Genomic DNA, 57,671 nt, shown 5'->3' on the forward strand with positions numbered 1-57,671 from the left:
GATCATCCGCTTCAACTGAAGGGAGCCGCGCGGGGCGCGCTCCCTCCCCGCCCGACCAAACAGAGCAGACCAAAAACGAAAACCGCCCGGATCGCTCCGGGCGGTTTTTCAATTCAACGACTTCAGCCGGCGGATTATTCCGCAGCCGGAGCCTTTTCGGCCATGTCCTGCAGCATCGGCGTAGCAACGGCAGCCCCGGTGCCCTTGCGGCGCTCTTCGAGAATCATCTCGTCGCGCGACGTTGCGATGCGGCGGATCTGGGTCATGGTGCCGCCGGTGCCGGCCGGGATGAGGCGACCGACGATGACGTTTTCCTTCAGACCCTGCAGGCCGTCGGTCTTGCCGGCGATCGCAGCTTCCGTCAGCACCTTGGTCGTTTCCTGGAAGGACGCGGCCGAGATGAAGGACGGGGTCTGCAGCGACGCCTTGGTGATGCCGAGAAGAACCGGATCGCCGTAGGCGGGCTTCTTACCCTGCTCGATCAGATGATCGTTGACGTCTTCGAGCTCGATCCGGTCGACATTGTCGCCGACGATATAGGTCGAGTCGCCTGCATCGGTGATTTCCACCTTCTGCAGCATCTGACGGACGATCACCTCGATGTGCTTGTCGTTGATGACAACGCCCTGCAGGCGGTAGACTTCCTGGATCTCGTTGACGAGGTAGGAGGCCAGAGCCTCCACGCCCTTGATCGCCAGGATGTCGTGCGGAGCCGGGTTACCGTCGAGGATGTAGTCACCCTTTTCGATATAGTCGCCTTCCTGAAGGTGGAAGGGCTTGCCCTTCGGGATCAGGTATTCGACAGGCTCGACACCGTCTTCCGCCGGCTCGATGATGACGCGGCGCTTGTTCTTGTAGTCGCGGCCGAGGCGGATCGTACCATCGATCTCTGCGATGATGGCGTGGTCCTTCGGACGACGGGCTTCGAACAGTTCGGCAACACGCGGCAGACCGCCGGTGATGTCCTTGGTCTTGGCGCTTTCCAGCGGCGAACGCGCGAGAACGTCACCCTGGGAGACCTTTGTGCCCGGCTCGACCGACAGGATCGCGTCGACCGAGAGCAGGAAGCGGGCGTCGCCGCCACGCGACAGCTTGGCGACATTGCCGCTGGCATCCTTGATGACGATCGCCGGCTTGAGGTCCGAACCGCGGGGGGTCGAACGCCAGTCGATGACCTGACGCTTGGTGATGCCGGTGGATTCGTCGGTCGCTTCCAGAACGGAGAGACCGTCGACCAGGTCTTCGAACTGAACGGTACCGGCTACTTCCGTCATCATCGGACGGGTGTAGGGGTCCCACTCCGCCAGACGCTGGCCGCGCTTGACCTTGTCGCCTTCGTCGACATGCAGCTTCGAACCGTAGGCCACACGCTGCGACGACCGCTCGACACCACGTTCGTCCAGGATCTGGACGGTCATGTTGCGGCCCATGGCAACGAGGTTGCCATCGGAGTTGCGCAGGATGTTGCGGTTCTTGATCTGCACCGTACCTTCATACGAGGCTTCGAGGAACGACTGGTCGACCACGGTTGCCGTACCGCCAAGGTGGAAGGTACGCATGGTGAGCTGGGTGCCCGGTTCACCGATCGACTGAGCCGCGATGACGCCGACGGCTTCGCCCATGTTGACAGGCGTACCACGCGCGAGGTCGCGGCCGTAGCAGACCGAGCAGACGCCCGTCTGGATTTCGCAGGTCAGTGCCGAGCGAATCCGGATCGACTGGATCCCGGCCTTCTCGATTTCGACGACATCGGGCTCGAGGATCATCTTGCCGGCATCGACGATGCGCTCACCTGTGATCGGATGATCGATATCGTCGAGCGCCGTACGGCCGAGGATGCGAGCACCGATCGAGGCGACGACCTGGCCGGCATCGACGATGGCGGTCATGGTGAGGCCCGTCTGCGTTCCGCAATCGACGTGCGTGACGATGCAATCCTGCGCGACGTCGACGAGACGGCGCGTGAGGTAACCGGAGTTGGCGGTCTTGAGCGCGGTGTCTGCCAGACCCTTGCGGGCGCCGTGCGTCGAGTTGAAGTACTCGTTGACGGTCAGGCCTTCCTTGAAGTTCGAGATGATCGGCGTCTCGATGATTTCGCCCGACGGCTTGGCCATCAGGCCGCGCATGCCGCCCAGCTGACGCATCTGGTTCGGAGAACCGCGGGCGCCGGAGTGGCTCATCATGTAGATCGAGTTCATCGGCTTCTGACGACCGGTCTTCTCGTCGAACTCGACCGCCTTAATGCGGGCCATCATCTCTTCGGCGACCTTTTCGGTCGCCTTGCCCCAGGCGTCGACAACCTTGTTGTACTTTTCGCCCTGGGTGATCAGGCCGTCATTGTACTGCTGCTCGTATTCCTTCACCAGGCTTTCGGTGTCGGCAACGATCTTGGCCTTGGCATCCGGAATGACCATGTCGTCCTTGCCGAACGAAATGCCGGCGCGGCAGGCATGGGAGAAGCCGAGCTGCATGATGCGGTCGCAGAAAATGACCGTGTCCTTCTGGCCGCAGTGGCGATAGACCGTGTCGATCATCTTGGAGATGTTCTTCTTGGTCATTTCCTGGTTGCAGATGTCGAAGGGCACCTTGCCGTTCTTCGGCAGCAGTTCGCCGATGAGCAGACGGCCAGGCGTCGTCTCATAGATCTTCGAGTAGGGCTTGCCATCCTCGTCGATCGACTTGAAGCGGCCGCGGATCTTGGTGTGCAGCGTCACGACCTTGCTTTCGAGGGCGTGATGCAGTTCGCCGAGGTCGGAGAAGGCCATGCCTTCGCCCGGCTCGTTCTGGTTCAGGATCGACAGGTAGTAGAGGCCGAGAACCATGTCCTGCGAGGGAACGATGATCGGCGCGCCGTTGGCCGGATGCAGGATGTTGTTGGTCGACATCATCAGCACGCGGGCTTCGAGCTGGGCTTCGAGCGACAGCGGCACGTGAACGGCCATCTGGTCACCGTCGAAGTCGGCGTTGAAGGCCGTGCAGACGAGCGGATGCAGCTGGATCGCCTTGCCTTCGACCAGGGTGGGTTCGAAGGCCTGGATGCCCAGGCGGTGCAGCGTCGGTGCGCGGTTCAGGAGAACCGGATGCTCGCGGATGACCTCGTCGAGGATATCCCAGACTTCCGGCTTTTCCTTTTCGACCAGTTTCTTGGCCTGCTTGACGGTCGAGGAATAACCCTTGGCGTCGAGGCGGGCATAGATGAACGGCTTGAAGAGCTCGAGCGCCATCTTCTTCGGCAGGCCGCACTGGTGCAGCTTCAGTTCCGGGCCGGTGACGATGACCGAACGACCGGAATAGTCGACGCGCTTGCCGAGCAGGTTCTGGCGGAAGCGGCCCTGCTTGCCCTTCAGCATGTCGGAGAGCGACTTCAGCGGACGCTTGTTGGCGCCGGTGATGACGCGGCCGCGCCGGCCGTTGTCGAACAGCGCGTCAACAGATTCCTGCAGCATGCGCTTTTCGTTGCGGATGATGATGCCCGGCGCGCGAAGCTCGATCAGGCGCTTCAGGCGGTTGTTGCGGTTGATGACGCGGCGGTAAAGATCGTTCAGATCCGACGTCGCGAAACGGCCGCCGTCGAGCGGAACCAGCGGACGCAGGTCCGGCGGAATGACCGGGACGACCTTCATGATCATCCATTCCGGACGGTTGCCCGACTCCATGAAGTTCTCGACGATCTTCAGGCGCTTCATCAGCTTCTTCTGCTTGAGATCCGACGTGGTGTCGGCAAGCTCGGAACGCAGGTCGCCAGCGATCTTTTCGAGGTTCATCGAGGCCAGCATCTCGTAGATCGCCTCAGCGCCGATCATCGCGGTGAACTGGTCTTCGCCGTATTCGTCGACGGCAAGCATGTACTCTTCTTCCGAGAGGAGCTGGTGCTCCTTCAGGGCGGTCAGGCCCGGCTCGGTGACGATGTAGTTTTCGAAGTAGAGGACGCGCTCGACATCCTTCAGCGTCATGTCGAGCAGCGTCGAGATGCGCGATGGCAGCGACTTCAGGAACCAGATGTGGGCGACGGGAGCGGCGAGCTCGATATGGCCCATGCGCTCACGGCGAACGCGCGACAGCGTGACTTCGACGCCGCACTTTTCGCAGATGATGCCCTTGTACTTCATGCGCTTGTACTTGCCGCACAGGCATTCGTAGTCCTTGATCGGCCCGAAGATGCGCGCGCAGAACAGACCGTCGCGTTCCGGCTTGAACGTACGGTAGTTGATGGTTTCCGGCTTCTTGATCTCACCGTAGGACCAGGAGAGGATCTTCTCCGGAGACGCGATCGAAATCCGAATGGAATCGAAATTCTGTGCAGGCACCTGCGGATTGAAAAGATTCATGACCTCTTGGTTCATGCCTGTCTCCTTCATGGGCTAAAGCGCCCTCAAAATGCGATGGTCGGCGGCAATTTCCCGGGAGCCGCCTCCCTCGCTTAAACGAGAATAACCGCAAGATGCGGCGAAACTTCCCTCCCGGGCCGACACGGATACGGCGCCCGGCGGGACCGGCGTGCGCCGCATTGGCAGCGCACGCCCTATCAAGTGCTTACTCGGCCGCGTCGGGCAGCTGGGCTGCCTGCGCCTCGTCAAGCTTGGTGTTCTCGAGCTCGACGCTGAGGCCCAGCGAGCGCATTTCCTTGACGAGAACGTTGAAGCTTTCCGGAATACCGGCTTCGAACGTGTCGTCTCCGCGGACGATGGCTTCGTAGACCTTGGTGCGGCCGGCGACGTCGTCCGACTTCACCGTCAGCATTTCCTGCAGCGTGTAGGCGGCGCCGTAAGCTTCGAGCGCCCAGACTTCCATTTCGCCGAAGCGCTGACCGCCGAACTGCGCCTTGCCGCCCAGCGGCTGCTGGGTCACGAGCGAGTAAGGACCGATCGAACGGGCATGGATCTTGTCGTCGACCAGATGGTTGAGCTTCAGCATGTAGATGTAGCCCACGGTCACCTGGCGGTCGAACTGCTCACCGGTACGGCCGTCATAAAGCGTCGACTGACCCGTGTCCTTGAGACCTGCCAGACGCAGCATGTCGTTGACGTCGCCTTCATGCGCACCGTCGAAAACAGGCGTCGCAATCGAAACGCCACGCTTCCACTGGTCGGCGAGACGCAGGACCGACTCATCGTCGAAGTCGTGGACCTGTTCGGCCTTCGGACCGTCACCGACGACATCGCCGATGGTCTTGCGCAGCGGCTCGATGTTGCCATTGGCCTTGTAGGCTTCGATCAGTTCGCCGATCTGGCGACCCATGCCGGCGCAAGCCCAGCCCAGATGCGTTTCCAGGATCTGGCCGACGTTCATGCGCGAGGGCACACCGAGCGGGTTCAGAACGACGTCGACATGCGTGCCGTCTTCGAGGAACGGCATGTCCTCGACAGGCACAATGCGCGAGACCACGCCCTTGTTCCCGTGACGGCCGGCCATCTTGTCGCCCGGCTGGATCTTGCGCTTCACGGCGACGAAGACCTTGACCATCTTCATGACGCCAGGAGGCATTTCATCGCCGCGCTGGACCTTCTCGACCTTATCCATGAAGCGCTGTTCGAGGCGCGACTTGGATTCGTCGTACTGGCCGCGGAGTGCTTCGAGCTCGCCCTGGACCTTCTCGTCCTCGACCGCGAACATCCACCACTGCGAGCGGGGATATTCGGAGACGACGGCGTTCGAAAGCTCGGTGCCCTTCTTGAAGCCCTTCGGGCCGGCAATGGAGACCTGGCCGCGCAGCATGTCGATCAGACGGCCGTAGACGTTACGGTCGAGGATCGCCTGCTCGTCGTCGCGGTCCTTTGCCAGACGCTCGATCTCTTCGCGCTCGATCGCCATCGCGCGCTCGTCCTTCTCGACGCCATGGCGATTGAAGACGCGGACTTCGACGATCGTGCCGTAGGTGCCGGGCGGCATGCGCATGGAGGTATCGCGCACGTCGGAGGCCTTTTCGCCGAAGATGGCGCGCAGAAGCTTTTCTTCCGGCGTCATCGGGCTTTCGCCCTTCGGGGTGATCTTGCCGACGAGGATATCGCCCGGCTGAACTTCGGCGCCGATATAGACGATGCCGGCTTCGTCGAGGTTCTTCAACGCTTCTTCCGAAACGTTCGGAATATCGCGGGTGATTTCCTCGGGACCAAGCTTGGTGTCGCGCGCCATCACTTCGAATTCCTCGATGTGGATGGAGGTGAACACGTCGTCGGCAACGATACGTTCGGAGAGCAGGATCGAGTCTTCGTAGTTGTAGCCGTTCCAGGGCATGAACGCGACGAGCGCGTTGCGGCCGAGCGCCAGGTCGCCGAGATCGGTCGACGGACCGTCGGCGAGAATGTCGCCGCGGTTGACGACGTCACCGACAGTGACCAGCGGGCGCTGGTTGACGCAGGTGTTCTGGTTCGAACGCTGGAACTTCTGCAGACGGTAGATATCGACGCCGGATTTGCCGGCTTCGAGGTCTTCCGTGGCGCGGATAACGATACGCGTCGCGTCGACCTGGTCGACCACGCCGCCGCGACGGGCGCCGATGGCGGCACCGGAGTCACGGGCGACGACCGGCTCCATGCCGGTACCGACGAACGGGGCTTCGGCACGCAGCAGCGGCACGGCCTGACGCTGCATGTTCGAGCCCATGAGCGCGCGGTTGGCGTCGTCGTTTTCCAGGAACGGGATGAGCGCGGCTGCGACCGAAACGACCTGTTTCGGCGAAACGTCCATCAGGTTCATGCTGTCGCGCGGGGCGAGCATGACTTCGCCGGCATGACGGCAGACGACGAATTCGTCGACGAAGGAACCGTCGGCATTCATTTCGGCGTTGGCCTGGGCGACGTAGTACTTCGCCTCTTCCATGGCGGAGAGGTAGAGCACGTCGTTCGTCACCTTGCCGTCGACGATGCGGCGGTACGGGCTTTCGATGAAGCCGTACTTGTTGACGCGGGCAAAGGTCGCAAGCGAGTTGATGAGACCGATGTTCGGGCCTTCCGGCGTTTCGATCGGGCAAATGCGGCCATAGTGGGTCGGATGCACGTCGCGGACTTCGAAGCCGGCGCGCTCACGGGTCAGACCGCCCGGACCGAGAGCCGAAAGACGGCGCTTGTGGGTGATTTCCGAGAGCGGGTTGACCTGGTCCATGAACTGCGAGAGCTGCGAGGAGCCGAAGAATTCGCGGACGGCGGCGGCTGCCGGCTTGGCGTTGATCAGATCCTGCGGCATGACCGTGTCGATCTCGATCGAGGACATGCGTTCCTTGATCGCACGTTCCATGCGCAAGAGGCCGAGACGGTACTGATTTTCCATCAGTTCGCCGACCGAACGGACGCGGCGGTTGCCGAGGTTGTCGATGTCGTCGATCTCGCCCTTGCCGTCGCGCAATTCGACCAGCATCCTGACCACGGCCAGGATGTCGTCCTTGCGCAGGATGCGGACGGTGTCTTCGACGGTCAGGTCGAGGCGCATGTTCATCTTGACGCGGCCGACGGCGGAGAGGTCGTAGCGCTCCGCATCGAAGAACAGCGAGTTGAACATGGCTTCGGCCGATTCCATGGTCGGCGGCTCACCCGGACGCATGACGCGGTAGATGTCGAACAGAGCGTCCTGACGGTTCTCGTTCTTGTCGGCAGACAGCGTGTTGCGGATATAGGCGCCGACATTGATGTGGTCGATGCCGAGAACCGGGATCTCGTCGAAACCGTTCGACAGGATGACGCCAAGCGTCTTCTCGTCGATTTCGTCGCCGGCCTCGAGATAGATTTCACCCGTGGAGTAGTTGACGATGTCTTCGGCAAGGTAGTTGCCGTAAAGGTCGTCGTCGCCGGCCTTCAGCGCCTTCAGGCCCTTGTCGGAGAGCTGGCGCAGCAGGCGCGGGGTCAGCTTCTTGCCGGCTTCCACGACGACTTCGCCGGTATCGGCGTCGACCATCTCGGTGATCGCCTTGGCGCCCTTCAGCGTTTCCGGCTTGAAGGGAATGCGCCAGCCTTCGCCGTCGCGCTTGTAGAGCGACTTCGTATAGAAGGTGTCGAGGATTTCCTCGCCGTCCATGCCAAGCGCCATCAGCAGCGACGTGACCGGAATCTTGCGGCGACGGTCGATACGGGCGTAGACGATGTCCTTGGCGTCGAATTCAATATCGAGCCAGGAACCGCGGTAAGGAATGACACGCGCAGCAAAGAGCAGCTTGCCGGACGAATGGCTCTTGCCCTTGTCGTGGTCGAAGAAGACGCCCGGCGAACGGTGCATCTGGGAGACGATCACGCGCTCGGTGCCGTTGACGATGAACGTGCCGTTATTGGTCATGAGCGGCATGTCGCCCATGTAGACGGACTGCTCCTTGATGTCCTTGATCGACTTCGCGCCCGTATCTTCGTCGATATCGAACACGATGAGGCGCAGCGTCACCTTCAGCGGCGCTGCATAGGTCAGGTCGCGCTGACGGCATTCATCAACGTCGAACTTCGGCGGTTCGAATTCGTAGGACACGAATTCCAGCATGGAAGCGCCGGAGAAATCGGTGATCGGGAAAACCGACTTGAAGACGGCCTGAAGGCCCTCGTCGGGACGACCGCCCTTCGGCTCTTCAACCATCAAAAACTGGTCGTAGGACGCCTTCTGAACCTCGATGAGGTTCGGCATTTCTGCGACTTCGGGGATCTTACCAAAAAACTTGCGTACGCGCCTGCGACCGTTGAACGAAAGGGTCTGAGCCATCGTCGCTCCTTCAAAATCTTGCACCCGGGCCTGCAACGGACGGGAACCGATGGCCAGTCGATCCCGTCAATCAATGAGTAATTCAATCTCGTCCGACTCCCGAAAACGCTCAGCTCGGATTGCTGTGCTGCCTTCGGTGCGAGACTATCCTTTTGAAGAACCCATTACCCAAAAGCCGTTTTGACGCGGCTTTTGGGTAATTCGTTCAGAAAAACGGCAAATGGGAGGCAGTAGATGCTGCCTCCCAAAAGCAGTTCAAGATTACTTGACGTCGGCCTTGGCGCCAGCGTCTTCAAGCTTCTTCTTGATGTCAGCGGCTTCAGCCTTGTTGACGCCTTCCTTGACAGCCTTCGGAGCGGCCTCGACGAGGTCCTTGGCTTCCTTGAGGCCGAGACCGGTGATGGCGCGGACTTCCTTGATGACGTTGATCTTGTTGGCACCAGCGTCGACGAGGATGACGTCGAATTCGGTCTTTTCTTCTTCAACGACAGCAGGGCCAGCACCACCGGCAGCGGCAGCAACAGCTACCGGAGCAGCAGCGGAAACGCCCCACTTTTCTTCGAGAAGCTTCGACAGTTCTGCAGCTTCCAGAACGGTCAGCGAGGAGAGGTCGTCTACGATCTTTGCGAGATCAGCCATTTTACTAGTTCCTTTTGTTCGGTTCGAACCGGTTGATTATAAACAGCGAAAAACCGCCTTACGCGGCTTCGTCCTTCTTGGCGTAGGCCGCAAACACGCGAGCAAGCTGGCTTGCCGGTGCTGCAACAACCCCAGCGATGCGGGTAGCCGGTGTCTGGATCATGCCCAGCAGCTTCGCACGCAGCTCATCAAGCGAAGGCAGGGTCGCAAGCGACTTGACTGCTTCGGCGTTGAGCGTGGTTGTTCCCATGGCGCCGCCCAGAACAATGATCTTGTCATTGGTCTTGGCGAAATCCATGACGACCTTCGGAGCGGTGATCGGGTCATTGCTGTATGCAATCAGCGTCTGACCTTTGAAGAGATTGGTAATCCCTTCCGCTTCCGTACCCTGAAGGGCAATTTTGGCCAGGCGGTTCTTCGCGACTTTGACGGTACCGCCAGCTGCACGCATCTTCGAACGAAAATCGTTCATCTGCGCGACTGTGGCACCAGCATAGTGGGCCACGACAACTGAGCCCGAAGCCTTGAAGACTTCGTTCAGTTCCGTGACGAATTCGCGTTTTTCCGCTCTTTCCACTGCCTATCTCCAGTTGGCAGGACCGAAATCGGACCTGCCGGGTTGCCTTTGCCTCCTGGGATCATGTGAGATCCCAAGCGACGCTTGAGGATCCTGTCCCCCCGCGCTCCCGCGCCAATCAAGGCTAAAGAGGCACAAGGCATCCAAGGCTCGAACCGAGTTACGAGAAGCGAACTTCATGCAATTCGGGTCTTACCCGTCTCATGCAGGCCAAGTGATTAAGGGAAAACCACCTGCAATCTCGGACAGGATTCCGGATTTCTCCGGAATATTCCGGCCCCTTGCGAGGCCGGAAATTCAGTCGCCGGGCTCAAAGCCCGACCATTGCGCCCAAGTCCTTGGGCGCGAACTTATGCAGTCGGAGCTGCGGTGACCGAGCCGACTTCGATCTTGACGCCCGGGCCCATGGTCGAGGAAATCGCCACGCGCTTGACATAGTTGCCCTTGGCGCCAGCCGGCTTTGCCTTGATGACGGCGTCAGCGAAGGCGCGGATGTTTTCTTCCAGAGCCTTGGCGTCGAAAGAGGCCTTGCCGATACCGGCATGGACGATGCCAGCCTTCTCGACGCGGAACTCGACAGCGCCGCCCTTGGAAGCCTTGACGGCTCCGGCGACGTCCATGGTGACGGTGCCGACCTTCGGGTTCGGCATCATGCCACGGGGGCCGAGAACCTTACCGAGACGGCCGACGAGCGGCATCATGTCGGGGGTGGCGATGCAGCGATCGAATTCGATCTTGCCGCCCTGGACGATTTCGACGAGCTCTTCAGCGCCGACGATATCAGCACCGGCAGCCTTGGCTTCATCAGCCTTGGCGCCACGCGCGAAGACTGCGACGCGAACCGTACGACCTGTGCCGTTCGGCAGGTTGACGACGCCGCGAACCATCTGGTCCGCATGGCGCGGGTCGACGCCGAGGTTCATCGAGACTTCGATGGTTTCGTCGAACTTGGCGACAGCCCGTTCCTTGACCATGCCGATGGCCAGGCTCAGAGCGTAGAGCTTGGTGGGATCAACACCTTCGTTGATCTTCTGCGTGCGCTTACCAGCCATGATCTTAACCCACCACTTCCAGGCCCATGGCGCGGGCAGAGCCCTCGATCATCGCCATTGCACCTTCGATATCCGCTGCGTTCAGATCCTTCATCTTGGCTTCTGCGATCGTCTTGATCTGAGCCTTGGTGAGGGAGCCGGCCTTGGCGCCCTTGCCGGGCGTCTTGGAACCGGACGTGATCTTCGCTTCCTTCTTCAGCCAGTAGCTGACCGGAGGCTGCTTCATCGCGAAGGTGAAGGACTTGTCCTGGTAATAGGTGATGACGACCGGAATCGGCATACCCTTTTCCATTTCCTGCGTGGCGGCATTGAACGCCTTGCAGAATTCCATGATGTTAATGCCACGCTGACCAAGCGCCGGACCAATCGGCGGGGACGGGTTTGCCGATCCTGCCTTGACCTGAAGCTTGAGCTGGCCTGCAACTTTCTTAGCCATATCTCTCTGCCTTTCATGAACGGCCGGTCGCCCGGCCCGTGATGCCGGATCTCTCCGGCGGCTGCGGTTGCGTGGTGCGGATCGTTAGGGTCCGGCTAAGACCCCTCACCTTCCACGCGGATGCGGACAAAGTCCGCAGGAAACAGGCCGCAAGGGCCAGCCTCCAGTCTCTGCAATCAGACCTTCTCGACCTGAGCGTATTCCAGCTCGACCGGCGTTGCGCGGCCGAAGATCGACACTTCCACCTTCAGGCGCGAACGTTCTTCGTCCACATCCTGAACCGTGCCGTTGAACGACGCGAACGGGCCGTCGGAAACGCGGACCTGCTCGCCGATCTCGAAGGTAATGGAGGCCTTCGGCCGCTCGACACCTTCCTGGACCTGACCGAGAATGCGCTCGGCTTCGTAATCCGGAATCGGAACGGGCTTATTGTCGGAGCCGAGGAAACCTGTGACCTTCGGCGTATTCTTGATCAGGTGATAGGCTTCATCCGTCAGATTGGCGCGAACCATGACGTAGCCCGGGAAAAACTTGCGCTCCGAATCGACCTTGCGGCCGCGACGCACTTCCACCACCTTTTCGGTCGGCACGAGGATCTTCTCGAACAGGTGCTCCAGCCCCTTCTGGCGAGCCTTGTTCTCGATGTCTTCAGCCACCTTCTTTTCAAAATTAGAATATGCGTGGACGATGTACCAACGTGCCGCCATTTTCATCTCCACCCGTATCAGTTGCCGGTATTCAGCACGAAGCTCAGAACCCAGCCAATCAGCTGGTCAGCGGCAAAGAAAAACAGCGCGGCGAAAACCACCATCACAAGCACCATAACCGTCGAGATCATCGTCTCGCGGCGCGACGGCCATGTAACTTTGGACGTCTCGGAGCGAACCTGCTGCAGAAACGCAAACGGATTGGATTTGGATGCCATCGACTGCCCACGCAATTACGGCGCGTAAAGCTGAAACTATCAGCCCCACGCACCGCGTGTCTGTTGAACCCTAAATAAACACCGATTTCCGAATACACAAGAGGGAAACCGAAGTTTAACGAAATTACTTACCACCCATCAATCCCCGGCCGGAATGCCGCGAGCATGTCCGCGCTGTCCCGCATCAAGGAGAATGGCAGGGGCAGTAGGGCTCGAACCTACGACCTGCGGTTTTGGAGACCGCCGCTCTACCAACTGAGCTATACCCCTTCATACCTGTCATTCAGCGCCAGGGCCAAGGCCCGCAAATCGCTGCTGAAAAGCATGGCGCTCCCTTTAAGACGACGGCACGGGATTGGCAAGCACGATTTTCGATTTTCAAAGCCATTCTCCTCATATGCGAGCAGTAGGCTTTTCCACCGCGCGACCAAGATCCGTTCAGAGGTTCACATATTTCCGCCAATCGTGCTCTTCTTTAAAGCCCAGCACCTCGCGAATCTTGCGGTTGGAGAGCAGACCCTCATATTCGCCGATCTCGCGGGTGAAGGGCACGTTCGGGAAGAATCGCTTCGCAAGCTCCTTCGACGGCGTGTTGGCCGAGACAGTGTCGTTGGCGGCGTTGAAGACCTGATAGCCTAGGCCGTCCTTCTCGATGCACAGATGGCAGATCTGTCCGAGGTCGCGGGCGTCGATATAGCTCCAGGCGATGCGCTTGCGCATCTCAGGATTGGCGAAAAAGGTGGGGAATTTCTCGTATTCGTGCGGCTCGATGACGTTGCCGATGCGCAGCGCATAAATGTCGAAACCCGAGCGTTCGGCAAAGGCGCGCGCCGTCTTTTCGTTGACCACCTTGGAAAGGCCGTAAGAATCCATCGGATTGACGTCGTAGTCCTCCTCCAGCGGGAAATGGTGGAAATCGCGATGGCCTTCGGCGAAGCAGACGCCGTAGGTCGTCTCGCTCGACGCGACGATGATCTTCCTGATGCCGAGCTTCACCGCCGCCTCGATAACATTGTAGGTGCCCATCGTGTTGATGCGGAAGGTTTCGTTGTCGGGCTTGATCAGAATGCGCGGGATGGCGGCGAAATGCACGACGGCATCAAAGGGCTGCACGCCCCTGCCCGCATCGAGATCGGGAAAATCGCGATGCATCGAGAGCGCGTTGAAGACCTGACCGCTGTCGGTGATGTCGGCGATGAGATTGGTGACGCCGGGGCTATCCAGCGGCACGAGATCGAGGTTGTGAACCTCGTAACCGGCATTGACGAGCCATGGCACAGTATGGCGACCTGCCTTGCCCGAACCGCCCGTGAACAGAATGCGTCTCTTCATGGAATATCCTCCGCGTCATGAAATCGGAGGCATAGTGAGACGCTTCCGCGCGAAGAGCAAGCGAGCGTCGTGCAAGGGTTCACCCCCGCGTCGCCAGGAGCATCCTATCCGGGAGCGCCTGGCCGATCATTTCCGATCATCGCAGAAGGCTGCGATGCTCTGCAAGGGTCGTCACTTGACGACACTTACCTCCAGCGTCGTCACTTGACGACGCTTAACTCCAACGTCGTCACTTGACGACGCTTATCTCGTTGACCTGCACTCCGGCTGCCTGAACAACCTCTTGCGGAATTGCAGCGATGAAAAACATCGTGAAAACATACATAGCGAATATCGTCGCAGCGAATGTGGCCTTTGGAATCATCCGGGCTCTCCTCTTTGCAAGAAGGAGTCTGGACTAAAATGGGCCATCCACAAACCGGTTTCTGAATGTGAGATGAACAAAATACTGTGACAGGCCAATTTAACGATATTTTTACAACACCTGTTAAACCTACCGGAAGCCATGAAAATGAAAAACCCCGCTGTTTCCAGCGGGGTCTTCATAATTGCGGATAACTCGAAAGTTACTCGACGATCGAAGCGACGATGCCGGCGCCGACGGTGCGGCCGCCTTCGCGGATGGCGAAGCGCAGCTTTTCTTCCATCGCGATCGGAACGATCAGCTCGACGGCAACCGTGACGTTGTCGCCCGGCATAACCATCTCCGTGCCTTCCGGCAGCGTCACAATGCCCGTCACGTCGGTTGTGCGGAAGTAGAACTGCGGACGGTAGTTGGTGAAGAACGGCGTATGACGGCCACCCTCTTCCTTCGTCAGGATGTAGGCTTCCGCCATGAACTTCTTGTGCGGCTTGACAGAACCCGGCTTGCAGAGAATCTGGCCACGCTCGACGCCGTCACGGTTCACACCGCGGATCAGCGCGCCGATGTTGTCGCCAGCCTGGCCCTGATCGAGCAGCTTGCGGAACATTTCAACGCCGGTCACCGTCGTCTTCGAGGTCGGACGGATGCCGACGATCTCTACTTCTTCGCCAACCTTGACGATGCCACGCTCGACACGGCCGGTCACAACCGTGCCGCGGCCGGAGATCGAGAACACGTCTTCGATCGGCATCAGGAACGGCTGGTCGATCGGGCGCTCAGGCGTCGGGATGTAGGCGTCAACCGCAGCCATCAGCTCGCGGATCGCGTCTTCGCCGATCTTCTTGTCCGAATCTTCGAGAGCAGCAAGCGCCGAACCCTTGACGACCGGGATATCGTCGCCCGGGAAGTCGTAGGACGACAGCAGTTCGCGAACTTCGAGCTCGACCAGTTCGAGAAGCTCGGCGTCGTCAACCTGGTCGACCTTGTTCAGGAACACCACGATCGCCGGAACGCCGACCTGGCGGGCCAGAAGGATGTGTTCGCGCGTCTGCGGCATCGGGCCGTCAGCGGCCGAGCACACCAGGATCGCGCCGTCCATCTGGGCAGCACCGGTGATCATGTTCTTGACGTAGTCGGCGTGGCCGGGGCAGTCGACGTGCGCGTAGTGGCGGGCCGGCGTCTCATATTCGACGTGTGCCGTCGAAATGGTGATGCCACGAGCCTTTTCTTCCGGAGCCGCGTCGATCTGGTCGTACGCCTTGAACTCACCGAAGTACTTCGTGATCGCTGCCGTCAGAGACGTCTTGCCGTGGTCAACGTGGCCGATCGTGCCGATGTTGACGTGCGGCTTGTTGCGCTCAAACTTACTCTTTGCCATTTGAATGCTTCCTGTGAACGAAATGGTGGGCCCCGGCGAACCGGTTTAGTGCCGCCGTTTAAGGCTTTCGGCGACATTGCGCAAGACTTAATTGCAGACGCCATTCTTGGCCTGACAGCGCATATGGGAGACAATTCGCCGCCTGCAAGGCGATTCGCCGAAGTGCCCTCGAAAATCCCTGAAATCTCAGAGAAAATCGCATGGACGACTGGGGGACGAAGCTCAGGCGGTCGGCGCCGACCGCCCCTCGCCCGTCAGGCGATGGCCGCCATCGTGGAATTCATCGCCAGCGCGGAAACACCCAAAAACTACCGCGGCGGCGGTCGTATGAACTGGCTTCAGGGAAACTGGAGCGGGTAGCGGGAATCGAACCCGCGTATTCAGCTTGGAAGGCTGCTGCTCTACCATTGAGCTATACCCGCGGGGTGGTCCGATCCGATGACGAATGGTGGAGAGAGTTGGATTTGAACCAACGTAGGCTGAGCCAACGGATTTACAGTCCGTCCCCTTTAACCACTCGGGCATCTCTCCAGTTTTCGTCCGGATCGCTAGACCAAGTTCGTCAGACTTCGAAGCGTTGCCGCCCGTCGTCTGCGCCGCGTATATGACCGGAGCATTTCAGTCTGTCAACACGATGACAACGGAAAAAACACGAAAAATTTCATTCGCCGCCGAAAGCCGGCATATGAAAGAAAGCCTATGCGGCGGCGAGCGCCATAGCTATAAAGCCGCATGAGCAAAGACAACAAATCCGGCGGCAAGTCCGCGACAGACCCATCCGCCAAGGATACGCATTACGCCAATCTGCGGCGCGCCCACCGGGACGCCAAGCGCGAACGCGGCGAGATTCCGACACCTCAGCCGCAGAAGCGCAGGCGCGGGGCCGAGGACTGGAAGCCGCCGGCTCTTGCCCCCGATCAGGTGCATCTTTACGGCCTGCATACGGTGCGCGCCGCCCTCGACAATCCCGAGCGCAAGAAGATCAAGCTGTTCGTGACGCAGAATGCGCTGGCGCGGCTCGAAGTCGACGTCGAAACGCTCGGCATTCCCTTCGAAATCGTCTCGCCGCAGGAGATCGATAAGGTGCTCGGCCCGGAAGCGATCCATCAGGGCGTCATGCTGGAAACACGGCCGCTTCCGGTACGCCGACTCGAAGCGCTGAAGGACAGCCCTCTCCTGCTCGTCCTCGATCAGGTGACCGATCCGCACAATGTCGGCGCGATCATGCGTTCAGCCGTCGCCTTCAATGCCGGCGCCGTTATCACCACCCAGAGACATAGCCCGACCGAGTCAGGCGTGCTCGCCAAGTCCGCCTCCGGCGCGCTGGAGCTGATACCTTATATACAGGTCACCAATCTCGCGGATGCGCTCGGCGAATTGCACAAGCTCGGTTTCTCCACCATCGGCCTTGATTCGGAAGGGCCGGCGCCGCTCGAAGGCACCTTCTCTGGCGAGAAGGTGGCGCTGGTGCTCGGCTCCGAAGGCAAGGGACTTCGGCAGAAGACGCGGGAAACTGTCAACGCACTTGCCCGCCTCGATATGCCGGGCGCGATCAAATCGCTCAACGTCTCGAATGCCGCAGCGATCGCGCTTTATGCGGCGCGTCTCCACCTGAAGGCATAGGCTGGCCTGCTCGGACGCCGCGCTCCTGCTCAGCTCGGCGTCTGGCAGCTGGCAGGTCCGTCCAGCGGTCGGCGCAGTGTATCGCCCGCCACATAGGCCACCTCGACGGGATAGACGATCACGCTCGGCAGCTTCTCGATTTCACCAGCGTGGCCGGGGCTGCGTTTGATTTCCGCCTTGTAGGCTGAGGCACAATCCGGCAGCTGCTTCAGCGGCAGCCCGGTGTCGGCGGCGATCGCCTTTGCGCAGGCAGCACCATCGAGATAGAGCGAGCAGGACGCCGTGTAGACGCGGCGGAAGTCGAGGGTCAGCTCCCCCTTCCCGCTCCTTATCGCGGCAAAATTGTCGCCCTCAAACGAATCGTCGAGTAGCCGCTCGCCCGTCGCCGCATCGTAGACGACGAAAGGCAGTCCGCCGTTCCACCCGTCCGCTGCCCGGAAGAAGACGAAACCGCCGCTGACGCCCATGAGATAACCGGCTATATCGTCCTCGATCACCCGCTCGCGTTCGTCGGCGCGCTCACAGGGCGCATCGGCGGCAAGCAGCGCCAGCTTTTCGGCTCCGACCTCGCCGAGATCGACTTCCTTGACCATGAAGGCGGGATAACGGCTGCAGGTGATCTTCGGCTTTGCATCAGGATTGAGTTCGTCCTTCGGCAGCGCGACGACGTCCACTTTTATCGGCCTGTCGAACGGTGCCGGGCTTTCGGACGCTCCGGCCAAGGAAATCAGTGCCGCAAGGATAGTCGATGTCTTGATCGTCCGCTTCATCACAGTCCGCCTCTGAAATGCTTCGGTATCTCTGACATGGTTCGATCCGGCGCGACAGATGGGAAACGGATGCCGGCAAGACCCGTGCAACGCCTGGCCGATGCCGGAGAAATCCACTTTTGCCTTGGAAAGACCTTCCGGAACACTATGATCGGGCGATGACCGGTTGGCGCGACCGGTCAGAAGCAAGAAGGAACGATTCCCATCATGGCCATTCGACCGCTGATTTTCGGTATCCTCTTCGTCGCGGTCTTCGTCGTGATTATTCTCAGCATCATCTGGGTGGACACCTCGCATCCCATCCACCAGCCCGATCCCCTGTCGCCGACGGCGCCCGGCCCCGCGACGCCGGGACCGGTGCAATAATCCCGGCCGGAACGCGGAGGGCGCTTACGCGTTAATCCCGGAATCGAACGAGGATTGAACGCTCATGCGCATAATGATCGCCGTCGTCGCCTTCATGGTCGTCTCCGTGCTCAGCATCGCGATGATGTCGCCATCGGGCGCCGGAGAGACCGGCAATGGCGACAGGATCGAGGCGAGCGTCAATGAACCTATCGCGCATTAAAATAAAGGCCCGAATGATCCGGGCCTTTATCTTCAGCTGCGGTAGAGCCAGAAAGGCATGCCGCGATCACGATCGCGCCACTCGCGGCGTTCCTGCCAACGCTCGGCACGCCACCGCCGCCAATGACGGCGATCATCGCGCCAATCGGAGCGGCGCCAATCGCGCTCGTCGCGCCAGCCACGGTCGTCACGCCAGCCACGGTCGTCACCATCGTCACGGTCGCGATCACGTCGCCAGCCATCACGAATTTGAACGATATCGCCCTGTGCCGACACTGCCGGCCGCTCGACCGGCATGGCGGCCGCCGGTGCGACGGACGCGAAAGCCCCACCGACTGAAATGGTTGCGGCGAGAAAGAGATGTGCGAGCCTCATGGCTGTTTCCTCATTGATAATGAGGCGAAGATAGTCGGGCGCGGCTGAATTGGCGCTGAAGCAGCCCTTCACGCGCGGTTCATCGAGCGATGCGGGCTATTAAAAAAATCTGCTGGGTGCGATCGAACAAAGCAGCGTCGAACCGAGGTTATGGCCTGCGAAGGCGGCGCCTTCGCTTAGCAGCTTTCTTCAGCTCGCCGAGCCGAAGCTCACAGAGCGTAGGCTGGTGCCCCCGCCAGGGTTCGAACCCGGGACCCCCTGATTACAAATCAGGTGCTCTACCAACTGAGCTACAAGGGCAATAATTGCCCAACTAGCAGATTCTATGATTCTGTAAAGGGAAATCCGTGCCTGCGCGAACAGGTCGGCTGCGGCTCAAAACGCTTCGCGGCAGAAAACGTCCTTGTCGTACAAGGCCTTTATCCTTTAGCTAGGACAGCATCATAAAGGGCATTGCATGGGCCGTTCATTTCAGACGCTATCCTTTCTCGCCTCACCAACGACGGAGGCGCTTGCCGCTCGCGAGGAGCTGATTCGCCTCTATGGTGACGTGCCGGCTGACGAAGCCGACGTCATCGTCGCGCTTGGCGGCGACGGTTTCATGCTGCAGACGCTGCACCACACCATGAACTCCGGCAAACTGGTTTACGGCATGAATCGCGGTTCGGTCGGATTCCTGATGAACGATTATCGCACCGAACAGCTTCAGGAACGCATCTGCCTCGCCGTCGAAAACGTCTTCCGGCCATTGCAGATGACGACGGCCAATGCCGACGGCACCAACTCGACGGCGCTGGCCATCAACGAGGTCTATCTTTTTCGCCAGTCCTATCAGGCGGCGAATCTGCGGGTCATGATAGATGGGCGCGTCCGCCTGGAGGAACTCATCTGCGACGGGCTGATGGTGGCGACACCGGCCGGATCGACGGCCTATAATCTTTCCGCCCATGGCCCGATCCTGCCGCTCGAAGCGCCGCTGCTCGCGATGACGCCGGTCAGCGCGTTCAGGCCGCGGCGCTGGAGGGGCGCGCTGCTTCCGAACAAAGTGACCGTCGATATCGACATTCTCGAGCCGGAGAAGCGGCCGGTGAACGCCGTGGCCGACAATACCGAGGTCAAGTCGGTGCTGCATATCCGAATCGCCCAGTCGGAGCATATGACGGCGCGCATCCTCTCCGATCCCGACCGCTCCTGGTCCGACCGTATTCTCGCCGAGCAGTTCAAGGATTGAGACGATGGCCATGCGAGGGATATTGACGACCACCATTTTCCTATTGGGATGGTCGGTCGCAGCCGCCCCGGCGCAGGATGCCATCCTGCCGGCATCGGTGATTTTCGCGACCAGCACCGGCTATTGGGAGGATGACGGCAACGCACCTGATGTCGAGCGGGCGCCGATGGGTGCCGAGAGCGTCGCCAACCCCGAGGGAAAGGCCACCCAGCGCCACGGCTACTACAAGCTCTTTGCCGTCCGCCAGGCCGACAGGACCTCGAAGGTCTACCTGCAGCAGATTGCCCAGACAGAGACCGGCCCGGCGATCGCCTCGACCATCGAACTGCAGGAAATCAGCGACCTGAAGCCTTACGTTACCGATATACGCCCGGAGAATTCGAACGGCATCATCAAGGAGCCGGGGCTGTTTGCCACGATCTATCTGAAGACCGATCCCGCCGCCGAGCCGGATAGCTGGACCGTGCTGATCGACGAATTCGGCGACATCACCGTGGAGAAGGCGACGAATTGAACGGCTGGGAATTGTTCGGAGAGACATCTGGGCGATGAAACTGGGCTATCGCGAGGGCATCCTCTACGACAAGAAGAGGTCGAATTGGGACGCAGCCGGCCCCAGGCCGATCAACTGGTCGCTCTGGTACCCGGCTGCCGATGACGCCCGGGAAAGCGATATAACGGAAAGAAGCTGGTTTCAGAAGGCGACTGTTGCCCGCGATGCGCCCATCCGGCCGGCGGCCCGGCCCTACCCCCTCGTCCTTCTGTCGCACGGCACCGGCGGATCCGCGGCCGGACTGGAGTGGCTGGCGCGACGCCTGGTCGATCGCGGATTTGCAGCGCTCGGCGTCAGCCATCACGGCAATACCGGTATCGAGCCCTATCGCGCCGAAGGTTTTGCCTGCCTTTGGGAGCGGGCACCCGACCTCAGCTACATGCTCGACCACAGCGATGACTGGCTCGGCAATCTGTCGGGCCATATCGAAACGGCCCGCGTGTTTGCGGCCGGATTTTCGGCCGGAGCCTATAGCGTGATGCTGCTGCTTGGCGCTATCGCCCAGTTCTCGCAGTTCGAACCGTCCAGGATGAAGCCGGATGGTGCGCGCGGACCAAGGGAATTTCCCGACCTTGCCGACCATATCCCGACATTGCTGCGCACCAGCGAGGTGTTTCGCGATTCATGGTCGCGCGTGTCGCAGTCCTACCGGGACGAGAGAATCAAGGCCGCGCTCGTCTGCGCGCCGGGCCGGTCCGTTCTCTGTTTCAGCGAGGAAAGCCTGAAGGCTGTCAATGCGCCCGCCCTCATCCTGGTCGGCGATGCCGACAGGGCGGCACCGGCGGAGGAATGTTCGTCATGGCTGCATGCGCGGCTGCGGCACAGCGCTCTTAAGATCTTCGGCGGCGGCCTTGGACATTATGTCTTCGTGCCGGAGGGCACGGCGCTCGGCCTCGCCTTCGCGGCAGAACTTTTTACCGATCCCCCGGGCATCGAGCGCGCCGCCATTCATGACGAGATTGCCGATCTGTCGGCCGCGCTGTTTCAAGACAGCGACGTCAGCGCCATGGTCTGAGCAAAAGAAAAGCCCCGTCTCCGGGGCTTTCGTGTCTCGATTCTGCTGTACCCTATCAGTCGACATCCTCGACGACCGCGTCGGCGGCGCCGCTGATGCGGTGGGCAAGGGCTGCTTCCATGAACTCGTTCAGATCACCGTCGAGCACATCGTCCGGGGCGCTGCTGACGACGCCGGTGCGCAGGTCCTTCACCAACTGGTAGGGCTGCAGCACGTAGGAGCGAATCTGGTGGCCCCAGCCGATATCCGTCTTGGAGGCGGCTTCGGCGTTGGCGGCGTCCTCACGCTTCTTCAGTTCCGCTTCGTACATGCGGGCACGCAGCATGTCCCACGCCTTGGCGCGGTTCTTGTGCTGCGAACGCTCCTGCTGGCACTGCACGACGATACCGGTCGGGATATGCGTGATGCGCACGGCCGAGTCGGTGGTGTTGACGTGCTGGCCGCCGGCGCCCGACGAACGATAGGTATCGATGCGGCAGTCGCTTTCGTTGATCTCGATCTGGATCGAGTCGTCGACAACCGGATAGACCCAGATCGACGAGAATGAGGTGTGGCGGCGCGCATTGCTGTCGTAAGGCGAGATGCGCACCAGCCGGTGCACGCCCGATTCCGTCTTCAGCCAGCCATAGGCATTGTGGCCCTTGACGAGCAGGGTCGCGGATTTGATGCCCGCTTCTTCGCCGTCATGGACTTCGAGAAGCTCGACCTTGAAACGCTGGCGTTCGGCCCAGCGGGTGTACATGCGCAACAGCATGTTGGCCCAGTCCTGGCTTTCGGTACCGCCGGCGCCGGAATGGACTTCGAGATAGGTGTCATTGCTATCGGCTTCGCCGGAGAGCATCGCCTCCACCTGGCGGCGGGCGGCCTCGGCCTTTAAGGCCTTCAGCGTGTCCTCGGCTTCCTTGACGACGCCCTGGTCGCCCTCTTCCTCGCCAAGCTCGATCAGCTCGATATTGTCGTTCAGCTGCTGTTCGAGCTGCTTGACGCCGTTGATGCCGTCATCGAGCTGCTGGCGCTCGCGCATCAGCTTCTGCGCTTCCTGTGCATCGTTCCAGAGGTTCGGATCCTCTGCCTTGTTGTTCAACCAGTCCAGTCGTCTTATCGCCTGGTCCCAGTCAAAGATGCCTCCTCAGCAGGGTGATAGCCTGCTTGGTTTCATCGACTACGTTTTCGATTTCCGCTCGCATTTTCCGCTTCTCTGCTCGGTCTCTTCAAGTGCTGGTTTACGTCTTTGTTTCACGCAATTCCGGACGCAAAACCGCTGCGCACTTTTGCTGGAAATGCTCTAGAGACGCCCGCCGCGGATGTAAAGGGCCGCGGCAAGCGTTCCAAAATTCGGCGACGGTCAGAACAGGCCGGGCGTTCCGGTCTGGACGGCTTGGTTGGCCTGCGGCGAGGTCTTCAGGATCTCCTCCGGCGCCATGGTGCTGTCCATGCCGATGACGGAGAAGCTGTCGGCCGGGCCGGTGCCGGGCTTGAAAGCCTCGACAATGGTGTTCGGATCGCCGTCCGCGGCAGCCATGCCGGTCTTGCGGTCGATCGGGATCAGGTTCATGCCGGGCGGGATGACGAATTTGGATTCCGGCGTATCCTTGACGGCGGCCTGCATGAATTCGTTGAAGATCGGGGCGGAGAGACCGCCGCCGGTGCCGCCGCGGCCGAGCGGGGCCGGCGTATCGAAGCCCATATAGAGGCCGGCAACCAGATCCGGCGTGAAGCCGACGAACCAGGCATCCTTCTCGTCGTTGGTGGTGCCGGTCTTGCCGGCGACGTCGCGGCCGCCGAGGTCGATCTTGCCGGCGGCGGTGCCGCGCTGGATGACGCCCTGCATCATCGAGGTGATCTGGTAGGCGGTCATCGGGTCGAGAACGGTTTCGCGATTGTCGACGACATTCGGCTCTTCCTGGTTCTGCCAGTCACCGGCATTGCAGCCCTCGCACAGACGCTCCTCATGCTTGAAGATCGTCTTGCCATAGCGGTCCTGAATACGGTCGATCAATGTCGGCTTGATCTGCTTGCCGCCATTGGCGATGACCGAATAGGCCGAGACCATGCGCAGCACCGTCGTGTCGCCGGCGCCGAGCGACATGGAGAGAACCGGCAGCATGTGATCGTAGATGCCGAAGCGCTCTGCATATTCGGCGACGATGTTCATGCCGAGATCATTGGCGAGGCGCACCGTCATCAGATTGCGCGAATGCTCGATGCCCGAGCGCAGCGTCGAGGGCCCGCCGACTTCGCCGCCGTAGTTTTCCGGCTTCCAGACCTGGCCGCCCGACACGATCTCGATCGGCGCATCCATGATGACGGAGGCCGGCGTATAACCATTGTCCATCGCCGCCGCATAGACGAAGGGCTTGAACGAGGAGCCCGGCTGGCGCATCGCCTGGGTGGCGCGGTTGAATTCGGACTGCGAGTAGGAGAAGCCGCCGACCATGGCCAGCACGCGGCCGGTCTTCGGGTCCATGGCGACCAGGCCGCCCTGCACCTTCGGCGGCTGCTGCAGGCGGTAGGAGGTCGAGGCGTCGTCGCCGAGCTTTGCGACATAAACGACGTCGCCGGGGGCCAGGACGCCGACCGGCGACTTCGCGGTCTTGCGGGCGCCGTCGGCCGAACGGAAGGCCCACTGCATGTTCTTGGCATCGATCGTGCCGCGTTGACGCTCGGCCGCGACCTTGCCGCTTCCATCCTTGGCCGGCTGCAGGCCGATGTCGACATTGCTGTCGGACACGGCGAGCACGACGGCAAGCCGCCATTCCGGCACGTCGGACAGTGCGGGGATATCGGCAAGCGCCTTGCCCCAGTCACCGCTCGCATCGATCTGCTTGAGGGGGCCGTGGAAACCTCGGCGCTCGTCATAGGTGACCAGACCGTCCTGCAGCGCCTTGCGGGCAGCGAGCTGCATCTGCGGATCGAGCGACGTGCGCACTGAAAGGCCACCCTCATAGAGAACCTTTTCGCCATATTGGTCGATCAGCTGGCGACGCACGGCTTCGGCGAAATAATCCGATGCAAAGAGCGACGGGCCGGTCGTGCGGGCGGTGACGCCGAGCGGCTGCTTCTTGGCTTCCTCACCGTCGCTCTGGCTGACATAGCCGTTCTCGACCATGCGGTCGATCACCCAGTTGCGGCGCTCGAGCGCAGCTTCCGGGTGGCGGAAAGGATGATAATTGGCGGGCCCCTTCGGCAGCGAGGCCAGGTAAGCTGCCTCGGCGACGGTCAGTTCGGTGACGGATTTGTTGAAATAGGTGAGTGCTGCGCCGGCGATGCCGTAGGAATTCAGGCCGAAGAAAATCTCGTTCAGGTAGAGTTCGAGGATCTTGTCCTTGCTGTAGGCCTGCTCGATGCGGAAGGAGAGGATCGCTTCCTTGATCTTGCGGTCGATCGTCTGGTCCGAGCTCAAAAGGAAGTTCTTGGCGACCTGCTGGGTAATGGTGGAGGCGCCGACCGGACGGCGGCCGGAGCCGAAATTCTGCAGGTTGACGAGGATTGCGCGGCCGAGACCGGTAAGATCGACGCCCGGGTGATTGTAGAAATTCTTATCTTCGGCCGACAGGAAAGCGGCCTTCACGCGGTCGGGAATGGCCTGGATCGGCAGGAAAAGACGCTTTTCCTTGGCGTATTCGGCCATCAGGGCGCCGTTGCCGGCATGAACGCGGGTGGTCACCGGCGGCGCGTAGCTGTTCAGAACGGCATAGTCCGGCAGATCCCTGGCGACATTGGTGATATAGATGGCAACACCCGCCGCCGCGACCAGAAACAGGACGCAGGCCATTCCGAAGAAATATCCAAAAAGTCTAACCATATTTCAGCTACCGGTCTTTTCGATCTTCAATCGGCGCAGACGCAACGATTGCATGGATCAAGGCAATTTGCACGTTGCGCGGCTTACTCCATGAGCGTTACCGCCACAAGCCGATTCCGCGCCTCAGGCCTACGAAACATAAGCCGGAGTAACGGCGCGAATGTGAGCAAAATAGGGCTCTGCCCGCCGCATTCACCGCTGCAGCAGCGTTTCATTAGAACTGTCACATCCAAGCAACGCCGTCGCCGCCGCCAATCTGAGGCATCTTGCTCAGAACTTGATTCATGTGACGCGCTTTAAGTCGTTGTTTTTTATGCATATCGCCATGCCACAACCCGCTACAGCTCTTTGCGTGGCATTGATTAGCCGCCATTCGCCATGACGGCGGCGCGGTATCGCTTCACTGCGTCGGTCAAGAGACCGGCGATCTTGTCGCGCCAGGTCTCGTCGAGCAGCAGTTTCTCGTCATCGGCATTCGAGAGGAAGCCGAGCTCGAGAAGGATCGACGGCACGTCAGGGGCCTGCAGCACGCGAAAGCCGGCGTGACGGTGTGGATTGTTGATGGTGCCAACCTGATCCTTGAAGGAATTCAGCACGCTCTCGGCCAGCGAGATCGAAAAGGCCTGGGTCTCGCGCCGGGTCAGATCGAGCAGGATGTCTGCGACCTCGGGCGGCTCGGCGACCGTCTCCTTGCCGGCGATCTGGTCGGAAAGGTTTTCACGATCGGCAAGGTCGGCAGCGAGCTTGTCGGATGCCTTGTCGGAGATCGTGTAGACGGTCGCGCCGCGGATATCTTTCTGCTTCAGCGTGTCGGCATGCAGGGAAATGAACAGGCCGGCATGGTTCTGGCGGGCGATCAGCACGCGCTGCGAAAGCGACAGGAACTCGTCATCCTCGCGCGTCAGGAAAGCCTTGATGCCCGGTTCCTTGTTCAGCCGGTCGGTCAGCGCCTTGGCGAAGGCGAGCGTTACCTGCTTTTCCTCGGTCTTGGTGTCGACGCCGATCGCGCCGGTATCGATGCCGCCATGGCCGGCATCGACGGCGATGACGAAATCGCCGGGAGCGGCTTTCTCAGGTGCCGGAATGGCGCTGGTCGTCTGGTCCGCCTCAGTTTGATCGTTCCAGGATTGGGTCTTCACCAGCTCGGCAAAGGCCTGCTTGTCGATCATCTCGGCATCGAGCACGAGGCGATGCCCCTTGCCTGCCTCGTCGGCCTGCACTTTGGCGAGCGCCAGCTTCACCGGCCTTGCCGTCGTCAGCACGATGCGGGCGCTTTCCTCGTCCATCTTGCCGTAACGGATGTCCTTGAACAGGCCGCGGGCGGCAAGATCCTTCGCCGGAAAGCCGAAGGCGGTGGCCGGCAGGTCGACGACGATGCGTTCCGGATTGGCGATATAGTGGACGGAGAAGCGCGGTTCGCGATCGAAGTCGATGACGATGCGGGTCCTGGCGTCGTCGCCGACGATGCGCGCACCATAAGCAAGCAGCGGATCTCCGGCTTCGACGGAGCCGGCAACGGCCAGGAGGCTGGCGGCCAGAAGCGTTGCCGTCAGAACCCGCCTTGCGAATGTCGATCGCCGCGCTGCGGATTTCGCCGCGATCCGAGCCCTCTTATACAATAAACCGCCACACCCTATTTGAATTGCCATGAACCCGACGCGGCTGCAGCGAACGTCCCTGTGACGAAACACCCGTTAGCCTGCCGAATCGCGATCACTTTATCCCCAGCTTCTATGCGTTACGAAATCCATCAATATTATGGCACATTTGGCTTTTCCCTTGCTATTGTGACACAGAAAACATACAACGAATTTCAGGGTAAAGTGTTGACGGGATAGAGTCGCCGCAAAGGCTGCCAGCCAGATCAGGACCTGGCGCCACATCGGTCATCGTCCGCCGTCTCATGCGCTTCATCCCTAGAACTGGATCCTGATTTTCCGGCTTATTGTCGGAATTCATTGGTGGATCAGCCACCACGCTCTCAGGGAGCAAACTCATCGGACCCGAACGGGTCTTCGTATTTGTCGATCACGCTTGGTTGTTGATGGTTTCGCAGCAGGTTTTATCTGAAGTGTACAGGCCCCGGACCGAAATGGTTCCGGCTGCTGTCTGGCTGCTGCCCTCCCCCTCGCATCAGGCGCGACTTTCATTATCCGGCGCGGCTACAGTGGACCGCATTCTTTCTGTTTCAACAGCAGTCGGGAATGCGCTCTCGCGGCCACGCCGAGGAGCACAGCTTACATGGCAGACAAAATGCTTATCGATGCGTCTCACGAGGAAGAGACGCGCGTCGTTGTCGTTCGCGGGAACCGCATAGAAGAATTTGACTTCGAGTCCCAGCACAAGAAGCAGATCCGCGGCAACATCTATCTTGCAAAGGTAACGAGGGTCGAGCCCTCGCTGCAAGCCGCCTTCGTCGATTACGGCGGCAACCGGCACGGCTTCCTGGCCTTCGCCGAAATCCATCCCGACTATTACCAGATACCGCTTGCCGATCGTCAGGCGCTGCTTCGTGCCGAAGCCGAGGAGCATCGCCGCGACGAAGATGTCGAGCATGTCGAAACCGCGCCGATGGTCGATCTTTCCAAGCAGGATCAGCCGGATGTCGGCATCGTTCCGGCAAAGGCGCCAGAAGCGGCTGCCGTAACGGAAGAGACGACAGCGGCAGAGGCCGCGGCATCGCCCAAGGCCGCAGACGAAGCGCCGGCCAAGAAGGCAAGGCCGCGCCGCAGCCGCAAGAAGGTGACCGAACCGGTCGCCGAAACGACCGCGACCGAGGACGCCGTTCCCACAGACGTCGAAGCCGAAGGCGCTTCGACCGTCGACAACGAGGATGACGGCTCGACCGGCGGCGCGATGGCCGCCATGGTGGAAACCGACGAGATTTCCGAGGACGTCGATACCAACAAGCGTCGCCACGATGATGATGACGACGATGACGATCACGGCGAAGAGGAAGTCATTGAATCCGTCGGCGCCGAAGACGCGATGGAAGAAGTGCCGGACCGCGTGCAGCGCAAGCCGCGCAAGCAGTACCGCATCCAGGAAGTCATCAAGCGCCGCCAGATCCTGCTCGTGCAGGTCGCCAAGGAAGAGCGCGGCAACAAGGGTGCAGCCCTTACCACCTATCTCTCGCTCGCCGGCCGCTATTCCGTCTTGATGCCGAACACGGCGCGCGGTGGCGGCATTTCCCGCAAGATCACCAACCCTGCCGACCGCAAGCGCCTGAAGGAAATCGCGCGCATGCTCGAGGTACCGCAGGGCATGGGCGTCATTCTTCGCACCGCCGGCGCCAACCGCACCAAGGTCGAGGTCAAGCGCGACTTCGAATATCTGATGCGCCTGTGGGAGAACGTACGCACGCTGACGCTGGCGTCCACCGCTCCCTGCCTCGTCTATGAGGAAGGCTCGCTGATCAAGCGCTCGATCCGCGACCTCTATAACAAGGACATCAGCGAGATCATCGTTGCCGGCGAAGAAGGCTATCGTGAAGCGAAAGACTTCATGAAGATGCTGATGCCGAGCCACGCCAAGGTGGTTCAGCCCTATCGCGACATCCACCCGATCTTCTCGCGCTCAGGCATCGAAGCCCAGCTCGACCGCATGCTGCAGCCGCAGGTGACCCTGCGTTCCGGCGGCTACCTGATCATGAACCAGACGGAAGCGCTGGTTTCGATCGACGTCAACTCCGGCCGCTCGACGCGCGAACACTCAATCGAAGATACCGCGCTGCAGACGAACCTCGAAGCCGCGGAAGAAATCGCCCGCCAGCTTCGCCTGCGCGACCTTGCCGGCCTGATCGTCATCGACTTCATCGACATGGAAGAAAAGCGCAACAACCGCGCCGTCGAGAAGAAGCTGAAGGAATGCCTGAAGAACGACCGCGCCCGCATCCAGGTCGGCCGGATCTCGCATTTCGGCCTGCTCGAAATGTCGCGCCAGCGCATCCGCGCTTCGGTTCTCGAATCGACCACGCAGGTGTGCTCGCATTGCGGCGGCACCGGCCATGTGCGTTCGCAGTCCTCCGTCGCGCTGCATGTGCTGCGCGGCATCGAGGAATATCTGCTGAAGAACACCACGCACAACATCACCGTGCGCACCACTCCTGACATCGCGCTCTATTTGCTCAACCACAAGCGCCAGACGATCATCGATTACGAAAGCCGTTTCGGCGTCGCGATCGTCATCGATGCGGATGGTTCGGTCGGTGCGCAGCATTTCGCGATCGATCGCGGCGAAGCCGTGGAAAACCCGGTCAAGATCGAAACACTCTTCAACTTCGCAGCCATTCCCGAGGATGACGACGACGATATCGTCATCGAAGTGGATGAAGAGGAAGACGAAGAACTCGAGGAAAAGCCGGCCGCTGCCGAACGCCCCGCAGCAGCGCGCTCGGAAGGCGAAGGTGACGGTAACCGCAAGCGCAAGCGCCGCAGGCGCCGCCGCGGCCGCAACGGCAATGCCGAGCAGCCGGTATCGGCAGCAGGCGAAGCCGGTGACGAGGATGAGGATGGCGACGACGAGGGCGGCGAAGGTGATGAAAACACCGAAGCCACACCCGAGACGCGCGCTGAAAGCGAGGAATCGCAGCGCCGCAAGCGCCGCCGTCGCGGCAAGCGTGGCGGTCGCCGCAATCGCGCCGAGGATGGCTCCGAGCTGGCGGCCGGCGAAGCCGGTGAAGACAATGGCGGCGACGAGGACGAAGGTGACGACGTTTCGAACGACGGCGCTCCTGGTGAAGCCGTAGCGATCGAGGCGATTGCCGAGCAGGCTGACGAAGCTCAACCCGCGATGGCAGCCGTCGAGAGCGCAGTGGTCATCACCGAAGATGTGAAGCCCGCCCGCAGCCGCGGCCGCCGCAAACCGGCGGCAGCGCCGGTCGAGGAACCGGTGGCGGAGACCGCACCTGTGGTCGAGGCAGAGCCGGAGTTGGTGGAAGCCTCCGCCGATCTCGAAACATCAGTCCAGGAAGAGGCAAAGCCGGTTCGCGCCAACCGCGAATCCAATATCTCTTCCTCCGAGCCGACGGTGAAATCCACCACCCGCGTCGAAAATGGCGACGGCGATGACGGCAAGCCGAAGAAAGCCGGCTGGTGGCAGCGCCGTGGCTTCTTCTGAACGCTGATTTTCGGACGTAAACACTGAAATCCGGCCGCGGCGACGCGGCCGGATTTTCGTTTATGGCGATAGCGTGGGGAGTAGAAATGGGCGGCACTTTGCCACTGTGTACCGCAAGCGAGACGGCATAGAGCGCTTCACTATCGCTCGGCTCGACGCCGGCGAAGAGCGACCATCATCCCCGGTTGCGATCAGGCCGCCGGCGGATAGAGCAAGTCGACGATGTAGCTGGCGTCGAAACGGGAATCGAGCATGCCGTAGGTGGAGCGCCAGCCGCCGGCAAGGCGCGTCTCGATGAAGGCATCGGCAATGCGCCCGGCGCCCAGCCGATAGAGTTCGGCGGCACCGGCAGCCAGCGCCAGTTGCTCGACAAGCAGGCGCGCGGCGCCCTCGTCCTGTTCACACAGCGCGATTGCGGCGCGCAACACGTCGATCGTCTTCTTGCCGGCAGGGCCGAGATCGCGGGCAAGGCCGGCGAAGACGGTTTCGAACAGATCCTTGCCACGGTTGAGCACACGCAGCACGTCAAGCGCCATGACGTTGCCGGAGCCTTCCCAGATGGCGTTGACGGGCGCCTCGCGGTAATGGCGGGCGATCGGGCGATCTTCGATGTAGCCGTTGCCGCCGATGCATTCCATCGCCTCGTAGATCAGCGCCGGCGCGATCTTGCAGCACCAGTATTTGGCGACCGGCGTCATGACGCGGGCATAGGCCGCCTCCTCGGCATTGCCGCGCGCCTTGTCGAAGGCGTCGGCAAGACGGAAGGACAGCGCCGTCGCGGCGGCGACATCGAGCGCCATGTCGGCGAGCACGCGCGTCATGATCGGCTGGTTGACCAGCATCTTGCCGAAGACGCTGCGGCCGCGGGTGTGATGCACGGCTTCGGCAAGCGAGGCGCGCATGATGCCCGATGAGGCCAGCGCACAGTCGAGCCTGGTCAGCGTCACCATGTCGAGGATGGTGCGGATGCCGGCATCCGGACCGCCGAGCAGGAAACCGAATGTGTCTGTAAACTCGACCTCGGAAGAGGCGTTGGAGCGGTTGCCGACCTTGTCCTTCAACCGCTGGAACTGCAACCCGTTGGCGGAACCATCTTCCAGAAGGCGCGGCACGAGAAAGCAACCCATGCCCTCCTTCGTCTGCGCCAGCATGATGAAGGCATCGCTCATCGGCGCGGACATGAACCATTTGTGGCCGGACAGCCGGTAGATACCCTCGCTGACCTTTTCGGCAGCGGTCCTGTTGGCGCGCACATCCGTGCCGCCCTGCTTTTCCGTCATGCCCATGCCGATGGTCACGGCGGATTTCTGCATGGCGGGCTTGTTCGACGAATCATATTTGCGCGAGAGGATCTTTGGCGCCCAGTCCTTTTGGACAGCGGGCGAAGCCGACAGAGCCGCAACCGAGGCGCTGGTCATCGTCAGCGGGCAGAGATGGCCGGATTCCAGCTGTGACGTCAGATAAAACCGCGCGGCGCGAACCTTGTGCGCCTCATCCTTGGCCTCGGTATCGGCCTGCGGGTCCCAGACGGAGGAATGCAGCCCGACCGACATGGAGCGGCGCATCAGCGCGTGCCAGGCGGGATGGAACTCGACGACGTCGAGGCGCTCACCGCGCGGACCATGGGTGCGCAGCTGCGGCGCGCCCTGGTTGGCCATGCGCGCCAGTTCCTGCGCCTCCGGCGAGGTGACGTAGCGGCCCATATTTTCCAGGTCTTCGCGGATGCCGCGCGGGAGGGCCGCCGTCAGGTCGACGATCAGCGGATCGGATCGATAGGCGTTGATGCCGGACCACAGGCTCGGCTGGTTGAGTTCTGCGAGTTTGTCGTCAGTCCGGTTGGCGGAGGTCATAATTCGCTTCTAGTGTAAGAACCCGGCAAAGGGAAACCGGAAGTTATGATTCGGTTCATTCTGCTCTATCGGAATTCGGGCGAAAATGCATGGGGACATAAGCCTTTGCCCACAGCGCATGCTTGCCCCGGCGGGCAGCACTCTTTATAGACCCGCCAGAGACAGCAAGAGGCAAGGTCATGGTCTTTTTCCCCCACCGCCACCTCATCGGCATCAAGGGCCTCACCGAGCAGGATATCACCTATCTTCTCGACAAGGCGGATGAGGCCGTCAAGATCAGCCGCCAGAGAGAAAAGAAGACGTCGACGCTGCGCGGGCTGACGCAGATCAATCTCTTCTTCGAGGCATCGACCCGCACACAGGCCTCCTTCGAGCTTGCCGGTAAGAGGCTCGGGGCCGACGTCATGAACATGTCGGTCGGCAATTCCTCGGTGAAGAAAGGCGAAACGCTGATCGACACGGCGATGACGCTGAATGCCATGCGCCCCGACGTGCTGGTGATCCGCCATTCGAGCGCAGGTGCCGCCGCCCTTCTCGCCCAGAAGGTCTCCTGCTCGGTCGTCAATGCCGGCGACGGGCAGCACGAACATCCGACCCAGGCGCTGCTCGACGCGCTGACGATCCGTCGCGCCAAGGGCAAGCTGTCGCGCATCATCGTGGCAATCTGCGGCGACGTGCTGCATTCGCGGGTGGCGCGCTCCAACATCCTATTGCTCAACGCGATGGGCGCCCGCGTCCGTGTCGTCGCACCTGCAACCCTCCTGCCTGCCGGCATCGCCGAGATGGGCGTCGAGGTCTTCCATTCGATGAAGGAAGGGTTGAAGGACGCCGACGTCGTGATGATGCTGCGGCTGCAGCGCGAGCGCATGTCCGGCGCCTTCGTGCCTTCGGTGCGCGAATATTATCACTTCTACGGACTCGACGCCGAAACGCTGAAAGCCGCCAAGGAGGATGCGCTGGTCATGCATCCCGGCCCGATGAACCGCGGCGTCGAGATCGCGTCCGAGGTGGCGGACGGGCCGCAGAGTGTGATCGCCGAACAGGTGGAGATGGGGGTGGCGGTGCGCATGGCGGTCATGGAGACGCTGCTCGTCTCGCAGAACCAGGGTCCCCGCAGCGATGGAATGATGGCATGAGCAACCCGATCGTCCTCAAGAACGTCCGCATCGTCGATCCCTCGCGCAACCTCGATGAAGTCGGAACGATCATCGCCAAAAACGGCGTGATCATCGCCGCCGGCCATGCGGCGCAGAATCAGGGCGCGCCTGATGGCGCCGTCATCCGCGACTGCACGGGCCTTGTGGCGACGCCCGGCCTCGTCGATGCGCGCGTCCATATCGGCGAACCCGGCGGCGAGCATCGTGAGACGATCGCCTCGGCGAGCCGGGCGGCGGCGGCCGGGGGCGTCACCTCGATCATCATGATGCCGGACACCGATCCCGTCATCGACGACATCGCGCTCGTCGAATTCGTCAAGAAGACGGCGCGGGATACGGCCGCCGTCAATGTCTATCCGGCAGCCGCCATCACCAAGGGCCTTGCCGGCGAGGAAATGACCGAGATCGGCCTGTTGATGCAGGCCGGCGCCGTCGCCTTCACCGATGCCCATTCCAGCGTCCACGACACGCAGGTGCTGCGCCGGATCATGACCTATGCGCGCGAATTCGGCGCCGTCATTTCCTGCGAGACGCGTGACAAATATCTCGGCGCCAACGGCGTCATGCATGAGGGGCTTTTCGCCAGCTGGCTCGGGCTCTCCGGCATTCCCAGGGAAGCCGAACTCATCCCGCTCGAACGCGATCTCAGGATCGCCGAGCTGACGCGCGGACGTTATCACGCCGCGATGATCTCGGTGCCGCAATCGGTCGAGGCGATTGAACGCGCCCGCAGCCGCGGCGCCAAGGTGACCTCAGGCATCTCGATCAACAATCTGGCGCTCAACGAAAACGACATCGGCGAATACCGCACCTTCTTCAAGCTCTATCCGCCGCTGCGACCGGAAGACGACCGGGTGGCGATGGTCGAGGCCCTTGCCAGCGGCGCGATCGACATCATCGTCTCCTCGCATGACCCGCAGGACGTCGATACGAAGCGCCTGCCCTTCGCCGAGGCGGAGGACGGCGCGATCGGGCTCGAAACCATGCTGGCGGCGGCGCTGAGGCTTTACCATGGCGGCCAGGTGAGCCTGATGCGCCTGATCGACGCCATGTCGACCCGCCCCGCCGAGATTTTCGGCCTCGCCGCCGGCACGCTGAAGCCGGGTGCGGCGGCCGATATCGCGCTGATCGATCTCGATGAGCCTTGGCTTGTCGCCAAAGACATGCTTCTCTCCCGTTCGAAGAATACGCCGTTCGAGGATGCGCGCTTCAGCGGACGGGCGGTCGCGACATACGTCTCGGGAAAGCTTGTCCACGCAATTTAGGAGACGGCTGGACCGAGGATAGGCCACGGAGGGCCGAGGGGGCATATGTTATCCAATCTCATGTCATGGCAGATCACCCTGCCGATCGCGCTTGCCGCAGCCATCATCGGATATCTCTTCGGCTCCATTCCTTTCGGCCTGATCCTGACGCGTGCGGCCGGCCTCGGCGACGTGCGCAGCATCGGCTCCGGCAATATCGGCGCGACCAATGTGCTCAGAACAGGAAACCGCAAGCTCGCTGCGGCGACGCTGCTGCTCGATGCGCTGAAGGCATCGGCGGCGGCCTGGGTCGTCGGTTATTTCCTCGGTGAGGAGGCGGCGATCATCGCCGGCTTCTTCGCCTTCATTGGTCATCTCTTCCCGGTCTGGATCGGCTTCAAGGGCGGCAAGGGTGTCGCCACCTATATCGGCACCCTGCTCGGCGTCGCGCCGATCATGGTCGTGCTCTTCGCCGCCGTCTGGCTGGCCGTCGCCTTCACCACCCGCTACTCCTCGCTGTCGGCACTGGTCGCCATGCTTGTCATCCCGGTGGCGCTGTGGATCCTGGGCAACGAAAAGGTTGCGGCAGTGATGGCGATCATGACCCTGATTTCCTACTGGAAGCACAAGGCGAATATCTCGCGGCTGATGGGCGGGACGGAAAGCAAGATCGGGGCAAAGGGATAATGGATGCGCTGAGCGCGGGACCAAAAGGCGTCGTGCTGACCGAACGGCAGAGAATTGCCTGGCTGCGCCTCATCCGTTCCGACAATATCGGCCCCGCCACCTTTCGCGACCTCATCAATCATTTCGGTTCGGCCGAGGCAGCGCTTGCCGCATTGCCGGAGCTTTCGGCGCGCGGCGGCGCCACGCGGGCAATCCGCATCGCCAGCGAGGCCGAAGCACATCGGGAACTGGAGGCAGCGCATCGTTTCGGCGCCCGCTTCGTGGGCATCGGTGAGCCGGACTATCCGCAGGCACTGAAACAGATCGACGGCGCACCGCCGCTTCTCGCCGTCAAAGGCGCGCTTGCCGCCGCCAAACGACCGGCCGTCGGCATTGTCGGCTCACGCAACGCCTCGGTCGCAGGCGCGAAATTCGCGGCGATGGTGGCGCGCGACTGCGGCAGGGCGGGTTATACCGTGGTCTCGGGGCTGGCGCGCGGCATCGACACATCAGCCCACCGTGCGAGCCTCGAGACAGGCACCATCGCCGCCCTTGCGGGGGGTCTCGACCAGCCCTACCCGCCGGAGAATATCGGCTTGCTCGAAGAGATCACCGGCGGCAACGGCCTGGCGGTCAGCGAGATGCCCTTCGGCTGGGAGCCCCGCGCCCGCGACTTTCCGCGCCGGAACCGGCTGATCGCCGGCATTGCGCTCGGCCTCGTCGTCATCGAAGCAGCGACACGTTCGGGCTCGCTGATCACGGCGCGGCTTGCCGGCGAGTTCGGTCGCCTGGTGTTTGCCGTGCCCGGCTCCCCCCTCGATCCGCGCTGCCATGGCACCAACGGCCTGCTGAAGGACGGTGCATCGATCGTCACCGCCCCCGTCGATGTCGTCGAGGCTTTGGCGCCGCTTGCGCAATTCGACCTGTTCCCGTCATCGATGGCAGAGGAACCGGCGCGTGAGGGCAAGGCAATTTCGGTGCCACCCGGCGATCCCGACCGAACCCGCGTCATCGATGCGCTCGGGCCGACGCCGGTCGAGATCGACGACGTCATCCGCCATACCGGTCTGTCGGCATCCGCGGTCTATCTCATCCTTCTGGAACTCGATATATCGGGCAGGCTGCAGCGGCATCAGGGCGGGTTCGTCTCGCTTTCCGATTGAACTTTGCACGATATCGCAGAATTGCCGCCCCCTGTGTCGAAAACCTTCGACAACCTATCTAAGATTGCATTTCCCCGATAAACTCCCTTCGGCTGCACCGGATGCAAGAACTAAAATTGTAGCAAACCCCTTGACCGCGGCGATTTCCCTGTCCATGTCGGAGGGCCGGGATCCATCTTTCGGTGTGTGTCGCGCTGGCTTCAACGCTGGCGTCGTTTCCTTTTTAGAGAATCATCATGAATGTTGTAGTGGTGGAATCGCCTGCCAAGGCCAAGACGATCAACAAGTATCTGGGTCCGGGATACAAAGTGCTCGCCTCCTTCGGCCATGTGCGCGATCTGCCTGCCAAGGACGGCTCAGTTCTTCCTGATCAGGATTTCGAAATGCTTTGGGAGGTCGATAGCGCCTCCGCAAAGCGGATGAAGGATATTGCCGATGCGGTGAAATCCTCCGACGGCCTTTTTCTCGCGACCGACCCGGATCGCGAAGGCGAAGCGATTTCCTGGCACGTTCTCGATATGCTGAACAAGAAGCGCGTGCTGAACGGCAAGCCGGTCAAACGCGTCGTCTTCAACGCCATCACCAAGAAGGCGGTGCTCGACGCGATGGCCGATCCGCGCGACATCGACGTGCCGCTCGTCGACGCCTATCTGGCGCGGCGCGCGCTCGACTATCTGGTCGGCTTCAATCTTTCGCCGGTGCTCTGGCGCAAGCTGCCCGGCGCCCGGTCGGCCGGCCGCGTCCAGTCGGTGGCGCTTCGTCTGGTCTGCGACCGTGAATCCGAGATCGAACGCTTCATTTCGGAAGAATACTGGAACATCTCGGCCCTTCTGAAGACACCGCGCGGCGACGAGTTCGAGGCCAGGCTGGTTTCGGCGAATGGCAAACGGCTGCAGCCGCGCGCGATCGGCAACGGCGAGGATGCCGGCAAGCTCAAGGCATTGCTCGAAGGCGCAAGCTATATCGTCGACTCCGTCGAAGCGAAACCGGTCAAGCGCAATCCCGGACCGCCGTTTACGACCTCGACCCTGCAGCAGGCCGCCTCCTCCAATCTCGGCTTCTCCGCCTCGCGCACCATGCAGATCGCCCAGAAGCTCTATGAAGGCGTCGATATCGGCGGCGAGACGGTCGGTCTCATCACCTATATGCGAACCGACGGCGTGCAGATGGCGCCCGAGGCGATCGATGCGGCGCGCCGCGCCATCGTCGACCAGTTCGGCGAGCGCTATATGCCCGAGAAGGCGCGCTTCTATTCCACCAAGGCCAAGAACGCCCAGGAGGCGCACGAGGCGATCCGTCCGACCGATTTCTACCGCTCGCCCGACCGCGTGCGCAAATTCCTCGATGCCGATCAGATCCGCCTCTACGACCTGATCTGGAAGCGCGGCATCGCCAGCCAGATGGCGTCGGCCGAAATCGAGCGCACGACGGCTGAAATCACCGCCGACAACAAGGGCGAGAAGGCCGGGCTGCGCGCCGTCGGTTCGGTCATCCGCTTCGACGGTTTCATCGCCGCCTATACCGACCAGAAGGAGGACGGCGAGCAGAGTGACGACGGCGACGAGGATGGCCGCCTGCCGGAGATCAATGCACGCGAGACGCTCGCCAAGCAGAAGATCAACTCGACGCAGCATTTCACCGAGCCGCCGCCGCGCTATTCGGAAGCCTCGCTGATCAAGAAGATGGAAGAACTCGGCATCGGCCGCCCCTCCACCTATGCCGCGACGCTGGCGACGTTGCGCGACCGCGACTATGTGACGATCGACAAGCGCAAGCTTATCCCGCAGGCCAAGGGCCGGCTGGTGACCGCTTTCCTCGAAAGCTTCTTCACCAAATATGTCGAATACGACTTCACCGCCGATCTCGAAGAGAAGCTCGACCGGATTTCCGCCGGCGAGCTGAACTGGAAGCAGGTGCTGCGCGACTTCTGGAAGGATTTCTTCGCCCAGATCGAGGACACCAAGGAACTGCGCGTCACCAACGTGCTCGATTCGCTGAACGAGGCGCTGGCGCCGCTCGTCTTCCCGAAGCGCGAGGATGGCAGCGATCCCCGGATCTGCCAGGTCTGCAGCACCGGCAACCTGTCGCTGAAGCTCGGCAAATACGGCGCCTTCGTCGGCTGCTCGAATTATCCGGATTGCAACTACACCCGCCAGCTCTCCTCCGAAAACGGCGGAGAGGCGGACGGTGCTGCCCTTAACGAGCCGAAGAACCTCGGCACCGATCCGACGACCGGCGAGGAGCTGACGCTGCGGTCCGGCCGCTTCGGCCCCTATATACAGCGCGGCGACGGCAAGGAAGCCAAACGCGCCTCGCTGCCGAAGGGATGGAAGCCCGAGGATATCGACTATGAAAAGGCGATGGCATTGATCTCGCTGCCGCGCGATATCGGCAAACACCCCGAAACGGGCAAGATGATCTCATCCGGCATCGGTCGCTACGGGCCGTTCCTCCTGCATGACGGTTCCTATGCCAATCTGGAAACCGTCGAGGACGTGTTCTCGGTCGGCCTCAACCGTGCCGTGACTGTTATCGCCGAAAAGGCGAACCAGGCGCCGGGGCGGGGTTCGCGCGGGACACCGGCGGCGCTGAAGACGCTCGGCGATCATCCTGATGGCGGCCCCATCACCGTTCGCGACGGCAAGTACGGACCTTACGTCAATTGGGGCAAGGTCAATGCGACATTGCCGAAGGGCAAGGACCCGCAGGCGATCACCGTCGAGGAAGCGCTCGCGCTGATCACCGAAAAGGCCGGCAAGGCGCCTGCAGGCAAGACGGCAAAGGCGAAGGCCAAGCCGAAGGCGGCGGCCGCCGAAGCCAAGACCACCATGACGGCGGCCAAGCCGAAGGCAACGAAGGCGAAAGCGCCGGCGAAATCGAAAAAGGGCTGACGTGAGCAGGATACCGCGCGAGAGAACGAACCCCGCGGGCAAGCGCCCGGGCAAGATCGGCCGCTCGGGCAAGGATGCTCCCGCCGTCGAGCCGCTGAACATCGTCCACGGCGCCCTGCCCTCACGCGAGGTGATCCTGCGCTTCATCGCCGATCATCCGCAGAAAGCCTCCAAACGCGAACTCGCCAAGGCTTTCGGCCTGAAGGGCGACAGCCGCGTCGAGCTCAAGCACATGCTGCAGGAACTCGAGCAGGAAGGCATGCTGCAGAAGAACCGCAAGTCGCTGATCCGTCCCGGCGCGCTGCCGCCCGTCACCGTTCTCGATATCACCACACGCGACAAGGATGGCGATCTGATCGGCCGGCCGGCGGAATGGCCGGAGGACCAGGGCGTCGCACCCGCCGTCGCCATCCGCCAGCAATCGCCCGCAGGCCGCCAGGGCAAGGGCAAGGCGCCCGTCGCCGGCCTCGGCGACCGCATCCTGGCAAAGATCTTCCCGGCCGTCGATCGCGGCGGGCCGGCCTATACGGCGCGGATCATCAAGGTGATCGACAGGCGCCGCGGCGCCTCGATGGGCGTCTTCCGCACCGCACCCGGCGGCGGTGGCCGGCTGCTGCCGATCGAACGGCGCGGCGAGGAAATGGTGATCGATCCCGACTTCACCGGCGGCGCCGCGGACGGCGACCTGGTCGAAGTGGAAGTCGCCCGTCTCGGCCGCTTCGGCCTGCCGCGCGCCAAGGTGCTTTCCGTCGTCGGTTCCGTCGGTTCGGAAAAGGCGATCTCGATGATCGCCATCCATGCACACGGCATCCCGCATGTCTTCCCGCCTGCGGTCATCGCCGAGGCGGATGACGCCAAGCCTGCCAACATGTCGCATCGCGAGGATTGGCGCGACGTGCCGCTGATCACCATCGATCCGGCCGACGCCAAGGACCATGACGATGCGGTCTATGCCGAGCTCGACCCCTCGCCCGACAATCCCGGCGGCGTCCTCGTCACCGTCGCGATTGCCGACGTTTCCTGGTATGTCCGCCCCAATTCGCCGCTCGACCGCGAGGCGCTGAAGCGCGGCAACTCGGTCTATTTCCCGGATCGCGTCGTGCCGATGCTGCCGGAGCGCATCTCCAACGATCTCTGCTCGCTGAAGCAAGGCGTCGACCGCCCGGCGCTCGCCGTGCGCATGAGCTTTTCCGCGGAAGGCCGCAAGATCGGCCACACCTTCCATCGCATCATGATGAAGAGCGCCGCAAAGCTCTCCTACCAGCAGGCGCAGGCGGCGATCGACGGCAAGCCGGACGATCAGACCGGACCGATGCTCGAGCCGATCCTGAAGCCGCTCTGGCACGCCTATGAGGTGATGAAGCGCGGACGCGACCGGCGCCAGCCGCTGGAACTCGACATGCCGGAGCGCAAGATCCTGCTGAAGCCCGACGGCACGGTCGACCGGGTCTTCGTGCCGCCGCGGCTCGATGCGCACAAGCTGATCGAAGAAATGATGATCCAGGCGAATGTCTGTGCCGCCGAGACCCTGGAAAAGAAACGCCAGCCGCTGATCTATCGCATCCATGACGGCCCGACGCTCGCCAAGCAGGAAATCCTGCGCGAGTTCCTGGCGACACTCGGCATCTCGCTGGCCAAGGGCGGGAATATGCGCGCCAACAGCTTCAACGGCATTCTGGCGAAGGCGGACGGTACGCCGCACCAGACCATGGTCAACGAGATGGTGCTGCGTTCGCAGAGCCAGGCGATCTACGGTCCCGAGAATATCGGTCATTTCGGCCTCAACCTGATGAAATACGCCCACTTCACCTCGCCGATCCGCCGCTACGCCGATCTCATCGTGCATCGCGCCCTCGTCGGTTCGCTGGGCTTCGGCGAAGGCGGCATTACGCCCGACGAAGAGGCGGCACTCGACGATATCGCCGCCGAAATCTCGACCTTCGAGCGCCGCGCCATGGCCGCCGAGCGCGAGACGGTCGACCGGCTGATCGCCCATCATCTGAGCGGCCGCGTCGGCGAGGAATTTGCCGGGCGGGTCTCCGGCGTGACGAAATCGGGGCTTTTTGTCGCCTTGCCGGACTATGGCGCCGACGGCTTCGTCCCTATATCTACGCTCGGCACCGATTATTTCATCTATGACGAGGCGCATCAGGCGCTGTCGGGGGAGCGAACGGGGCTCGGCTATCGCCTGGGCGACAGCGTCACCGTGAAGCTTGCCGAAGCGATCCCGCTTGCCGGCGCGCTGCGTTTCGAGATGATCAGCGAGGGCCGCGAGATGCCGACGGCGGTGCGCTCCTTCCACAAAGCGGGCCGCCGCGACAGGGGCCAGGTCCGCAAGAAACCCGGAACGAGGCCGCCGCGCGGACGGCACTAGCCCACCGGCTCGAAAATCGGAATCGATTTTCGAAAAGCGCGATGCAAGGATTGAAAGAGTTAGAGCGTTCTTTGTGCGTCCGAAAGGACGCACGGGGCTCTATGTCCGAAAGAGGAACAGGCGATGATCACACCGACCGATCCGGCGGTCCGCTACGGAGATGCGCCCGAGGTCGAGCGTCCGGTTGGGCGCTCGGTCATGCGCGGGCTGATGAACCGCTGCCCGGCCTGCGGTAACGGCAAGCTCTTTCGCGCCTTCCTGAAACCGGTCGATCATTGCGCGGCCTGCGGCGAGGCGATGCATCACCAACGCGCCGACGACCTGCCGCCCTATATCGTCATTCTCGTCCTTGGCCACGTCGTGGTCGGCGGCTATATGCTGACCGACCTGACCTTCGTGCTGCCGGTCTGGGTGCACCTTGCCATCTGGGCGCCGATCACCGTCATCACAGCGCTCGCCTCGATCCAGCCTATCAAGGGCGGCGTCATCGGCCTGCAGTGGGCGCTGCGCATGCACGGTTTCGGCGGGGAGAGTGATGGTGCGGACGATTATGACATCCCCGGCCGGCCGGATTAGAGCATGTCGAGCAAAAGCGCGAGCCGCGAATCTGAAAGATCGCGACGCACTTTAGCGCCTTCACCTTCCAGACATATTTAACGTGTAGTGCCAGCGCTCCACCGACCACCACCCGAACGCGGCAGCCGACGATCCTCAACGACTTGACATGGTACGCTTTTCTTGTCTGAACAGGCTTTACATTCCGCAGGTGGTCACTCACATCGGAAATACTGCGAAACGCTGCCCGTCACCTGGGTTTGGCACGCCTGTGTCTTTCTATGCGAGGTGACAGGCCGGTTCGCTCGCGTAGCTTTCTAAGGATGGATAAATGTCTCAGCCGAGAAACGGCACACCGGGCGATGTCGAGGAAATCCATTGGCCTTCTCTGGTGGCAGCCATCTCGTCCATATCAGCCGTCGGCATAGCAATCGGCCTCGGACTCCCGCTTCTCAGCATCATCCTCGAAAAACGCGGCATCTCGTCCACCTTGATCGGGCTCAACACGGCGATGGCCGGGGTTGCGGCGATGGCCGCCGCACCAATCACCACCAAGCTTGCCCATAAATACGGCGTTGCGCCGACGATGCTCTGGGCGGTGCTGATTTCGGCGCTGAGCGCGCTCGGTTTTTATTACGCCGAGGATTTCTGGATGTGGTTTCCGCTGCGTTTCGCCTTCCATGGCGCGACGACGACGCTGTTCATCCTCTCCGAATTCTGGATCAATGCCGCTTCGCCGCCTTCCAAGCGCGGCTTCGTGCTCGGCATCTACGCGACGGTGCTTTCCCTTGGCTTTGCGGCCGGGCCGCTGCTCTTTTCGATCCTCGGCAGCGACGGCATCTTCCCCTTCCTGATCGGCGCCGCCGCCATCCTGCTTGCCGCCATCCCGATCTTCATCGCCCGCGACGAAAGCCCGGTGCTCGAGGAAAAACCGGAGCTGCATTTCATGCGCTACGTCTTCCTGGTGCCGACGGCGACGGCGGCGGTCTTCATCTTCGGCGCGGTCGAAGCGGGCGGGCTGTCGCTTTTCCCGATCTTTGCCGTGCGCGCCCATTTCACCGAATCGCAGGCAGCACTTCTGCTGACCATGATGGGTGTCGGCAACGTCATCTTTCAGATCCCGCTCGGCCTGCTCTCCGACCGCATCGGCGACAAGCGGCCGCTTCTGGCTGCCATGGCGCTGATGGGGTTCATCGGCTCGATGATGCTGCCGCTGCTGGTCGACAACTGGCTGCTGATGGCCGGGCTCCTGCTTTTCTGGGGCGGCTGCGTCTCCGGCCTCTATACGGTCGGACTCAGCCATCTCGGCTCGCGGCTGACGGGTTCCGACCTTGCGGCGGCCAATGCTGCCTTCGTCTTCTGTTATGCGATGGGAACCGTGGCCGGGCCGCAGGCGATCGGCGCGGCGATCGATGTCGCTGGAAATAATGGTTTTGCCTGGGCGATTGCCGCCTTCTTCGGCCTATACGCCCTACTTTCCGGCATCAGACTGATGTTCATTCGAAAACGGACTTGACTTTTCGGGCTGGATTCGTAGTTTCGCGCCAGAATTTGCCGTGGAGCCCATCCGGCTTCCACGGCTTTCATTTTCTTAAAGGCAGGACGACCATGGCCAAGGCTACAACAATCAAGATCAAGCTGCTGTCGACAGCCGACACCGGTTTCTTCTACGTCACGACGAAGAACAGCCGTACGATGACGGACAAGATGACGAAGACGAAGTACGACCCGATTGCTAAGAAGCATGTCGAGTTCAAGGAAACCAAGATCAAGTAATCGCTTGAGCTGACGGATTTCAAAAAAGCGCGCGCTTTCGGGTTGCGCGTTTTTTATTGTCCGGATGATCGTCTTTGAGAGATGATAGCGCAAACAGACAAAACGCCGCCCTTCCATCTTCGGGAAGTGACGGCGTTTTTGTGAAAGGGGGTCGGCCAGCATGCAAAACGGCACGAGGAACCGCTATAACTTGCCTACTAGCCGACCGACCCCACGACCCAGGAGATGCGGCGGACCTGAGCATCATGGGGTATCGACAACTCCTCAACGGGAGCGCTTCTCTTATGAGCCGATAATTTGCGCAGAAATGAAAGAAAATCAACAAATTCTTAATGGTGAAATTTGTTAGCCTGATTCTATGGTTAAAAGTCCAGATTTGGGACATACAAAGATTTGTCGGCTCTGCTTGGGCTTGAAGCCTAGAGTTGGACCATCCCAAGAAATTCGACAATATAACTTAACAACTTACGCCTCCCCTCCCCTTACGTGAGGTGACGTCGCCGCAGTCTATTTGGCCCTTCCGGCGACAGGCATTTTTTATAGTCTCCATTTCATCTTGAGCCAGCGGCCAGACATCCTCAACACTGTCGCAGGTCGACATATCCGCAGCAACGCCGATGGTCCATTTTTGGGCTATTGAGTTGCAAAATTTTCGCCCCGCATTGCATAAGCGAAGATTAAAAATCGGTAACGATTGGCTTACAGCGGTGGAAAACCCGCAAATGGTGCCTATGGCGGCAACTGATTCGTCAGGCGGCTGCGGCGACCACGCGGTTGCGGCCGGTATTCTTGGCCTCGTAAAGGGCCAGATCCGCCTGTTTCATCAGCTGGTCCGGGGTCAGTACCGCCGCAATCCGCGAGGCGATGCCGAAGGAAGCGGTGACGTTCAGCGCTTGGCCGGCGTGTTTCAGCATGAAGGGAGCGCTTTCGATCGCCGCGCGCAGGCGCTCGGCTACAGTAGCGGCAATTTCCGGCGAGGTGTCGGGCATCACGACGACGAATTCCTCGCCACCGTAGCGGCAGGCGAGATCGGCGCCACGGATGGTCGAACGGACGCGATTTGCGAATTCCCGCAGCACTTCGTCGCCGCCGTCATGGCCGTAGGTGTCGTTTACCTGCTTGAAGCGATCGATATCGGTGATCAACACCGAAAGCGGTCGGCCCCGGGCCATCGAACGGTTGAAGAGTACGTTCAGATGGTTGTCGAGATAGCGCCGGTTATAAAGGCCGGTCAGCGGATCGGTGACGGCAAGCTCGATCGTCTGCTTGACGCTGGCGCGCAGGCGGTCGTTGTAGCGCTTGCGGCGGATCTGCGTCAGGCTGCGGGCAACAAGCTCGTTGGGATCGACCGGGCGGATGATGTAATCGTTGACGCCGAGATCGAGCGCGCGCACCACCATGTCGTCCGCGCCCTGCTCGGTGATGATCAAAATCGGCAGGAAGCGCGTGCGCTCCAGCGAGCGCAGCTGCGAGCAGAGGCGAAGCGGATCGTAGTCATCGAAATTGGCATTGACGATGACAAGATCGAAGGCGCTTTCGGCCGCCTCGAAGAGGGCAGCCTGCGGATCGGAAAGGGCAAGCACGTCGGCGACCGGCTTCAGCGCCTTGACGAGGCGCTCCTGCGAATTGGCGCGGCCGTCAACGAGCAACACTTGAGCGGTCTCATCGGCGCGGCCCTCGCCTGCTCGCGCGAGGTCGTCGATGCCCATCGTATGGGCGGTATCGGAGCGGATGCGCAGCTCGTCGCTCAACGTCTTCAGCCGCAGCAGGCTCTTCACCCGAGAGATCAGCTGCAGATCGTTGACCGGCTTGGTGAGGAAATCATCGGCGCCAGCCTTCAGGCCGCGCACGCGATCGGCCGGCTGGTCGAGCGCGGTGACCATGACGACTGGAATATGGGCTGTCTTCTGGCTCGCCTTCAGCCGTTCGCAGACCTCGAAACCGTCTATGCCGGGCATCATGATGTCGAGCAGGATGAGATCGACCTGGTTGCGCTCGCAGATCGCCAGCGCCGTGTAGCCGTCGGCTGCGGTCATCACGTCGAAATACTCCGCGAGCAGCCGCGCCTCAAGCAGCTTCACGTTGGCCGGAATATCGTCAACCACCAGTATTCGCGCAGTCATAAGTGTCTTTCCGATGCGTCAAGCATCGCCCAGATAGGTCTTGATCGTCTCGATGAATTTTGGAACCGAGATCGGCTTGGAAACATAGGCCTCGCAGCCGCCCTGGCGGATCCGCTCCTCGTCGCCCTTCATCGCGAAAGCCGTGACGGCGATGACGGGAATCACATGCAGCTCGTCGTCTTCCTTCAGCCATTTGGTGACTTCGAGGCCTGAGACCTCGGGAAGCTGAATGTCCATGAGGATGAGATCGGGGCGATGCTTGCGCGCCAGATCCAGCGCCTCCATGCCGTTTCGGGTCTGGATCGTGGTATAACCGGACGCCTCGATGAGGTCGCGAAAGAGCTTCATGTTGAGCTCGTTATCTTCTACAATCATCACCTGTTTGGGCATGACAAGCTGTCCCTACGTCCGTTCGCGCAGCGGTTCGTCCCATGAGAAAGGCACATGCGGACAAAAGCTGCGTGAAACCGATAGCGCACGCTACCGGTATTTGGTTGAAGAAAAGGTAACTTACCCCGCGAAATGCAAAGCAACTTCAAGACATCGAAACAACTGGCAGCCGACCCGCACGAGACGGCGATTGCCGTGCTCGGCTGGCTTGCCGGCGATCCCGACATGTTCGGCCGCTTTCTCGCCCTGACGGGTGTGGCGCCCGGCCAGGTGCGCAACGCCGTCAACGATCCGGGATTTCTCGCCGGCATGATGGATTTCCTGATGAACCACGAACCGACGGCCTTGGCCTTCTGCGCGGCAAGCGGCATAAGCCCGGAGACGGTGACCGCCGCCTGGCGGCATTTCTCTTCGCCGGGCCTCGATTCCGGAGAATACTGACCGTGACCTCCGGGGAATTCGACATCTCGCATATTCGCCTCGGCGAACGGCCGCTGATCGTCTGCGACGTCGACGACGTCGTGCTGCAGTTCATCGGTCCCTTCCAGCTTTTCCTCGAGAGCCAGGGGCATGCGTTTCTGCCGCGATCGTTCCGGCTTCACGGCAACATCGTCTCGCAGGCGGATGGCACGGAGATCGAGGATCAGCAGGTCAGTCGGCTGATCGAGGAGTTCTTCGAAGCGCAGGAGCAGTGGCAGACGCCGCTCGATCGCGTCGTCGAAACGCTCGACCGGCTTTCCGAAGAGGCCGATGTGCTTTTCCTGACGGCCATGCAGCCGCGGTTCCAGGACCAGCGCCGTCGCCTGCTCGACAGGATGGGCCTGCTTTTTCCGCTGCTTGCCACCGAACAGCCCAAGGGGCCGATCGTTCACGCCTTGCATGCCAGCCGCTCCCTTCCCGTCGTCTTCATCGATGATATGGCGCGCAATCTGCATTCCGTCAGGGATCACGTCGCCGATTGCCTGCTCATTCATCTGATGCCGAACTCACCTGTCCATCGTTTCGCACCGGCGGCCGCCGATGACATTACCCGCGCTACCGACTGGACGCATGTGGCCGAACTCATCGAGGCGCATTTTCTGTCCGGCGCGGTCACTCGCGCAGTTCCAGCCGCATGAGCGGACGGCCGTCCTTGCGCCGCGCCACCGTTTCGAAACCGGCGGCATCAAAGATCGCCGTCGAACCGATGCAGAGCGTCACGGATTTCGACTGCTTCACATGATCGATCGGGCAGGCTTCGAGCAGCCGCGCTCCCTGGCGCCGGGCATGATCGATCGCGGCGGCGAGCAGGCGATGGCTCATTCCCTTGCCGCGCAGTTTGGGCAGCAGGAAAAAGCAACTGACGGCCCAGATGGACGGATCATGCGCATCGTCTTCCTCCAGCGGCCGCGAGACGGTGCGCGGCGAATTGAACTGCGGCACGTCATGACGCGGCCCGACCTGCACCCAGGCGACCGGCGCGCCGTCGGCATAACAGAGGATGCCCGGCGGCGGGCCTGCCTTGATCCGCTCCCGGATATGCGCCTTGCGTTCGTCGGGCGCCATCTCGGTCCTGATCGCATGCGGCAGGCGCAGCGCAACGCACCAGCAGTTATAGAAGGCACCCTGCGGCCCGAACAGGATTTCGAAGTCGTCCCAGCGCTCTGAGGTGACCGGCTCGAAACGAAGGTCGTTATCCAAAGGCAAAGCTCCCGCGTCTCTTGTGACTCGGAAGCTTAAGGCGTAATGTCCCGGCGTTCAATCTTTGTTCTCATCATGACGCCTGCGCCTGACAAGACACCCGGCTTTTGTCGTGACTGCCTTGCCGAGCAGAAGGGCGAGGCGCGCCGTTGCGTTTCCTGCGGCAGCCCCCGTCTCGCGCGCCATCGTGAACTCTACGCATTGACGCTTGCGCATATCGATTGCGACGCCTTCTACGCAGCGGTGGAGAAACGCGACAATCCGGAACTTGCCGACAAGCCCGTCATCATCGGCGGTGGCAAACGGGGCGTGGTGTCCACCGCTTGTTATATCGCCCGCATCCACGGCGTGCGTTCGGCCATGCCGATGTTCAAGGCGCTGGAGGCGTGCCCGCAGGCGATCGTCATCCGCCCCGACATGGAAAAATATGTCCGGGTCGGGCGGCAGGTGCGGACCATGATGCAGGATCTGACGCCGCTGGTGCAGCCGCTGTCGATCGACGAGGCCTTTCTGGAGCTTGGCGGCACCGAGAGGCTGCATCACGATCCGCCGGCGCGCACGCTCGCCAAATTCGCCCGCCGCGTCGAAAGGGAAATCGGCATCACCGTTTCAGTCGGGCTTTCCTACTGCAAATTCCTCGCCAAGGTCGCCTCCGATCTGCAGAAGCCGCGCGGCTTTTCCGTCATCGGCCGTGAGGAAGCGGTCGAATTCCTGGCGCCGCGTCCGGTCACCACGATCTGGGGCGTCGGCAAGGCTTTTGCGGCGACGCTGGAAGCGGACGGTATCCGCACCATCGGCCAGTTGCAGCAGATGGAGGAGAACGACCTGATGCGCCGCTATGGCAGTATCGGCCAGCGGCTCGCACGGCTATCGCGCGGCATCGACGACCGCGAGGTGCATCTCAACGATGCGGCCAAAAGCGTTTCGTCCGAGACTACCTTTTTCGACGACATCTCGCGTTATGAGGAGCTGGTGCCGATTCTGCGCAACCTCTCCGAAAAGGTCTCCTGGCGGCTGAAGAAAAGCGGCATTGCCGGCCAGACCGTGGTGCTGAAGATGAAGAGCGCCGATTTCAAATCGCGCACCCGCAACCGCAAGCTCGAAGACCCGACCCAGCTTGCCGACAAGATCTTCCGCACTGGGCTCGAGCTTCTCGAAAAAGAGACCGACGGCACGAAGTTCCGACTGCTCGGCATCGGCGTCACCGATCTCGGCGACGCCGCCCGCGCAGATCCGCCCGACCTCATCGACCAGCAATCGGGCCGGCGAGCGGCCGCCGAAGCGGCGATGGACAAGCTGCGCGACAAGTTCGGCACGAAGACGGTCGAGACCGGCTACACCTTCGGCAGCGGCAAGCGCGATCACTAGCGCGTGAGGGCAACATCAAGCCCGGCCTATAAAATCTTCCTTAAACTTCGTCCCATAATCTGCCGGGCAGTATTGCGTATGGTTGGGTATCATGTTCTCGCGTCTCGTCTTCGGCCTCGGCTTGCTGTCGGCCACCGCACTCGTGCACCCTGCTCTCGCTGCGGATGCGCGCACGCTGCAGATCATCGTCTCGAAGGACAAGCAGTCGCTTGCGGTATATGATGGCACCGAGGTCGTCGCGACCTCGAAGGTCTCGACCGGCAAGGACGGCCACACGACGCCGAGCGGCATCTTCTCGGTGCTCGAAAAGCAAAAATACCACGAATCCAATCTCTATTCCAACGCCCCGATGCCGTTCATGCAAAGGCTGACCTGGTCCGGCATCGCGCTGCATGAATCGAATTCCGTGCCGCGTTATCCAGCCTCGCATGGCTGCGTGCGCATGCCCGGCGCCTTCGCCAAAATGCTCTATGGGATGACCGACCCTGGTGTTCCGGTCATCATCAGCGACGGCGAAGTCGTGCCGCAGCCGATCGACCATCCCACCCTTTTCCATCCGGATACACCGGCGCCGATGCCGCTGCTTTCGGATGTCGAACTGCGGCCTTCCATGCCCGACAGCCCCGAAAAACCGGTGCAGGTGGCAATGAACGACACGGCTGCGATGCCGATGCCGGCAATACAGCCGGCCGCAACACCCGAACCCGAGCCGCCGTCCGAGCCGATCAGCATGCTCGTCACGCGCCGGACGCTGCGCGAGACGGTGATCGACATCCAGACCCTGCTCAACCAGCTCGGCTTTTCCGCCGGCGATCCGGACGGCTTGCTCGGTCCGTCGACCGTGCAGGCGATCAGGGATTTCAGGGCCCTGCGGCCGGCGGAATTTGCCGGCGACAGGAGCCTGGTCTCCGACACGCTCCTCAAGGAAGTTTATGCCGCAACCGGCAAGGGTCAGCCGCCGAACGGCGTCATCATGGTGCGGCAGGCCTTCAAGCCGATCTTCGAAGCGCCGGTGACGATCGCCGATCCGGGCTTGGCGCTCGGCACACATTTCTTCACGCTGCATGCTGTCGATGAAAAGGCCGGTACGGCGAACTGGCTCGGCATTACGCTAGAGAACAATCTCTCCCGCGAGACGATGAAGCGGCTCGGCATCACCAATCAGGAAAGCTCGATCGTCACAGGCAGGCCGATCGCCCGTTCGCTCAGCCGCATCACGATCCCCGACGAGACCCGCCGCAGGATCGATGCGCTGATCGCGCCCGGCTCGACGCTGACGATCTCCGATACCGGCCTCGGCCGGGAGACCGGCGAAGGCACGGATTTCATCACGATCACCCGCGGGTGACGCGGGGCTGATCAAACCAGTTCGACGTCGACGACGCCGGGGGCGGCGCGAAGGGCGGCGGCGATCTCAGGGGTGATGCGGTATTTCTCCGGCAGCGCCACCTCCACCTCGCGTTTGCCCTCCTCCTTGATGACGATGAAGGAAACGAGGCCGTCGCCCTTGGCGTTCAAGTGGCCGGCGACCATCCTGAGCGGCCCGGAATCCCTGACATAGACGCGCAGCGCCTTCTGCATCTGCAGCGACTTTTCCTCCAGCGACTGGATCGTCTGGATGCGCAGGCCGATGCCCTCCGGCCGCTCCTCGCCGGTGGCCGTCAGCACGAAGGATTTTCCGGATTCGAGCACGTCGCGATACTGGTTCAGCATTTCCGAAAACAGCACCGCTTCGAACTGACCGGAAGAATCCGAAAAGACGATGATGCCCATCTTGTTGCCGGTGCGGGTCTTGCGCTCCTGCTTGGAGATGACGGTGCCGGCAAGCCGGGCATTGGCCGCGCCCTGTTTGATCGCTTGGGAAAATTCGGCAAAGGTCTGCACCCGCATCTTCTGCAGGATGTTGTTGTAGGAATCGAGCGGGTGGGCCGTGAGATAGAAGCCCAACACCTGGAATTCCTTCAGCAGCCGCTCCGAGGGGAGCCAGGGCGAGAACGGCGGCAGCGAGATTTTCTCCGGTCCCGTGGTCAGCGTGCTGCCGAAAATGTCCGACTGGCCGCTCAGCTTGTTCTCTTGGGCGCGCTGGGCATAACCGAGGATGCGGTCGAGGCCGGCGGCTAGCTGGGCGCGGTCCATATCGAAACAATCGAAGGCGCCGGCATAGATCAGGCTTTCGAGCACGCGGCGATTGACCTGGCGCGGATCGATGCGCAGGCAGAAATCCTCGATGCTGGCGAAGGGCTTATCGCCACGCACCGCGACGATATGGTCGACGGCGGATTCGCCGACGCCTTTGAGGGCGGCGAGCGCGTAGTAGATGCGGTTGTCGCCGGTTTCGAAATGGCGGAAGGAGGTCTGCACCGAGGGTGCGATCACCTCGATGCCAAGGCGCTTGGCATCCTGGCGGAAATCATTGACCTTTTCCGTATTGGACATGTCGAGCGTCATCGAGGCGGCGAGGAATTCGACCGGATAATGCGCCTTCATGTAGGCCGTCTGGTAGGAGACGATGGCGTAGGCGGCGGCATGCGACTTGTTGAAGCCGTAATTGGCGAACTTCGCCAGCAGTTCGAAGATATTGTCGGCCTGCGGCTTCGACACACCGTTCTTGACGGCGCCGACGACGAAGCGCTCGCGCTGCTGGTCCATCTCGGCCTTGATCTTCTTGCCCATGGCGCGGCGCAGAAGGTCGGCTTCACCCAGCGAATAACCGGACAGGACCTGGGCGATCTGCATCACCTGCTCCTGGTAGACGATGACGCCTTGCGTTTCCTTGAGCAGGTGGTCGATCATCGGATGGATCGATTCCAGCTCTTCGTCACCGTGCTTGCGGGCATTGTAGGTCGGGATGTTCTCCATCGGGCCCGGACGATAGAGCGCCACCAGCGCGATGATGTCCTCGATGCAGTCCGGCTTCATGCCGATCAGCGCCTTGCGCATGCCGGCACTTTCCACCTGGAACACGCCGACCGTTTCACCGCGCGACAGCATCTCGTAGGTCTTCTTGTCGTCGAGAGGAATGGCCGCGAGATCGACCTTGATGCCGAGCTTGGCGACGAAATCGACAGCGACCTTCAGCACCGTCAGCGTCTTCAGACCGAGGAAGTCGAACTTGACCAGGCCGGCCTGCTCGACCCATTTCATGTTGAACTGGGTGACCGGCATATCGGAGCGCGGATCGCGATACATCGGCACCAGCTTGGAAAGCGGGCGGTCGCCGATGACGATGCCGGCGGCATGGGTCGAGGCGTGGCGGTAAAGTCCCTCGATCTTCTGGGCGATATCGAGCAGGCGCGCGACAACCGGTTCCTTAGCCGCCTCCTCCTGCAGCTTCGGCTCCTCTTCGATCGCTTTGGACAGCGGGGTCGGATTGGCCGGGTTGTTCGGCACCAGTTTGCAGATCTTGTCGACCTGGCCGTAAGGCATTTCCAGCACGCGGCCGACGTCGCGAAGGGCGGCGCGCGCCTGCAGCGAACCGAAGGTGATGATCTGCGCCACCTGCTCGCGGCCATACTTGGCCTGGACGTAGCGGATCACCTCTTCGCGGCGGTCCTGGCAGAAGTCGATGTCGAAGTCCGGCATCGAGACGCGTTCGGGATTGAGGAAGCGCTCGAAGAGCAGCGAAAAACGCAAGGGATCGACGTCGGTGATCGTCAAGGCATAGGCGACCAGCGAACCGGCGCCCGAGCCGCGGCCGGGACCGACGGGAATGTCATGCTGCTTGGCCCATTTGATGAAGTCGGCAACGATCAGGAAGTAGCCGGGAAACCGCATGCGTTCGATAACGCTGAGCTCGAAATCCAGCCGCTCGCGATAATCCTTCTCCTCGTAACCCGGCGACATGCCGAGCGTGGCCAGCCGCATGTCCAGCCCTTCGACCGCCTGGCGGCGCAGCTCGCTCGCCTCGGCGCGTTCGGCCTCCTCGGCATCGTCGGTCGCACCGGTGAAGCGCGGCAGGATCGGCTTTCTGGTCTTCAGCACGAAGGAGCAGCGCCTGGCGATCTCGATGGTATTTTCCAGCGCTTCCGGCAGGTCTGCGAAGAGCTTGGCCATCTCGGCCCGGCTCTTCAGATAGTGATCGGGCGTCAGGCGAAAGCGGCTGTCGTCGGAGACGATGGCGTTGTGCGCGACCGCCATCAGCGCATCATGGGCGTCGTAATCGTCGCGCGTCGGAAAGAAGGCCTCGTTGGTCGCAACCAGCGGCAGGTCGTGGGCATAGGCAAGCCCGACAATCTTCTGCTCGTGCCGCTTGTCGTAGGTGCCGTGGCGCTGCAGCTCGACATAGAGCCTGTCGCCGAAGAGACGCTTCAGCAAGAGCAGTCGGGCCTCCGCCTGGGCGGGATGTCCTTCCCTGATCGCCATGTCGACCGGGCCGGTCGGGGCGCCGGTCAATGCGATCAGCCCTTCCGTGCCGGCCTCTTCCAACCAGGAGGCTTTGATATGAACGGCCTGGTTGCTTTCGCCGCCGAGATAGGCCCGGCTGACGAGATCGACGAGCCGTTCGTAGCCGGCATCGGTCGCGGCGAGAAGAACGATCGACGGCAGCTTGACCAGGGCTTGCTGGCCGCCGCGCTTTTCCGTTTCCAACCCATCTCCCATGTCGATCGAGACCTGACAGCCGATGATCGGCTGCAGGCCCTCGTCCATCGCCTTCTGGGAGAATTCGAGGGCGACGAACAGATTGTTGGTGTCGGTGATCGCAATCGCCGGCTGGCTGTCGCCGGTCGCCTTGTAGAGGATCTTCTTCAGCGGCAGAGCGCCCTCGAGAAGCGAATAGGCGGAATGGACCCTCAGGTGGATGAAACCCGGCGTGCCGCCGGTCGCCTCACCCGTTGAACCCTTTGCCGTATCCGCCATGACATGCCTTCCCAATCACCCGAATGAATCGGACGCATTGTCGGCATAGAGGGCGATGATGTCCAGAAGAAGTCCCGCCTCCGGACCGCATGATTGCCATGCGGTCCCCTGAAAACTTTAGATCGCCATCACGATGAGCGAGAAGCTGGCAACGAACATTGCGATGGAGGTAAATGCTGCGATATCACGGATCATGTCAGTCATCGGGCTCTCCTTTACTCGTTATGTTTTCAATTTGTTCCATGTATGTTCCGTTGTCAACAGGAATCTTTTCCTTCTTTCTTGCGTGTGGAAAATCCCGGATGCGCGCGGCGAATCGCACGAACTGGCACTTGTTGTGATCTGGGGCCGCCATGCCCTTGCCCCGCCCCCACAGACCAGACATCGTGTTCGGGCGGCCGCCTTCCCCTCAAAGTGATGCGCTTACTCCACCAGAAGTTCTCTTTTTGTTCTTTACATGTCGCGACCTATTTGCCAGCATCGGGCCGAAGGGAGAACGACATGCTCGACATTGCGATGCTGAATGAATTCATCGTGGAGGCGAAGGCTGCGACCTATGTCGGGGGCGGCGTGCCGCGCGCGCCGTGCCGGCCGGGTTCCCACGATATCGGTTACGAACGCGGTGACTGGCGCTATCTCGACAGCTATTTCGGCGGCACCGATTTCGCCGGGCAGGAAGTGGTGTGGTTTGCCGGAGAGCCCGCCTGGGCGATGAATTATTTCGGCTGCGTCATTGCGCCTGAGCTCATCGACGGCACAGCAGCCGGAGCGGTGATCAAGGCTGCACTTTCGGCGATGTATCGAGAGGGCCGGTTTCTGGACGGCATGGAATTCGATCATCCGTTCGGCCGCTATATCGATAGCAGCGAAGGCGGCTGTGCGCGGTTCACCGGCCATGAATGCATCATGGTCGACGGCCAGAAGGCCTATGCGCTCGATTATCGCGGCGGGCTGGTCATCCCCTGAGCACAGCCTCAGAAATCAACGATCTTGCCGTCGGAGATCGTGACGCGCCGATCCATGCGGCGGGCAAGCTCGTGATTGTGGGTGGCGATCAGGGCGGCAAGGCCGGACTGGCGCACCAGCGCTTCCAGCGCGTCGAAGACGTAGCTTGCCGTTTCCGGGTCGAGATTGCCGGTCGGCTCATCGGCAAGAAGCAGGGTCGGCGCATTGGCGACGGCGCGGGCGATCGCAACGCGCTGCTGCTCGCCTCCGGAAAGCTCGCCCGGGCGGTGCGAACCACGATGGCCGATGCGCATATAATCGAGAAGCTGGCCGGCCCGCTCTCCGGCTTCCTTCCAGGAAAGCCCGGCGATCAGCTGCGGCATCATGATGTTTTCGAGCGCCGAGAATTCCGGCAGCAGGTGGTGGAACTGGTAGACGAACCCGATTTCGCTGCGGCGGATCGCGGTACGTTTATCGTCGCTCAGGCCGTCACAGGCATGGCCATTGATGTTGACTTCACCGCCGTCCGGATGCTCCAGGAGGCCGGCGACATGCAGCAGCGTCGATTTGCCGGTGCCGGAAGGGGCGACGAGAGCGACGATTTCGCCTTTCGATATCGAAAAATCTGCGCCCTTCAGGATCGGGAGCAGCGTATCGCCCTGCCCGTAATGGCGCTCGACGCCGGTAAGCTTGAGAACGACGTTGCGTTTCATGAAGGCGGCATTCCTTATTCGTAGCGCAGGGCCTGCACCGGATCGAGCTTTGAGGCACGCCAGGCGGGGAAAATGGTCGCAATGAAGGACAGCGTCAGCGCCATGACGACGATCGAGATCGTTTCGCTGAGATCCATTTCGGCCGGCAGCTGGCTGAGGAAATAGACCTGCGGATTGAAGAGTACGGTGCCTGATATCCAGGAGAAGAACTGGCGGACAGATTCGATGTTGACGCAGACGAGAACGCCGAGCAGAACGCCGGCAATAGTGCCGACGATGCCGATCGCTGCCCCGGTCATGAAGAAGATGCGCATGATCGCACCGGCGGTGGCGCCCATGGTGCGCAGAATGGCGATATCGCTGCCCTTGTCCTTCACCAGCATGATGAGGCCGGAAATGATATTCAGCGCCGCGACAAGCACGATCAGCGTCAAGATCATGAACATGACGTTGCGCTCGACCTGGAGTGCGGAGAAGAAGGTCTGGTTGCGCTGGCGCCAGTCGGTAATGGCGATCTGGCGGCCGGCCGCCTCCTCCACCTTGGGCCTGAGATCGTCGATATCGTCCGGATTGTCGACGAAGAGCTCGATCGACTGCACCAGCCCCTCGGCGTTGAAATAGAGCTGCGCTTCCTCGAGCGGCATGAAGATGATCGAGGAGTCATATTCCGACATGCCGATCTCGAAGAGGCCTGAGATCTTGTAGGACTTGATGCGCGGGCTGACGCCCATCGGCGTGATGTCACCATCTGGCGACGTCAGCGTAATGAGATCGCCGACGCGCAGACCGAGCTGGTCGGCCATGCGGGTGCCGATCAGCACACCGTCGCCGGAGGCATAGCCGACCATATCGCCGGATTTGATGTTGTCGGAGATCGTCTTGAGCTTGGTCAGGTCGTCGGCGCGGGCGCCGCGCACCAGCGCGCCGGTGCTGCCACCGGCCTGGGCGGAAGCGAGCACCTGGCCCTCCACCAAGGGCAGCGCCATCTTGACGCCGGGTACGGCGGCGAGCTTGCCGCTGAGAGCGGGATAATCGGTGAAGGGGCCGTCGACCGGCTGGACGATCATGTGGCCGTTAATGCCGAGAATGCGCGAAACGAGCTCGGTGCGGAAGCCGTTCATAACGGCCATGACGATGATCAACGTCGCAACGCCCAGCATGATGCCGACGAAGGAGAAGCCGGCGATTACCGAGATGAAGGCCTCCTTGCGGCGGGCGCGCAGATAACGCCACGCCACGAGGCGTTCGAAGGTGGAAAATGGCTTGCCAGCCGGACCCAAGCCGGATTTTGAACTCCGGTCCACTGCTGCCTCTGCCATTTCGCCTCCGTTTCCTTAAGCCACGAACCGGTTGATCGCCGCTTCGATGGTCATCGTTTCGCGGGCGCCGGTCTTGCGGTCCTTCACTTCAACTTCGCCGTTGGCGACCGCGCGCGGGCCGGCGATGATCTGGACGGGCACGCCGATCAGGTCGGCGGTCGCGAATT

Annotated in this window: 46 protein-coding genes and 4 tRNA genes (2 of these 50 running past the window's edge); 22 read left to right on the forward strand and 28 right to left on the reverse strand. The window is 61.6% G+C overall.

The features are described from left to right. Positions 1 to 19, forward strand: the final stretch of a protein-coding gene (locus FHT69_RS09690; RefSeq protein ID WP_028757598.1) for a hypothetical protein. It extends 275 nt beyond the left edge of the window; the window shows 19 of its 294 coding nt (coding positions 276-294); its start codon lies beyond the left edge, outside the window; it ends in the stop codon at positions 17 to 19. 115 nt (positions 20 to 134) lie between these two features. Here the strand turns inward: FHT69_RS09690 and rpoC are convergent, their stop codons facing one another. The 14 genes from rpoC to FHT69_RS09755 all read right to left on the reverse strand — a co-directional run bounded on the left by rpoC (position 135) and on the right by FHT69_RS09755 (position 15,907). Then, complete coding sequence (rpoC, locus tag FHT69_RS09695) at positions 135 to 4,343, reverse strand: DNA-directed RNA polymerase subunit beta' (RefSeq protein ID WP_047620027.1); 4,209 nt, start codon at positions 4,341 to 4,343, stop codon at positions 135 to 137. Between the two features lie 190 nt (positions 4,344 to 4,533). Then, a complete protein-coding gene (gene rpoB / locus FHT69_RS09700; protein WP_047620020.1) occupies positions 4,534 to 8,673 on the reverse strand; it encodes a DNA-directed RNA polymerase subunit beta in 4,140 nt (1,379 codons plus the stop codon). Between the two features lie 261 nt (positions 8,674 to 8,934). Further along, positions 8,935 to 9,312 (reverse strand): 50S ribosomal protein L7/L12, encoded by a 378-nt coding sequence (gene rplL / locus FHT69_RS09705; protein ID WP_028757409.1) that lies wholly within the window; start codon positions 9,310 to 9,312, stop codon positions 8,935 to 8,937. 58 nt (positions 9,313 to 9,370) lie between these two features. After that, complete coding sequence (rplJ, locus tag FHT69_RS09710; RefSeq protein WP_028757410.1) at positions 9,371 to 9,889, reverse strand: 50S ribosomal protein L10; 519 nt, start codon at positions 9,887 to 9,889, stop codon at positions 9,371 to 9,373. A 350-nt stretch (positions 9,890 to 10,239) separates the two neighbouring features. Continuing rightward, the gene (rplA, locus tag FHT69_RS09715) at positions 10,240 to 10,941 is read right to left on the reverse strand and encodes a 50S ribosomal protein L1 (protein WP_047620022.1); all 702 of its coding nucleotides are present in this window, start codon (positions 10,939 to 10,941) and stop codon (positions 10,240 to 10,242) included. Between the two features lie 4 nt (positions 10,942 to 10,945). Then, on the reverse strand, positions 10,946 to 11,377 hold the full coding sequence (rplK, locus tag FHT69_RS09720; protein WP_047620024.1) for a 50S ribosomal protein L11: 432 nt from the start codon (positions 11,375 to 11,377) through the stop codon (positions 10,946 to 10,948). A gap of 176 nt (positions 11,378 to 11,553) precedes the next feature. Then, positions 11,554 to 12,084, reverse strand: coding sequence for a transcription termination/antitermination protein NusG (nusG, locus tag FHT69_RS09725; RefSeq protein ID WP_003547516.1), 531 nt, complete (start codon positions 12,082 to 12,084; stop codon positions 11,554 to 11,556). Positions 12,085 to 12,101: 17 nt separating this feature from the next. Continuing rightward, complete coding sequence (gene secE, locus FHT69_RS09730; RefSeq protein ID WP_003573826.1) at positions 12,102 to 12,302, reverse strand: preprotein translocase subunit SecE; 201 nt, start codon at positions 12,300 to 12,302, stop codon at positions 12,102 to 12,104. A 194-nt stretch (positions 12,303 to 12,496) separates the two neighbouring features. Then, a tRNA-Trp gene (locus tag FHT69_RS09735) sits at positions 12,497 to 12,572 on the reverse strand. A 168-nt stretch (positions 12,573 to 12,740) separates the two neighbouring features. Beyond that, positions 12,741 to 13,634: an NAD-dependent epimerase/dehydratase family protein gene (locus tag FHT69_RS09740; protein ID WP_047620026.1), complete on the reverse strand. Its 894-nt coding sequence runs from the start codon at positions 13,632 to 13,634 to the stop codon at positions 12,741 to 12,743. 229 nt (positions 13,635 to 13,863) lie between these two features. After that, positions 13,864 to 13,998, reverse strand: a complete 135-nt coding sequence (locus FHT69_RS34530) for a hypothetical protein (protein ID WP_010069473.1) — start codon at positions 13,996 to 13,998, stop codon at positions 13,864 to 13,866. A gap of 202 nt (positions 13,999 to 14,200) precedes the next feature. Continuing rightward, positions 14,201 to 15,376 (reverse strand): elongation factor Tu, encoded by a 1,176-nt coding sequence (gene tuf / locus FHT69_RS09745; protein WP_028757605.1) that lies wholly within the window; start codon positions 15,374 to 15,376, stop codon positions 14,201 to 14,203. Positions 15,377 to 15,724: 348 nt separating this feature from the next. After that, positions 15,725 to 15,798 (reverse strand) — tRNA-Gly (locus FHT69_RS09750). 24 nt (positions 15,799 to 15,822) lie between these two features. Beyond that, positions 15,823 to 15,907, reverse strand: a tRNA-Tyr gene (locus FHT69_RS09755). Between the two features lie 201 nt (positions 15,908 to 16,108). Between FHT69_RS09755 and rlmB the strand changes: the two genes are divergently transcribed. Beyond that, positions 16,109 to 16,999: a 23S rRNA (guanosine(2251)-2'-O)-methyltransferase RlmB gene (gene rlmB, locus FHT69_RS09760; protein ID WP_047616594.1), complete on the forward strand. Its 891-nt coding sequence runs from the start codon at positions 16,109 to 16,111 to the stop codon at positions 16,997 to 16,999. A gap of 29 nt (positions 17,000 to 17,028) precedes the next feature. Here the strand turns inward: rlmB and FHT69_RS09765 are convergent, their stop codons facing one another. Then, positions 17,029 to 17,769, reverse strand: a complete 741-nt coding sequence (locus FHT69_RS09765; RefSeq protein WP_063474328.1) for a hypothetical protein — start codon at positions 17,767 to 17,769, stop codon at positions 17,029 to 17,031. A gap of 207 nt (positions 17,770 to 17,976) precedes the next feature. Between FHT69_RS09765 and FHT69_RS09770 the strand changes: the two genes are divergently transcribed. Together FHT69_RS09770 and FHT69_RS09775 are read left to right on the forward strand one after the other, a co-directional pair. Further along, complete coding sequence (locus FHT69_RS09770; protein ID WP_164735933.1) at positions 17,977 to 18,135, forward strand: hypothetical protein; 159 nt, start codon at positions 17,977 to 17,979, stop codon at positions 18,133 to 18,135. Between the two features lie 64 nt (positions 18,136 to 18,199). Then, on the forward strand, positions 18,200 to 18,337 hold the full coding sequence (locus tag FHT69_RS09775; protein ID WP_164735934.1) for a hypothetical protein: 138 nt from the start codon (positions 18,200 to 18,202) through the stop codon (positions 18,335 to 18,337). A gap of 32 nt (positions 18,338 to 18,369) precedes the next feature. Here the strand turns inward: FHT69_RS09775 and FHT69_RS09780 are convergent, their stop codons facing one another. Both FHT69_RS09780 and FHT69_RS09785 read right to left on the reverse strand, forming a co-directional pair. Beyond that, positions 18,370 to 18,783: a hypothetical protein gene (locus FHT69_RS09780; protein WP_174824454.1), complete on the reverse strand. Its 414-nt coding sequence runs from the start codon at positions 18,781 to 18,783 to the stop codon at positions 18,370 to 18,372. A 152-nt stretch (positions 18,784 to 18,935) separates the two neighbouring features. Beyond that, positions 18,936 to 19,011 (reverse strand) — tRNA-Thr (locus FHT69_RS09785). Positions 19,012 to 19,168: 157 nt separating this feature from the next. On the opposite strand from FHT69_RS09785, the gene FHT69_RS09790 reads away from it, so the two are divergent. From FHT69_RS09790 to FHT69_RS09800, 3 genes are read left to right on the forward strand one after another with little or no spacing between them, the layout of a single operon-like run. Next, positions 19,169 to 19,942 carry an NAD kinase gene (locus FHT69_RS09790; protein WP_047616590.1) on the forward strand — a complete coding sequence of 258 codons (774 nt, stop codon included), beginning with the start codon at positions 19,169 to 19,171 and terminating at the stop codon, positions 19,940 to 19,942. A 4-nt stretch (positions 19,943 to 19,946) separates the two neighbouring features. After that, positions 19,947 to 20,456 (forward strand): hypothetical protein, encoded by a 510-nt coding sequence (locus tag FHT69_RS09795; RefSeq protein ID WP_047616589.1) that lies wholly within the window; start codon positions 19,947 to 19,949, stop codon positions 20,454 to 20,456. A gap of 34 nt (positions 20,457 to 20,490) precedes the next feature. Next, positions 20,491 to 21,510 carry an alpha/beta hydrolase family protein gene (locus FHT69_RS09800; protein WP_097631701.1) on the forward strand — a complete coding sequence of 340 codons (1,020 nt, stop codon included), beginning with the start codon at positions 20,491 to 20,493 and terminating at the stop codon, positions 21,508 to 21,510. A gap of 55 nt (positions 21,511 to 21,565) precedes the next feature. Here FHT69_RS09800 and prfB read toward each other — a convergent pair. From prfB to FHT69_RS09815, 3 genes are all read right to left on the reverse strand, one after another. Then, positions 21,566 to 22,697 (reverse strand): peptide chain release factor 2 gene (gene prfB / locus FHT69_RS09805; protein ID WP_183905274.1). Its coding sequence is split into 2 segments (ribosomal slippage): positions 21,566 to 22,627 and positions 22,629 to 22,697, totalling 1,131 coding nucleotides; the frame shifts between segments, so codons are not numbered across the junction. 158 nt (positions 22,698 to 22,855) lie between these two features. After that, positions 22,856 to 25,315 (reverse strand): penicillin-binding protein 1A, encoded by a 2,460-nt coding sequence (locus FHT69_RS09810; protein ID WP_047616584.1) that lies wholly within the window; start codon positions 25,313 to 25,315, stop codon positions 22,856 to 22,858. A gap of 362 nt (positions 25,316 to 25,677) precedes the next feature. Continuing rightward, a complete protein-coding gene (locus tag FHT69_RS09815) occupies positions 25,678 to 26,934 on the reverse strand; it encodes an N-acetylmuramoyl-L-alanine amidase (protein ID WP_183905275.1) in 1,257 nt (418 codons plus the stop codon). 622 nt (positions 26,935 to 27,556) lie between these two features. Between FHT69_RS09815 and FHT69_RS09820 the strand changes: the two genes are divergently transcribed. After that, entirely contained in the window at positions 27,557 to 30,433 is a 2,877-nt protein-coding gene (locus FHT69_RS09820; RefSeq protein ID WP_183905276.1) for a ribonuclease E/G, read from the forward strand. 191 nt (positions 30,434 to 30,624) lie between these two features. Here the strand turns inward: FHT69_RS09820 and FHT69_RS09825 are convergent, their stop codons facing one another. Then, positions 30,625 to 32,283, reverse strand: coding sequence for an acyl-CoA dehydrogenase family protein (locus FHT69_RS09825; protein ID WP_047616579.1), 1,659 nt, complete (start codon positions 32,281 to 32,283; stop codon positions 30,625 to 30,627). 179 nt (positions 32,284 to 32,462) lie between these two features. Here FHT69_RS09825 and FHT69_RS09830 point away from each other — a divergent pair, with 179 nt between their 5' ends. The 9 genes from FHT69_RS09830 to rpmG all read left to right on the forward strand — a co-directional run bounded on the left by FHT69_RS09830 (position 32,463) and on the right by rpmG (position 44,109). Then, the gene (locus FHT69_RS09830; RefSeq protein ID WP_007626148.1) at positions 32,463 to 33,419 is read left to right on the forward strand and encodes an aspartate carbamoyltransferase catalytic subunit; all 957 of its coding nucleotides are present in this window, start codon (positions 32,463 to 32,465) and stop codon (positions 33,417 to 33,419) included. Further along, positions 33,416 to 34,705, forward strand: coding sequence for a dihydroorotase (locus FHT69_RS09835; protein WP_047616575.1), 1,290 nt, complete (start codon positions 33,416 to 33,418; stop codon positions 34,703 to 34,705). Before FHT69_RS09830 ends, FHT69_RS09835 begins: the two co-directional genes overlap by 4 nt. A 45-nt stretch (positions 34,706 to 34,750) precedes the next feature. Continuing rightward, positions 34,751 to 35,371, forward strand: a complete 621-nt coding sequence (gene plsY / locus FHT69_RS09840) for a glycerol-3-phosphate 1-O-acyltransferase PlsY (RefSeq protein ID WP_047616572.1) — start codon at positions 34,751 to 34,753, stop codon at positions 35,369 to 35,371. Further along, positions 35,371 to 36,513, forward strand: coding sequence for a DNA-processing protein DprA (dprA, locus tag FHT69_RS09845; protein ID WP_097543039.1), 1,143 nt, complete (start codon positions 35,371 to 35,373; stop codon positions 36,511 to 36,513). The genes plsY and dprA overlap by 1 nt, the downstream gene beginning before the upstream one ends. Before the next feature lie 236 nt (positions 36,514 to 36,749). Further along, positions 36,750 to 39,404, forward strand: coding sequence for a type I DNA topoisomerase (gene topA, locus FHT69_RS09850; protein WP_183905277.1), 2,655 nt, complete (start codon positions 36,750 to 36,752; stop codon positions 39,402 to 39,404). Between the two features lies 1 nt (position 39,405). Further along, positions 39,406 to 41,778: a ribonuclease R gene (rnr, locus tag FHT69_RS09855; protein ID WP_183905278.1), complete on the forward strand. Its 2,373-nt coding sequence runs from the start codon at positions 39,406 to 39,408 to the stop codon at positions 41,776 to 41,778. 123 nt (positions 41,779 to 41,901) lie between these two features. Next, positions 41,902 to 42,354, forward strand: coding sequence for a DUF983 domain-containing protein (locus FHT69_RS09860; protein ID WP_047616564.1), 453 nt, complete (start codon positions 41,902 to 41,904; stop codon positions 42,352 to 42,354). Positions 42,355 to 42,664: 310 nt separating this feature from the next. Further along, on the forward strand, positions 42,665 to 43,849 hold the full coding sequence (locus tag FHT69_RS09865) for an MFS transporter (RefSeq protein WP_063474318.1): 1,185 nt from the start codon (positions 42,665 to 42,667) through the stop codon (positions 43,847 to 43,849). A 92-nt stretch (positions 43,850 to 43,941) separates the two neighbouring features. Further along, positions 43,942 to 44,109, forward strand: a complete 168-nt coding sequence (gene rpmG, locus FHT69_RS09870) for a 50S ribosomal protein L33 (protein ID WP_003587245.1) — start codon at positions 43,942 to 43,944, stop codon at positions 44,107 to 44,109. 749 nt (positions 44,110 to 44,858) lie between these two features. On the opposite strand, the gene FHT69_RS09875 is transcribed toward rpmG, so the two are convergent. Next, entirely contained in the window at positions 44,859 to 46,232 is a 1,374-nt protein-coding gene (locus FHT69_RS09875; RefSeq protein WP_063474317.1) for a PleD family two-component system response regulator, read from the reverse strand. A gap of 18 nt (positions 46,233 to 46,250) precedes the next feature. Then, positions 46,251 to 46,622 (reverse strand): response regulator, encoded by a 372-nt coding sequence (locus FHT69_RS09880; RefSeq protein WP_003547430.1) that lies wholly within the window; start codon positions 46,620 to 46,622, stop codon positions 46,251 to 46,253. 132 nt (positions 46,623 to 46,754) lie between these two features. Between FHT69_RS09880 and FHT69_RS09885 the strand changes: the two genes are divergently transcribed. Together FHT69_RS09885 and FHT69_RS09890 are read left to right on the forward strand one after the other, a co-directional pair. Then, entirely contained in the window at positions 46,755 to 47,063 is a 309-nt protein-coding gene (locus FHT69_RS09885) for a DUF3572 domain-containing protein (protein WP_047616556.1), read from the forward strand. A 2-nt stretch (positions 47,064 to 47,065) separates the two neighbouring features. Next, positions 47,066 to 47,740, forward strand: coding sequence for a hypothetical protein (locus FHT69_RS09890; RefSeq protein ID WP_097543037.1), 675 nt, complete (start codon positions 47,066 to 47,068; stop codon positions 47,738 to 47,740). Here FHT69_RS09890 and FHT69_RS09895 read toward each other — a convergent pair. After that, positions 47,715 to 48,302 (reverse strand): GNAT family N-acetyltransferase, encoded by a 588-nt coding sequence (locus FHT69_RS09895; RefSeq protein WP_127430618.1) that lies wholly within the window; start codon positions 48,300 to 48,302, stop codon positions 47,715 to 47,717. The two genes, FHT69_RS09890 and FHT69_RS09895, sit on opposite strands and share 26 nt — an antisense overlap. Before the next feature lie 75 nt (positions 48,303 to 48,377). Here FHT69_RS09895 and FHT69_RS09900 point away from each other — a divergent pair, with 75 nt between their 5' ends. Both FHT69_RS09900 and FHT69_RS09905 read left to right on the forward strand, forming a co-directional pair. Further along, complete coding sequence (locus tag FHT69_RS09900) at positions 48,378 to 49,670, forward strand: DNA polymerase IV (RefSeq protein ID WP_183905388.1); 1,293 nt, start codon at positions 48,378 to 48,380, stop codon at positions 49,668 to 49,670. Between the two features lie 91 nt (positions 49,671 to 49,761). After that, positions 49,762 to 51,018, forward strand: coding sequence for a L,D-transpeptidase family protein (locus FHT69_RS09905; protein ID WP_183905279.1), 1,257 nt, complete (start codon positions 49,762 to 49,764; stop codon positions 51,016 to 51,018). Between the two features lie 11 nt (positions 51,019 to 51,029). Here FHT69_RS09905 and dnaE read toward each other — a convergent pair whose 3' ends face one another. Next, the gene (dnaE, locus tag FHT69_RS09910; protein ID WP_168332303.1) at positions 51,030 to 54,527 is read right to left on the reverse strand and encodes a DNA polymerase III subunit alpha; all 3,498 of its coding nucleotides are present in this window, start codon (positions 54,525 to 54,527) and stop codon (positions 51,030 to 51,032) included. Positions 54,528 to 55,028: 501 nt separating this feature from the next. Between dnaE and FHT69_RS09915 the strand changes: the two genes are divergently transcribed. Further along, positions 55,029 to 55,493, forward strand: coding sequence for a DUF5680 domain-containing protein (locus FHT69_RS09915; RefSeq protein WP_063474312.1), 465 nt, complete (start codon positions 55,029 to 55,031; stop codon positions 55,491 to 55,493). An 8-nt stretch (positions 55,494 to 55,501) separates the two neighbouring features. Here the strand turns inward: FHT69_RS09915 and FHT69_RS09920 are convergent, their stop codons facing one another. The 3 genes in view from FHT69_RS09920 to proS are tightly spaced (at most 15 nt apart) and all read right to left on the reverse strand, a layout consistent with a single transcriptional unit that may run on beyond the window. Further along, positions 55,502 to 56,185 carry an ABC transporter ATP-binding protein gene (locus FHT69_RS09920; protein WP_047616540.1) on the reverse strand — a complete coding sequence of 228 codons (684 nt, stop codon included), beginning with the start codon at positions 56,183 to 56,185 and terminating at the stop codon, positions 55,502 to 55,504. A 14-nt stretch (positions 56,186 to 56,199) separates the two neighbouring features. Then, positions 56,200 to 57,504: a lipoprotein-releasing ABC transporter permease subunit gene (locus FHT69_RS09925; protein ID WP_047616538.1), complete on the reverse strand. Its 1,305-nt coding sequence runs from the start codon at positions 57,502 to 57,504 to the stop codon at positions 56,200 to 56,202. A gap of 15 nt (positions 57,505 to 57,519) precedes the next feature. Further along, positions 57,520 to 57,671 carry the final stretch of a proline--tRNA ligase gene (gene proS / locus FHT69_RS09930; RefSeq protein ID WP_047616535.1) on the reverse strand. The gene runs 1,171 nt beyond the window's last position, so the window shows 152 of its 1,323 coding nt (coding positions 1,172-1,323); its start codon lies beyond the right edge, outside the window; its stop codon occupies positions 57,520 to 57,522.

It is taken from the genome of Rhizobium sp. BK008, assembly GCF_014197345.1.
Taxonomy (GTDB): Bacteria; Pseudomonadota; Alphaproteobacteria; order Rhizobiales; family Rhizobiaceae; genus Rhizobium; species Rhizobium anhuiense.

Excerpts from the sequence above, each read along its gene's own strand:
- rpoC (WP_047620027.1), bottom strand. The coding sequence starts at position 4,343 with ATGAACCAAGAGGTCATGAATCTTTTCAATCCGCAGGTGCCTGCACAG.
- rpoB (WP_047620020.1), bottom strand. The coding sequence starts at position 8,673 with ATGGCTCAGACCCTTTCGTTCAACGGTCGCAGGCGCGTACGCAAGTTT.
- rplL (WP_028757409.1), bottom strand. The coding sequence starts at position 9,312 with ATGGCTGATCTCGCAAAGATCGTAGACGACCTCTCCTCGCTGACCGTT.
- rplA (WP_047620022.1), bottom strand. The coding sequence starts at position 10,941 with ATGGCTGGTAAGCGCACGCAGAAGATCAACGAAGGTGTTGATCCCACC.
- rplK (WP_047620024.1), bottom strand. The coding sequence starts at position 11,377 with ATGGCTAAGAAAGTTGCAGGCCAGCTCAAGCTTCAGGTCAAGGCAGGA.
- nusG (WP_003547516.1), bottom strand. The coding sequence starts at position 12,084 with ATGGCGGCACGTTGGTACATCGTCCACGCATATTCTAATTTTGAAAAG.
- secE (WP_003573826.1), bottom strand. The coding sequence starts at position 12,302 with ATGGCATCCAAATCCAATCCGTTTGCGTTTCTGCAGCAGGTTCGCTCC.
- FHT69_RS09740 (WP_047620026.1), bottom strand. The coding sequence starts at position 13,634 with ATGAAGAGACGCATTCTGTTCACGGGCGGTTCGGGCAAGGCAGGTCGC.
- FHT69_RS34530 (WP_010069473.1), bottom strand. The coding sequence starts at position 13,998 with ATGATTCCAAAGGCCACATTCGCTGCGACGATATTCGCTATGTATGTT.
- tuf (WP_028757605.1), bottom strand. The coding sequence starts at position 15,376 with ATGGCAAAGAGTAAGTTTGAGCGCAACAAGCCGCACGTCAACATCGGC.
- rlmB (WP_047616594.1), top strand. The coding sequence starts at position 16,109 with ATGAGCAAAGACAACAAATCCGGCGGCAAGTCCGCGACAGACCCATCC.
- FHT69_RS09765 (WP_063474328.1), bottom strand. The coding sequence starts at position 17,769 with ATGAAGCGGACGATCAAGACATCGACTATCCTTGCGGCACTGATTTCC.
- FHT69_RS09770 (WP_164735933.1), top strand. The coding sequence starts at position 17,977 with ATGGCCATTCGACCGCTGATTTTCGGTATCCTCTTCGTCGCGGTCTTC.
- FHT69_RS09775 (WP_164735934.1), top strand. The coding sequence starts at position 18,200 with ATGCGCATAATGATCGCCGTCGTCGCCTTCATGGTCGTCTCCGTGCTC.
- FHT69_RS09790 (WP_047616590.1), top strand. The coding sequence starts at position 19,169 with ATGGGCCGTTCATTTCAGACGCTATCCTTTCTCGCCTCACCAACGACG.
- FHT69_RS09795 (WP_047616589.1), top strand. The coding sequence starts at position 19,947 with ATGGCCATGCGAGGGATATTGACGACCACCATTTTCCTATTGGGATGG.
- FHT69_RS09800 (WP_097631701.1), top strand. The coding sequence starts at position 20,491 with ATGAAACTGGGCTATCGCGAGGGCATCCTCTACGACAAGAAGAGGTCG.
- FHT69_RS09810 (WP_047616584.1), bottom strand. The coding sequence starts at position 25,315 with ATGGTTAGACTTTTTGGATATTTCTTCGGAATGGCCTGCGTCCTGTTT.
- FHT69_RS09820 (WP_183905276.1), top strand. The coding sequence starts at position 27,557 with ATGGCAGACAAAATGCTTATCGATGCGTCTCACGAGGAAGAGACGCGC.
- FHT69_RS09825 (WP_047616579.1), bottom strand. The coding sequence starts at position 32,283 with ATGACCTCCGCCAACCGGACTGACGACAAACTCGCAGAACTCAACCAG.
- FHT69_RS09830 (WP_007626148.1), top strand. The coding sequence starts at position 32,463 with ATGGTCTTTTTCCCCCACCGCCACCTCATCGGCATCAAGGGCCTCACC.
- FHT69_RS09835 (WP_047616575.1), top strand. The coding sequence starts at position 33,416 with ATGAGCAACCCGATCGTCCTCAAGAACGTCCGCATCGTCGATCCCTCG.
- plsY (WP_047616572.1), top strand. The coding sequence starts at position 34,751 with ATGTTATCCAATCTCATGTCATGGCAGATCACCCTGCCGATCGCGCTT.
- dprA (WP_097543039.1), top strand. The coding sequence starts at position 35,371 with ATGGATGCGCTGAGCGCGGGACCAAAAGGCGTCGTGCTGACCGAACGG.
- topA (WP_183905277.1), top strand. The coding sequence starts at position 36,750 with ATGAATGTTGTAGTGGTGGAATCGCCTGCCAAGGCCAAGACGATCAAC.
- FHT69_RS09860 (WP_047616564.1), top strand. The coding sequence starts at position 41,902 with ATGATCACACCGACCGATCCGGCGGTCCGCTACGGAGATGCGCCCGAG.
- FHT69_RS09865 (WP_063474318.1), top strand. The coding sequence starts at position 42,665 with ATGTCTCAGCCGAGAAACGGCACACCGGGCGATGTCGAGGAAATCCAT.
- rpmG (WP_003587245.1), top strand. The coding sequence starts at position 43,942 with ATGGCCAAGGCTACAACAATCAAGATCAAGCTGCTGTCGACAGCCGAC.
- FHT69_RS09875 (WP_063474317.1), bottom strand. The coding sequence starts at position 46,232 with ATGACTGCGCGAATACTGGTGGTTGACGATATTCCGGCCAACGTGAAG.
- FHT69_RS09880 (WP_003547430.1), bottom strand. The coding sequence starts at position 46,622 with ATGCCCAAACAGGTGATGATTGTAGAAGATAACGAGCTCAACATGAAG.
- FHT69_RS09885 (WP_047616556.1), top strand. The coding sequence starts at position 46,755 with ATGCAAAGCAACTTCAAGACATCGAAACAACTGGCAGCCGACCCGCAC.
- FHT69_RS09900 (WP_183905388.1), top strand. The coding sequence starts at position 48,378 with ATGACGCCTGCGCCTGACAAGACACCCGGCTTTTGTCGTGACTGCCTT.
- FHT69_RS09905 (WP_183905279.1), top strand. The coding sequence starts at position 49,762 with ATGTTCTCGCGTCTCGTCTTCGGCCTCGGCTTGCTGTCGGCCACCGCA.
- dnaE (WP_168332303.1), bottom strand. The coding sequence starts at position 54,527 with ATGGCGGATACGGCAAAGGGTTCAACGGGTGAGGCGACCGGCGGCACG.
- FHT69_RS09915 (WP_063474312.1), top strand. The coding sequence starts at position 55,029 with ATGCTCGACATTGCGATGCTGAATGAATTCATCGTGGAGGCGAAGGCT.
- FHT69_RS09920 (WP_047616540.1), bottom strand. The coding sequence starts at position 56,185 with ATGAAACGCAACGTCGTTCTCAAGCTTACCGGCGTCGAGCGCCATTAC.
- FHT69_RS09925 (WP_047616538.1), bottom strand. The coding sequence starts at position 57,504 with ATGGCAGAGGCAGCAGTGGACCGGAGTTCAAAATCCGGCTTGGGTCCG.